This window comes from Ruegeria sp. AB9, assembly GCF_056542585.1.
Genome location: NZ_JBQGAA010000006.1, coordinates 1 through 57671 on the forward strand (window position 1 = coordinate 1; position 57671 = coordinate 57671).

42 protein-coding genes and 4 pseudogenes (1 of these 46 running past the window's edge) are annotated in these 57671 nt (G+C 56.6%); 18 read left to right on the forward strand and 28 right to left on the reverse strand.

All coding sequences use genetic code 11. The annotated features are described in order from the left end of the window. Positions 1–139, reverse strand: a 139-nt coding sequence (locus tag ACR0K5_RS13980; protein ID WP_480630442.1) for a transposase, incomplete at its 3' end; no start/stop codon positions are given. Positions 140–805: 666 nt separating this feature from the next. Next, positions 806–1129 carry a hypothetical protein gene (locus ACR0K5_RS13985; protein ID WP_480630267.1) on the reverse strand — a complete coding sequence of 108 codons (324 nt, stop codon included), beginning with the start codon at positions 1127–1129 and terminating at the stop codon, positions 806–808. Between the two features lie 151 nt (positions 1130–1280). On the opposite strand from ACR0K5_RS13985, the pseudogene ACR0K5_RS13990 reads away from it, so the two are divergent. Further along, positions 1281–2281, forward strand: a pseudogene (locus ACR0K5_RS13990) (IS110 family RNA-guided transposase). Between the two features lie 365 nt (positions 2282–2646). Here the strand turns inward: ACR0K5_RS13990 and ACR0K5_RS13995 are convergent. Together ACR0K5_RS13995 and ACR0K5_RS14000 are read right to left on the reverse strand one after the other, a co-directional pair. Continuing rightward, positions 2647–2865, reverse strand: coding sequence for a GDCCVxC domain-containing (seleno)protein (locus ACR0K5_RS13995; protein WP_480630268.1), 219 nt, complete (start codon positions 2863–2865; stop codon positions 2647–2649). Positions 2866–2869: 4 nt separating this feature from the next. Beyond that, positions 2870–3193 (reverse strand): hypothetical protein, encoded by a 324-nt coding sequence (locus tag ACR0K5_RS14000; protein ID WP_480630269.1) that lies wholly within the window; start codon positions 3191–3193, stop codon positions 2870–2872. 97 nt (positions 3194–3290) lie between these two features. On the opposite strand from ACR0K5_RS14000, the gene ACR0K5_RS14005 reads away from it, so the two are divergent. Beyond that, positions 3291–3692, forward strand: a complete 402-nt coding sequence (locus tag ACR0K5_RS14005; protein WP_480630270.1) for a MerR family transcriptional regulator — start codon at positions 3291–3293, stop codon at positions 3690–3692. A 151-nt stretch (positions 3693–3843) separates the two neighbouring features. Here the strand turns inward: ACR0K5_RS14005 and ACR0K5_RS14010 are convergent, their stop codons facing one another. The 4 genes from ACR0K5_RS14010 to ACR0K5_RS14025 are packed head-to-tail and all read right to left on the reverse strand — an operon-like array spanning position 3844 to position 6397. Then, positions 3844–4386: a DUF411 domain-containing protein gene (locus ACR0K5_RS14010; RefSeq protein WP_480630271.1), complete on the reverse strand. Its 543-nt coding sequence runs from the start codon at positions 4384–4386 to the stop codon at positions 3844–3846. Positions 4387–4413: 27 nt separating this feature from the next. Then, positions 4414–4905: a c-type cytochrome gene (locus tag ACR0K5_RS14015; protein WP_480630272.1), complete on the reverse strand. Its 492-nt coding sequence runs from the start codon at positions 4903–4905 to the stop codon at positions 4414–4416. Between the two features lie 4 nt (positions 4906–4909). Then, positions 4910–5809 (reverse strand): c-type cytochrome, encoded by a 900-nt coding sequence (locus ACR0K5_RS14020; RefSeq protein ID WP_480630273.1) that lies wholly within the window; start codon positions 5807–5809, stop codon positions 4910–4912. A 9-nt stretch (positions 5810–5818) separates the two neighbouring features. Further along, positions 5819–6397 (reverse strand): c-type cytochrome, encoded by a 579-nt coding sequence (locus tag ACR0K5_RS14025; protein WP_480630274.1) that lies wholly within the window; start codon positions 6395–6397, stop codon positions 5819–5821. 217 nt (positions 6398–6614) lie between these two features. On the opposite strand from ACR0K5_RS14025, the gene ACR0K5_RS14030 reads away from it, so the two are divergent. From ACR0K5_RS14030 to ACR0K5_RS14045, 4 genes are all read left to right on the forward strand, one after another. Then, the gene (locus tag ACR0K5_RS14030) at positions 6615–6914 is read left to right on the forward strand and encodes a hypothetical protein (RefSeq protein WP_480630275.1); all 300 of its coding nucleotides are present in this window, start codon (positions 6615–6617) and stop codon (positions 6912–6914) included. Positions 6915–7000: 86 nt separating this feature from the next. Further along, positions 7001–8731 (forward strand): tetratricopeptide repeat protein, encoded by a 1731-nt coding sequence (locus ACR0K5_RS14035; RefSeq protein WP_480630276.1) that lies wholly within the window; start codon positions 7001–7003, stop codon positions 8729–8731. Positions 8732–9017: 286 nt separating this feature from the next. Next, positions 9018–10550, forward strand: a complete 1533-nt coding sequence (locus ACR0K5_RS14040) for an arylsulfatase (protein WP_480630277.1) — start codon at positions 9018–9020, stop codon at positions 10548–10550. A gap of 697 nt (positions 10551–11247) precedes the next feature. Next, entirely contained in the window at positions 11248–11559 is a 312-nt protein-coding gene (locus ACR0K5_RS14045) for a hypothetical protein (protein ID WP_480630278.1), read from the forward strand. Positions 11560–11683: 124 nt separating this feature from the next. On the opposite strand, the gene ACR0K5_RS14050 is transcribed toward ACR0K5_RS14045, so the two are convergent. The 4 genes from ACR0K5_RS14050 to ACR0K5_RS14065 form a co-directional block, all read right to left on the reverse strand. After that, positions 11684–11950 carry a hypothetical protein gene (locus tag ACR0K5_RS14050; RefSeq protein WP_480630279.1) on the reverse strand — a complete coding sequence of 89 codons (267 nt, stop codon included), beginning with the start codon at positions 11948–11950 and terminating at the stop codon, positions 11684–11686. Positions 11951–12039: 89 nt separating this feature from the next. Next, on the reverse strand, positions 12040–12519 hold the full coding sequence (locus ACR0K5_RS14055) for an invasion associated locus B family protein (protein WP_480630280.1): 480 nt from the start codon (positions 12517–12519) through the stop codon (positions 12040–12042). Between the two features lie 18 nt (positions 12520–12537). After that, positions 12538–25749, reverse strand: coding sequence for a hypothetical protein (locus tag ACR0K5_RS14060; protein ID WP_480630281.1), 13212 nt, complete (start codon positions 25747–25749; stop codon positions 12538–12540). Positions 25750–26382: 633 nt separating this feature from the next. Next, positions 26383–26586 carry a hypothetical protein gene (locus ACR0K5_RS14065; protein ID WP_480630282.1) on the reverse strand — a complete coding sequence of 68 codons (204 nt, stop codon included), beginning with the start codon at positions 26584–26586 and terminating at the stop codon, positions 26383–26385. A gap of 208 nt (positions 26587–26794) precedes the next feature. On the opposite strand from ACR0K5_RS14065, the gene ACR0K5_RS14070 reads away from it, so the two are divergent. Together ACR0K5_RS14070 and ACR0K5_RS14075 are read left to right on the forward strand one after the other, a co-directional pair. After that, positions 26795–27016 carry a hypothetical protein gene (locus ACR0K5_RS14070; RefSeq protein WP_480630283.1) on the forward strand — a complete coding sequence of 74 codons (222 nt, stop codon included), beginning with the start codon at positions 26795–26797 and terminating at the stop codon, positions 27014–27016. Between the two features lie 67 nt (positions 27017–27083). After that, a pseudogene (locus tag ACR0K5_RS14075) lies at positions 27084–27335 on the forward strand (transposase); the annotation flags it as partial. Positions 27336–27345: 10 nt separating this feature from the next. On the opposite strand, the gene ACR0K5_RS14080 reads toward ACR0K5_RS14075, so the two are convergent. The 4 genes and pseudogenes from ACR0K5_RS14080 to ACR0K5_RS14095 all read right to left on the reverse strand — a co-directional run bounded on the left by ACR0K5_RS14080 (position 27346) and on the right by ACR0K5_RS14095 (position 34070). Next, positions 27346–29568 (reverse strand): tetratricopeptide repeat protein, encoded by a 2223-nt coding sequence (locus ACR0K5_RS14080; protein ID WP_480630284.1) that lies wholly within the window; start codon positions 29566–29568, stop codon positions 27346–27348. A gap of 339 nt (positions 29569–29907) precedes the next feature. Further along, complete coding sequence (locus ACR0K5_RS14085) at positions 29908–31782, reverse strand: adenylate/guanylate cyclase domain-containing protein (protein ID WP_480630285.1); 1875 nt, start codon at positions 31780–31782, stop codon at positions 29908–29910. Between the two features lie 335 nt (positions 31783–32117). Next, positions 32118–32375, reverse strand: coding sequence for a DUF6455 family protein (locus tag ACR0K5_RS14090; RefSeq protein WP_480630286.1), 258 nt, complete (start codon positions 32373–32375; stop codon positions 32118–32120). Between the two features lie 225 nt (positions 32376–32600). Then, positions 32601–34070: pseudogene (locus ACR0K5_RS14095) on the reverse strand (tyrosine phenol-lyase). Positions 34071–34250: 180 nt separating this feature from the next. Here ACR0K5_RS14095 and ACR0K5_RS14100 point away from each other — a divergent pair. After that, positions 34251–34737, forward strand: a pseudogene (locus tag ACR0K5_RS14100) (transposase); the annotation flags it as partial. Positions 34738–34875: 138 nt separating this feature from the next. On the opposite strand, the gene ACR0K5_RS14105 reads toward ACR0K5_RS14100, so the two are convergent. The 4 genes from ACR0K5_RS14105 to ACR0K5_RS14120 are packed head-to-tail and all read right to left on the reverse strand — an operon-like array spanning position 34876 to position 38327. Beyond that, entirely contained in the window at positions 34876–35133 is a 258-nt protein-coding gene (locus ACR0K5_RS14105; protein ID WP_480630443.1) for an SH3 domain-containing protein, read from the reverse strand. Positions 35134–35182: 49 nt separating this feature from the next. Beyond that, positions 35183–36250 carry a tricarballylate utilization 4Fe-4S protein TcuB gene (tcuB, locus tag ACR0K5_RS14110; protein ID WP_480630287.1) on the reverse strand — a complete coding sequence of 356 codons (1068 nt, stop codon included), beginning with the start codon at positions 36248–36250 and terminating at the stop codon, positions 35183–35185. After that, the gene (gene tcuA / locus ACR0K5_RS14115; RefSeq protein WP_480630444.1) at positions 36240–37634 is read right to left on the reverse strand and encodes an FAD-dependent tricarballylate dehydrogenase TcuA; all 1395 of its coding nucleotides are present in this window, start codon (positions 37632–37634) and stop codon (positions 36240–36242) included. The genes tcuB and tcuA overlap by 11 nt, the downstream gene beginning before the upstream one ends. A 12-nt stretch (positions 37635–37646) precedes the next feature. After that, positions 37647–38327 carry a GntR family transcriptional regulator gene (locus ACR0K5_RS14120; protein WP_480630288.1) on the reverse strand — a complete coding sequence of 227 codons (681 nt, stop codon included), beginning with the start codon at positions 38325–38327 and terminating at the stop codon, positions 37647–37649. A 110-nt stretch (positions 38328–38437) separates the two neighbouring features. Here ACR0K5_RS14120 and ACR0K5_RS14125 point away from each other — a divergent pair, with 110 nt between their 5' ends. From ACR0K5_RS14125 to ACR0K5_RS14135, 3 genes are all read left to right on the forward strand, one after another. Beyond that, positions 38438–39469: an AbrB family transcriptional regulator gene (locus ACR0K5_RS14125; RefSeq protein ID WP_480630289.1), complete on the forward strand. Its 1032-nt coding sequence runs from the start codon at positions 38438–38440 to the stop codon at positions 39467–39469. Positions 39470–39682: 213 nt separating this feature from the next. Next, the gene (locus tag ACR0K5_RS14130; RefSeq protein WP_480630290.1) at positions 39683–41422 is read left to right on the forward strand and encodes a type I secretion system permease/ATPase; all 1740 of its coding nucleotides are present in this window, start codon (positions 39683–39685) and stop codon (positions 41420–41422) included. Beyond that, positions 41422–42738 carry an HlyD family type I secretion periplasmic adaptor subunit gene (locus tag ACR0K5_RS14135; protein ID WP_480630291.1) on the forward strand — a complete coding sequence of 439 codons (1317 nt, stop codon included), beginning with the start codon at positions 41422–41424 and terminating at the stop codon, positions 42736–42738. The genes ACR0K5_RS14130 and ACR0K5_RS14135 overlap by 1 nt, the downstream gene beginning before the upstream one ends. An 11-nt stretch (positions 42739–42749) precedes the next feature. Here ACR0K5_RS14135 and ACR0K5_RS14140 read toward each other — a convergent pair whose 3' ends face one another. From ACR0K5_RS14140 to ACR0K5_RS14150, 3 genes are read right to left on the reverse strand one after another with little or no spacing between them, the layout of a single operon-like run. Beyond that, positions 42750–43757: an ABC transporter substrate-binding protein gene (locus ACR0K5_RS14140; RefSeq protein ID WP_480630292.1), complete on the reverse strand. Its 1008-nt coding sequence runs from the start codon at positions 43755–43757 to the stop codon at positions 42750–42752. Continuing rightward, the gene (locus ACR0K5_RS14145; protein ID WP_480630293.1) at positions 43736–45100 is read right to left on the reverse strand and encodes a sensor histidine kinase; all 1365 of its coding nucleotides are present in this window, start codon (positions 45098–45100) and stop codon (positions 43736–43738) included. Before ACR0K5_RS14145 ends, ACR0K5_RS14140 begins: the two co-directional genes overlap by 22 nt. Next, positions 45090–45758, reverse strand: a complete 669-nt coding sequence (locus ACR0K5_RS14150; protein ID WP_480630445.1) for a response regulator transcription factor — start codon at positions 45756–45758, stop codon at positions 45090–45092. Before ACR0K5_RS14150 ends, ACR0K5_RS14145 begins: the two co-directional genes overlap by 11 nt. 108 nt (positions 45759–45866) lie before the next feature. On the opposite strand from ACR0K5_RS14150, the gene ACR0K5_RS14155 reads away from it, so the two are divergent. The 5 genes from ACR0K5_RS14155 to ACR0K5_RS14175 all read left to right on the forward strand — a co-directional run bounded on the left by ACR0K5_RS14155 (position 45867) and on the right by ACR0K5_RS14175 (position 50851). Then, the gene (locus ACR0K5_RS14155; protein ID WP_480630294.1) at positions 45867–46847 is read left to right on the forward strand and encodes a Bug family tripartite tricarboxylate transporter substrate binding protein; all 981 of its coding nucleotides are present in this window, start codon (positions 45867–45869) and stop codon (positions 46845–46847) included. Positions 46848–46914: 67 nt separating this feature from the next. After that, positions 46915–47397: a tripartite tricarboxylate transporter TctB family protein gene (locus tag ACR0K5_RS14160; protein ID WP_480630295.1), complete on the forward strand. Its 483-nt coding sequence runs from the start codon at positions 46915–46917 to the stop codon at positions 47395–47397. Between the two features lies 1 nt (position 47398). Then, positions 47399–48910 (forward strand): tripartite tricarboxylate transporter permease, encoded by a 1512-nt coding sequence (locus tag ACR0K5_RS14165; protein WP_480630296.1) that lies wholly within the window; start codon positions 47399–47401, stop codon positions 48908–48910. After that, positions 48888–50087, forward strand: a complete 1200-nt coding sequence (locus ACR0K5_RS14170) for a CaiB/BaiF CoA transferase family protein (RefSeq protein WP_480630297.1) — start codon at positions 48888–48890, stop codon at positions 50085–50087. The genes ACR0K5_RS14165 and ACR0K5_RS14170 overlap by 23 nt, the downstream gene beginning before the upstream one ends. Beyond that, complete coding sequence (locus ACR0K5_RS14175; protein ID WP_480630298.1) at positions 50084–50851, forward strand: citryl-CoA lyase; 768 nt, start codon at positions 50084–50086, stop codon at positions 50849–50851. Before ACR0K5_RS14170 ends, ACR0K5_RS14175 begins: the two co-directional genes overlap by 4 nt. 6 nt (positions 50852–50857) lie before the next feature. On the opposite strand, the gene ACR0K5_RS14180 is transcribed toward ACR0K5_RS14175, so the two are convergent. The 5 genes from ACR0K5_RS14180 to ACR0K5_RS14200 form a co-directional block, all read right to left on the reverse strand. Beyond that, a complete protein-coding gene (locus tag ACR0K5_RS14180; protein ID WP_480630299.1) occupies positions 50858–52054 on the reverse strand; it encodes an acetate/propionate family kinase in 1197 nt (398 codons plus the stop codon). Further along, complete coding sequence (locus ACR0K5_RS14185) at positions 52051–53448, reverse strand: bifunctional enoyl-CoA hydratase/phosphate acetyltransferase (protein WP_480630300.1); 1398 nt, start codon at positions 53446–53448, stop codon at positions 52051–52053. Before ACR0K5_RS14185 ends, ACR0K5_RS14180 begins: the two co-directional genes overlap by 4 nt. Before the next feature lie 173 nt (positions 53449–53621). Further along, the gene (locus ACR0K5_RS14190; protein ID WP_480630301.1) at positions 53622–55799 is read right to left on the reverse strand and encodes a Tex family protein; all 2178 of its coding nucleotides are present in this window, start codon (positions 55797–55799) and stop codon (positions 53622–53624) included. 131 nt (positions 55800–55930) lie between these two features. Continuing rightward, positions 55931–56575 (reverse strand): glutathione binding-like protein, encoded by a 645-nt coding sequence (locus ACR0K5_RS14195; protein WP_480630302.1) that lies wholly within the window; start codon positions 56573–56575, stop codon positions 55931–55933. A 24-nt stretch (positions 56576–56599) separates the two neighbouring features. Continuing rightward, the gene (locus tag ACR0K5_RS14200) at positions 56600–57151 is read right to left on the reverse strand and encodes a cysteine hydrolase family protein (RefSeq protein WP_480630303.1); all 552 of its coding nucleotides are present in this window, start codon (positions 57149–57151) and stop codon (positions 56600–56602) included. A gap of 97 nt (positions 57152–57248) precedes the next feature. On the opposite strand from ACR0K5_RS14200, the gene ACR0K5_RS14205 reads away from it, so the two are divergent. Next, positions 57249–57671 carry the 5' portion of a GlxA family transcriptional regulator gene (locus ACR0K5_RS14205; protein ID WP_480630304.1) on the forward strand. Its footprint extends 567 nt past the window's final position, so only the first 423 of its 990 coding nucleotides appear in the window; it begins with the start codon at positions 57249–57251; the stop codon falls past the right edge of the window.

A 57671-nucleotide genomic window follows, 5' to 3' on the forward strand; every position in this document is an offset into this window, starting at 1 on the left:
AGCGCAAGCCATTGCGACTGATGAATATAATCCCACTCAATGCGCGTCGGTCATCGACCCGTGGTTTGCCGTGTGACTTGGGAAAGAAGGGATCAAATCGCGCCATCTGCGTCTCACTCAACCAGAAAAGGTCAGACATGTTCACCGCTCGTTTTGAGCTCCGTGAATCACGAGGTTAAGCGGAAATCAATGGGCCCTGAGCCTAGCAAGGCTGAATTACGGGCAGCGGTACATCTCTGCGTCTATTAGCATGTCACCTATGAGACTCGTCGCCCGTGTTTGAAGCAACACCAAGTTAGCGCCCCGTGATCCAGCTTGCCGTTTGATTTCGTTGATTGCCCTTGTCTGAGAATACTTGTTCGACCCAACCTGCGGGATAAGTCCGATTTCCTGCGCATTCTCACAGTTTGGCGTGTCGGCGAATGACACTTTGACCTGATCTGGTGCTACTGCCGGGTAGCTTGCACCAGTCTGAATTACTGGTTCAGTGCACGCTGTAACCGTCGAAATCAGCAAAATTGCTGCGATAGCTTTTCTCACTTAAGCCTCCAAAATACTTAGTAATTTTGGTGACTATGAGTGCTTTGCGGCTCAACTTTGGCGTGATCGTGTCGTTTACACGGAAAGCGCCTAGCGCTCAGAATCTTCTGTCTCTTCATCCGGTTCAGGTTCACGCTTTAACGGAAAGCCCTTTTCGTCCAAACCGCGTTGCCTACGGATTTCTGCGAACTTAGGGCGATGCATTCCGAGCGGATGCGGCAGTGCAGCCTTAGGGGCCGCGACCGTCATTTTATTTCCACTGTTCTCAGTACCCATTGAGGATTGACGGCTTCGTATAGAACAGCCATTGCTTTACTGGTGTCGCCGAGTAAGGAGCCATTGAAGGGTGCAGCGACTCGGCGTCCGCTATCGTAGTAGGTAAGCCCATCAGCAAACTGGCGTATGAGCGCAATTGGATTTTCACCGCGTCCTTCAACTGCCCATACAAACTGACAACCGATAGCTCTGATTTCATTTTCCGAAATTTGAAACAGACCCTCATTGGTATCTGCCAGAACCAGTGAACCAAATTCTCCATCTGCGATGCGCCCATGATGAAAAGCATGCGCGAAGCAGCCGCGACGGTCACACCGCTAAGCGGATGAGGTGGGTGGCTCCTGCTCCACCGGCATCGAATGTGCCAAAGTGCAGTTATCATCGACTGCTAGGAAAGGAGCCTCCCAAAGACAGTAAAGACAGTCGGCCTGGATTTGGCCAAGGATGTTTTATAAGTACACGGTATTTCTGAAAGCGGCCGCATCATCTTCAACAAGGCCATCAACCGCTTGAAATTGCTTAGCTGCTTTGAGACGCTTCCACCGCGCAGGGTTGGCATAGAAGCTTGCGGCTCGTCCCATCACTGGGGCCGTCAGTTGCGCAAATTGGGGCACGACGTGAAGCTCATGTCCGCCGGATACGTCAAACCCTACGTGAAACGCGGCAAGAGCGACGCTGTTGATGCTGAGGCAATCCGTGAAGCCGTCCGTCGACCAACTATGCGGTTCGTCGAGATCAAAACAGAAGAGCAGCAGGCCATCCTCTCAGTTCATCGGACACGAGATCTAGCCGTCCGGCAGCGCACCCAACTGGCCAACATGATCCACAGTCTTTTGCGCGAGTTTGGGCGCATCTTACCCATTGGGATCGAAGCAGTGACGGCTTTTGCCAAGCATCACCTTGATGGCGACCAACCAGAGTTGCCGGGGATCGCGAATGGCATGCTCGGCATATAGTGCTACCAGTTCATCGGCTTGAACGCTCGCATCGATGGCTATTCGAAGATGATCGAACAACATGTCTTTCTGAATGCAGACGCACGCCGGTTATCGCGCATGCATTCGCCAGTGTGCCTGAACCAACGGCGCACAAATGGCTCATCATCGGGCCGATCACGGCGTCAGCGATTGTCGCTACGATCGGCGATGCAAAACAATTCCAGACCGGACGCGATCTGGCGGCCTAGCTCGGACTAACCCCACTCAACAAGTCCAGCGGTGGCAAGGAACGTCTGGGCAAGTTCACAAAGCAGGGTGATCGCTACATTCGCAAACTGTTGGTCGTAGGCATGACATCGCGCGCAGTGATGGCGAAACGTTCGCCAGATAAGGTCGATCTGTGGACAAAGAGAATTATCGCAGAAAAACCATTCCGATTGGCAACAACCGCCATGGCCAACAAGGCCGCTCGGGCCATCTGGGTGATGCTCGCAAAGAAACAGGAATACCGGCAGCCCGAGTTCTAACCGCGCCGACTGCCCACGAGACGCAAGACGTTGAACTGATGATGCAGAATTAAGTCAAACAAGAGCAAGGACACTCCGGGAACGGCACCGACACTCAGCAGTCGATAAACCGATTGGAACCTCGCTCGCGGATTTCATCAAGGCCAGTGGCGACAATGCCGCCACGCAAACAGGCCGGACAGACGAAGGTACTGACAAAATACCCGCAAACATCACCAAAAGATCTTGCAATGCAGGAGCCACCCACAGATGCCGTTCGCTGCGCCTGCGAGGTATCCTGCAGAACATGCGTCGAACCGAGCTGCGGTGGACTTGGCAACATTTATTGATTTGAACGAAGGCAATGTAAGAAAACGTCTTTCAATCTATCCGCAACAGCTGTCGCCCATCTGAATGGGCGGGCACGATACGGTGGCGAAGGAGCAGTATACGCAGCAGTCACCTTCGAGTGGCTTCAACACTGCCTTGCACGACTTGCATTCGTAGAACCACTGACAAGCGTCAGTCGGCATTTTCTCAGTTTCTTTATGTCCGCATTGAGGACAGGTCAGTGTGCTTTCCCGTATAACGGTTTGTTCTGCCATAGTCTTACATCTGCATGATTAGGTAATCGTTGATCTGGGCCTCGTTGAGCACGATGACCCATGCCAAGCCCGTGATTGCTGTGCTTCCGACAAGCCACCATTTCAGTCGCGCCATCGACCCGCGTCGTTTAGATACCAGCCACGATACAACAACCAGCGCCGTTGAAATGGTCAGCACACAGAAACTCGCCGCGGCAATATTACCGAAAACGGCCAGCCAACTGCCGCCCAACCCCAGTAACATCATAACCATAGGTAAGACGCAGCAAGTCGCCACACCCAGGGCCGACAATGATCCAATGTAACTGAGGCCAAGATATTTATGCAATCCGTTCCTCCGGTGGTCACCGTGGTCTGCGTTGTAGTTATGACTCTTGTCAGTATAACTTCTGTAGTCGCTACAGGTTCAAGGAGGAAAGATTCACATGATTGCGATTGGAGAAGCCTCCCGGCAAAGCGGCGTCGGGATTGAAACGATCCGCTACTATGAACGTGAAGGAATTGTGCCAAAACCCGAGCGGGCTCCCAACAATCGGCGCCTCTACTCAACTCATGACGTTGGCAGACTTCGCTTTCTGAGGAAGTGCCGCGATTTGGGGTTTCCCCTCGCAGAAGCAAAGACACTCCTGGATTTGTCCGAGGGCGGTGGTGAAGACTGCCAAACTGTAAAAGGAATGGCGGAGCTCCATATTTTCAAAGTGCGCGACAAGATAAGCGAGCTTCGACGTTTGGAAGCCGCACTGAATGAACTCACAGCAAACTGTAACGGCGGAAATGTTTCCTGCCCTATGCTCTCTCAACTGCAAACTGCACAAGGCCACCGATAGTTCTTTGGGCGAAATCACCCCGGCGTTACTCATTGGTTTCGCCGAAGTTTCCAAAGCAAGAAAGTACTGAGAGCTAACAGGTTTAACTGCTGCCTCCCCGAAAAGGGGGCAAACGCCCCTGCTGTGATGTCTTTAGCTTGGAGGCGGCCGATCAGGCCGCCTCGTATTGGTTGAACACTTCGTGGGTGCCATCCTTGCGGATTAGGAAGACCGAATAGGCCTCCCGTTCGCTCTCCGGCCCCATGCCGGGTGAGCCGAAGGGCATATCGGGAACGGACAGACCAATCGCATCGGGGCGCTCGGCCAGAAGACGCCGGATATCGGTTGGTGGCACATGGCCTTCGATGACATAGCCCTCGACCAGACCGGTATGGCAGGACGCCATCTCCTCTGGGACACCCTTGGTGGCTTTATATTGAGACAAGGTCTCCCAGGAGGCGTTCTGCACCTCCATCTCGAACCCGTCGCGCTGCATGATGTCGATCCAAGCACCGCAACACCCGCAGTTCGGGTCCTTGAGGACCTCTACCCGCGGCTTTTCAGTTGCCAGAGCCGGCGAGGCCAGAGCGATGCCGGAGGCGCCGAGGCCAGCCAGGAAGAGGCGGCGGTCGAGTGTCGGGGTGGTCATGTCATTTCCTTTCCGTTTTCGGGCCTGCGGTGTGACGACGGTTCTTGTGACCGAAATCGCGGGCAAGTGTCATGATATGTGTCAAGCGAGCGATCACGAGCCGCTCTGCATCTGTTCGCTTTCGGTGCGCACCGCCTGCATGTCGCGGATGCGCTCGGGCCAGGTGGATTTGATATAGGCCAGGATGTCCCAGATCTGCGGGTCGCTCAGGCTGTCGCCGAACCCCGGCATACCGCTGGCGAAACCGGACACGCCGCGGGCTTGCAGCGCCGCTTCACCACCCTGTTTGGTGTAGTCAAACAGCAGCGCATCCCCGTGATGCCAGGTATGGCCGGTTTCGTCATGCGGCGGTGCAGGCATTGTGCCATCCTCATTTGGGTCACGCCAATTGGGCTGCCCTTCCAGTTCAGCGCCATGGCAGGAGGCGCAGAATTCGGCATAGAGCACCGCGCCCTCCTCAATATCGGACGCTTTCGGTTGCAGTGGCGGTCCCGCCTGCGTGCCTGATGGCGCGAGCCATACGACTACAGCACCGGTGACGACAATCCCGGCCAGGACAAATGCAAAGATTGTTCCGATTTTCATTGCCTCATCCCCCTTCATGTTCGTCCATCAGATAGGTCGCGATTGCTGTCCGGTCGGCCTCGGTCAGGAAACTTGTGCCGTAAAGCACGACCTCACCCATGGAACCACCAAAGACGTCCCCTTCGGGTGTGATGCCGGTGCGCAGAGCATAGGCCAGGTTGGCTGCATCCCATCCCTTTTCAGCCAAAGTCAGGTGATCGATGGCTGGTGCTTTCTCTCCGCCGGGCAGCGCATTATTGCCCCGCAAGTGTTCCGTGACGGACTTGCGCGCGCCAACGAGGTTGTGTCCCGTATGGCAGGCCGCGCAATGGCTGGCGCCTTCGACCAGTTCGCGACCGCGGTTCCAGACTTCGTCCTTACCGGCCATCGGCCTCGTTCTTGGAGGTTCCAGATAGGCAGCGCGCCAGAGTTTCAGCCCCCAGCGCTGGTTGAACGGAAAGACCATCTCGGGAGGGCGCGATGGCTTTGCGACCGGTGGCACGGTTTGGAAGGCGACCCAGAGATCGGCAATCTCCTGATCCGAGAAATTGGCATAGAAAGGATAAGGAAAGGCCGGGTAATAGGCGTGCCCTTCGGGCGAAACCCCCTCGCGGACGGCGCGGGCGAACTGTGCCTGGCTCCAGCCTCCGATCCCGTGGTCCGGGTCGGTGGTGAGGTTCGGCGAATACAGCGTGCCAAACGGGGTTTCCAATGCCACACCGCCCGCCAGTGGCGCTCCGCCTTTCGCGAAATCGGTATGACACGCGATGCAGCCGGAGGCGCGGGCCAGATAGGCACCGCGGTTCACATCCCCCTCCAGGGTGTTGGGCGCGAGAGGCCGGCCGATCGGCCAGGCCATCAGGCCGGCAACGCTAACTGCGGCGATAACAGCGCCGACCAGCCCAACGCGATAGAAATTGCGCATCGTCCTGTCTTATTTCTCGACCCGGAAACGTGTATGGCAGGCCGAACAGACCTGTCCCATCATGGCGAGAACCCCGTCGGCGGGCATCTGGGACAGGTCCATCGTGTCGGATCCTGCGGCGCCACCCATCATGGTGCCACCCGTCATCGTGCCGCCCTGACCGCCCATCATATCGCCGACTGCTGGTGCTTCGCCTGCCATCATCAACCCGTTTTCGGAAGCGCTCGCCAATCCGTCCGCCATCACACGCAGCTGATCGGCCAAGGCTGAAAACGCCTCCCAGTCCTGCCAGATCTCTGGCTTCGCCTCGGATGGTGCATCAAGGCTGTCTTCGGGGAACAATTTGGTCAGCGCCTCGCCCGCATGGCGACTGATATCCTCCGACCGTTCACGCACAACGGTTGCATCATAATCGACTTGCCCCCGCATCATCGGCGTCAGCACTTTCATCGCTTCTTTCATCAAGCCCATGCCATCCATGCGTTCTTTGACGACGCCGGTGGCACCGCCATGCGCAAACACCGATTGGCTTGCCACAACCAGAACGGACGCAACCACTGCGCCTAGCAACAGTTTTTCAGTTTTCATCGGATTTTCCTGTCTGAGTTATCTCTTCACGCCAAAGGGCGTGTGCGGATACGGATCAGATCAAGGATTTGGGTGGGGGCGGATCAAAATTCGAAACAACCGGGATACCCTCCGTCGCGCGCGGCAGTCCATACCGTTCACTGCATCCCAATAAATCCGCGTTCAGATTCGACAGTTGGGTGATCGCAGGACCGCTGCAGAACGCTCCACCGTGACAATGGCCCTGATGGTCCTTTGCGGAATGTTCAGCGTGCGTATGAACCTCGACGGAAACCACGGAGGGCTCATGTTTTCCATGGGCCTCAGCGACACCGCCGGACAGAAACAGAGCAGCGGCAAACACGCCGACCGCAACGAGCATCAGCCCGATCCATCTGCGACTGTCCAAAAGCACTGCTCAGCTCATCCCTTTGTCTTGTTTCGGCGCTCTTACCGAGGCGATGATGTTCTCAACCTCCACGCGGGTCAAGTCTTCGACCAGCGGCAACTCGCCGAACCGGCGCTGATGCGCGACTAAGTCTGAATTACGCTCATTTTATTTGGTGCTCGGCTGCCAATACCGCTGATGTTCCCCATTCGCAGGTCGTCGGCTATGCTTCATCCATGTCAAACGTCTCTGAACGAAGGCTGGCCGCTATTCTGGCTGCGGATGTGGCAAACTATTCCAAACTCATGGGAGAGGATGAAGCCGCCACATTGGCCGCGCTGCGTCGTTTTCGAAACGACATTCTTATACCAACAGTTGATGGGTATCACGGCACGGTGATAAAAAGCATGGGAGACGGTTGGTTGGTTGAATTTCCCAGCGTGATCAGTGGTATAGAATGTGCAATGGCTATCCAAAACGGTCTAACCGATAATCCTCAGCTTAAGTTGAGGATGGGATTGCACAGCGGCGATGTTAATTTTGCCGATGAAGACGTTTATGGCGACGGCGTCAACGTGGCCGCACGCCTTCAGAAGCTGGCTGAGCCTGGATCGCTCATGATTTCCGAAACAGCGCGGCGCAGTCTTGATGCCAAGCTTTCAGATCACTTTATCTGCCTTGGTTCTCAGAGACTCAAAAACATCGCAGAGCCTTTGGTCGCTTATGGTTGGGGACTGTCAGCATCGGCCATGCAGAAGTTCCTTTTTGAGGTGCCGGAACGACCTTCGATTGCGGTTTTGGCCTTCGACAATTTGTCCGATGATGAGGATCAGACCTTTTTTGCCGAAGGTATGGCCGAAGATGTCATTTCAGCGCTGTCCAAGTTTCATTGGTTTTTCGTGATTTCTCGAAACTCAAGTTTTCTCTACAAAGGCCGCGCGGTCGGGACGGAGCAAATCGCCCGGGATCTGGGAGTGCAATACGTTCTGGAGGGCAGCGTTCGAAGGGTCGGCAACAGGGTTCGTGTCTCGGCGCAACTGATTGACGCCCTTGCAAACCACTACGTCTGGACCGAGCGATTTGACGGCGTGATTGAAGACATCTTCGATCTGCAGGATGAGATCACGCAAAAAATTGTGGGCGCAGTCGCACCTGAATACCTGTCTGCAGAGATGCAACGCGCACGGCGCAAGGTGGTGCCGCGGATGGACGCCTGGGAACTGACCGCGCGCGCCCATTGGCATATCTCACAATTCACAAAAGCCGACATAGCCGAAGCCCAGAACCTATTGTTGAAAGCTGTCGAATTGGATCCTCAAAGTTCATTCGGGCTGGCAGACTTGTCATTCACTCATCTGATGCAGTGCGTGAACGGCTGGAGTGATGATCCAGACGCTTCGAACGACGAGGCGGTCAACCAGGCGCAACGTGCGGTTTCGATGAACGGTCGCGACGCGTATGCAATGGCCCTACTTGGTGCTGCGGACCTGTTTTCAGGTCATCGTCAGGACGCTGTGCGAAAATTTCAGGACGCCATAGCTCTCAACCCTAATGACCCCCACGCCTACGCTTTGCTTGCCAGATCCCAGATTTACCTGGGCGACAGCAATGAAGCCCTCACCAACATCAAGGCCGCGATCAGGCTCAGCCCGCACGATCCTATGACCGCTTTGTGGTACTCCATTCGCTCACTATGTGGTTTTGTAGCGGGCCGATACGAAGAAGCCATCGAGTGGGCGGAAGCGTCAATCCGCATCCAGCCAAACCGCAGCAGCTCTTATCTGGATCTTGCTGTGAACAATGCCATTTGCGGTAAGTTAGAAGAGGCGAGACAGGCAGTTCTCGACCTAAAGCGTCTTGACCCTGGTGCCTCTCTTCGGTTGGCAGAGCGCACACACCCATTCGCGCGATCGGAGGATCATAAGCGCTATCAACAGGGTTTGCGCGCAGCGGGCTTGAATAGGTGAACGCGGCCCATAGCGGTCACGCGACCTATGTCTCAGATGCTACGGTCGCGACACTCTCCGCTGACATTCGCTGCACCCGCGGGATCAAAGACCTGTCGAACTCATAGGTTGCGCAACAATCTCGACGTATTAGTGACGGCTGTATGAGATCAAGCCGCTTTGCTTACCTACCTTATTTCCCAGCGTTTCTCAGTGCGACCTTCAGACATTTCACTGAGTATTTCAAAAGAAGATTCCGCTCTATAGAGTAACGTGGAATCTTTGCACTTAAGGAGGTTTTTTCTTGATGAAACTTACAAATCTCTTGGCGGCAGCCGCCTTTATTTCATCGTCTGCAATGGCCTTTGCACAGAGCTCTGACCGCCCCAACATCCTCGTCATTTGGGGCGATGATGTCGGAATGTGGAACATCTCCGCTTATCACCGCGGAATGATGTGCTGTGACACGCCCAACATCGATCGCATCGCAGAAGATGGTCTTCTCTTTATGGATCACTATGCCCATGCCTCCTGTACGGCGGGACGCGCAGCGTTCCTTACTGGGCAGTATCCGATCCGAACGGGGTTATCGACCGTCGGCTTGCCGGGCGCGGAACAAGGTCTTCAGCCAGAAGACCCGACTCTGGCTAAAATGCTCAAGCCATTAGGATATCGGACTGGTCAGTTTGGCAAGAACCACCTTGGCGACCGGGACGAACACCTTCCGACAGCGCATGGCTTCGATGAGTTCTTCGGCATTCTGTATCACCTCAATGCCGGTGAATATGTAGAGCAGGCTGACTATCCTACGGAGTTTTTTGAAACGTCACCTTTCGCGCAACGGGGTGTGATCCATTCCTTCGCGGCCGAAGATGGAGGCGAACAGCAGATCGAGGACCTTGGCGACTTTGGAATAGAGCGCCAACGCGTTCTGGATCAGGAAGTGCTTGACGAAAGCACGCGTTTCATTCGCGATGCGGTAGCGGCAGGAGAGCCGTTTTTCGTTTGGCACAACACCACGCGAATGCACTATCGTACCAACCTGAGCGATGAATACGACGGCATTACGGGCACCGGCAACGTATATGCCGACGGTATGGTAGAACTTGACGATGATGTTGGCGCGCTTCTTGAACTTCTTGATGAGTTGGGCGTAGCGGACAATACAGTCGTGATGTTCTCAACTGACAATGGTGCCGCTTCGAACTCCTGGCCCGATGGTGGCAATCATCCGTTCAGAGCCGACAAGGGTGTCGGGGGCTATGAGGGCGGCTTCAAAGTTCCGGCGATGATCAAATGGCCCGGCGTCGTGGAACCTGGAACAACAACGGGCGAACTGGTCGCAATGGAGGATTGGGTTCCCACGATCATGTCGCTTCTCGGCCAACCGAGCCTTGCAGAGGATCTGCTGGACGGAGCTGAAATCAACGGTGTGGAATATCGCGTTCATATTGACGGAGTGGACCAGACGCCTGTGCTCACTGGTGAAGGGCCGTCCAACCGAATGTTCTTCCCGTTTTTCTCGGAGACAACTTTCCATGGCCTTCGATTTGGAGAGTGGAAGTTTCTCTTCACCGAACAGGACAAGTGGTTCAATGGAATCCAGAACCAGTTGGTGACGCCCCTGATCACCCGCCTCGATCTCGATCCCTTCGAGCGGTTCCACGAAACGCGTGGATTCGACGAGTGGCAGGAAAATCGCTCATGGGCGCTGGGTCCAGCTGCGGCAGTCGCTTTGGAGTTCTTTGCATCATTCAAGGAGTATCCACCTCGGCAGGAAAGCTTCGATCTGGACGTCCAAGGCATAATGGATGCCATGATGGATCCGAACGCGCGCTAGCAAGTCGAGAGTGCCGGCCGATTCCGTCCAGCAGGTTAAGCCAAGGTTGGATCGAACAGGGCTCTCTCTGCACTTGACATTTGATCACTCAAGTTCCTTATGAATTGCGAGGCGCAAGCTTGTATTGCCTTCTTTCCGAGACCCACGCGTAAGCGTGGGTTTTCGTGTTTTTGGAGATAAGTTCGACCTACGTAGTATATTTGGATGAGTTCGGGTACGTTGGCCCATACATCAGCCGAACAGATCCGCATCATAATGACAGCCCGGTATTTGGCTTGGCAGGGTTCGCCCTTCCGATAGACCAGGTTCGAGGATTTGGCACATGGTTTTTCCAACGCAAAAGGGAGCTACTTGCCTTCGAAATCGAACGGCAAGGTAGTCACCCAGCGATCTGGAAAAAAAGGGAGAGCCTCTACAGTGTCACCAATGTTACGAAATACCGTGAGCTGCGCCAAAACAAGGTTTTTGTTAGTGATGTTTGTTCTTAAGCTGCGGCGTTCAGCACGATACGCTCAACCTCAGAGACAGGAAACCCGACCAGCCAGTCGTGCCAAGCGCCCATTGTGAGGCCTGTGAATTTACGCAGAGACGCTCAGAGCGCCGAGCAATCTTTGATCTTCGTCTGGTTCAGGCACAGCTTCTGCAACCGTGCCTGCTGCAAGGGCTTAAGCTAAAGTAGGAAGCGTAGTCTTGATGAATGCGCGACGTTTCATGCTGCACCGCAATTCGCGAAGATTTGAGCCAATCGGGCCATTCCCTTCGGTGTAATCTTCATCTGAACCGTGGTGCGCTCCTCGCCGGTTTCCTGAAGCGCGAAGGTGCGAGTTTCGTGCTCGATTTAGCCATGCCTAATCTTCTCGGCGTACCCCTGCCAAATTTAACCCTGAGTGAACACCCATTTGTGGGCAAAAAGCTATTGAAAGAACTGTCTTCAGGTTGTTCGAGAGCTTTTGCAGTGACACACAAAATTTTTGATCCATCTGGCGCCGCATGCGGGCTGCACCCTTGACGGCGAAAGCGTTACTATTTCCCTTTGCGATTGCTGATTTCGGCGATGCGCTTAATCAGGGCAATCATCTCGCTTTCGTGCCGATCTAAACCTAGCGGCAATCATCCTAGTTACGTCCCAAACGTCAAGTCTGCCTCTGTGCCACCTGGCAGTCGGCATAGACTTCGATGCCGCGGCCTTCGGGGCCGTTCAAATAGATCGCTTCGCTGACATCATGATTGGCGGCGCCGATCAGTTCTACGCCCAACCCGGTGATATCTTCGAATACCGCCAGGAGGATGAGTCGTGAATCGGGGCCAAGGCCGCCCTCGCGGATTTCGAAGCCTTCCGAAAAAACCAATTCACGCACTGCAAGACCGGAGTTCTCAGCAAGATCACCTTCGTCATACATTGATCCAATAAGCCGCATGTCCCATTGTCTCTGCCGACCCGAGCTGCCAACTCCTGGCTTTTATTCGATGGCCCCCGATTGCACAGAACTCAAGGCAAGAGGTCCGAGACTTTGCTGAACCCGGTCAGGTCGAAGGAAAAGGATATCGGTTCACCAACCCTGTTTTTACCTTCAACCTTCAACTGGTTCCCGGCGCGCATTTCCGACATCCATTCTGATGACACGGGCGAACGGGCAAAGCAGCCCTGTGCCTCGCAGGTTAGAAACTCCAGCTTTGCGACCTCAGTGCCGTCGACCGTTGCCGTCAACCCTTCGGAAAACAACAGGCCAAAAGGCAGGGTCAGCACGGTCTCGGTTTCGTCCTTACCAGCGGATTTCACAAAGGATATCGCTGTGAGCCGCTGATTGCTCTCCGTTAGAACAATGCCTTGCGTCATTTCACAGATCAGTTCGGTTCCATTAACCTGATTGGTGCAATTGACCGACCACAGCGGCGCCGTGGTATCCTGAGCAGCCAAAGGCTGTACCATCCCCAAAGACACCCCAAAGGCGCATATCCAAGTTCTCATTCTGCTGTCCCTCATTGATTAGAATTGTACACCAAGGCTAAGACCTACCTGCAGGGCCTCGGTCGAGTCTCCGAACATATGGTCAACGCTCAGGTTGATAAAGCTGCTGTCATCCAGCGTAAACAACCCCAGTTGAGCGGAAATCAAACCATGCGCGTCGCCAATATAGCTGGTATTCGCAAACCCTCCGTCTGCGGCACTGGCATCCGCGAACCCGGCAGTCACCGATACGGTATCATCTGACGAGAGGATAGCACCGGCCCGCAGGCTTGCGCGCAGTTTCCGCGAGGCGTTAAAGGTCTGTTCTGTCCCGATCTCCAGTGACGGCACGAGCGAATAGATCATCTCGCTGTCGTCTTGAAGAACAATCCCGGACAGGGTGGCCTGACCATTGCTTTCGGTCGCCAGACGTGTTGCGTCTACGGCGATCTCAGGGCGCAGATAGGAATTGCCACTGGCAAACCTGTGGTCATAGGCAACGCTTAGACGCAGATTCTGGTGGTTCATCTTATGGGTGATCGAACTCACACCCACGGTATTCACAGGAGTGCCGTTGGGCAGCACGCCGCTGACCCCGCCCGAGCGGAGCGTATCATAATCCGACCACCCTGCGGACAGCATGCCCGCAAACTCCCACGGACCGACATACTTGGTCAGCGAGGCACCCAGATTAAACCGATCGCCGGTCGCATTATAGTTTGACCCATCCCGCAGGCTCATCCGGTCGTGACCCACAGCGAACCCGGCATACAGCTCGTCCCCGACCGGCAAACGGACACCGGCGGACAGGTTGGTGCTGTTGATGTCCAGCTCGTCGTAAATGCCGATCTGGTCACGGTCAAAGAAGGACCGACCACCGGTGAACCAAACGCAGTTACGTGGATCATCCCCCGCCCGGTAATCGGTGAAGCGTTCGCAATTGTGAAGCGTATCGGCAAAGACCCTGGTTCCGTGGTAGGCATCCACCGCATCGGCTGCATAATTCGACACCGACAGGCTGTCGATGGCAGCGATGACATCAGCCTCGGACTGCATGTTCCCGACCAGCGCAAGGAATTCGCCCTGCGCGACGGACCCTTGCCCGTTCAGAACCTGATTGATGTAGTCGCCGATGGCGGCCTGATTGGAGTTCATTCCTTGGGTCGAATAGTCCGGAGTGATCACCAGATCAATCGAACTGCCGTCAGATGTCGAGCCGTTCAGGCCGATGGAATAGTCCAGAACCACCGTGTCCTGAATGAACGTCCCTGCATCGAATGCCGTGCCATCAGGATTGATGATCACGAGCGGCAAGGCCCGTTCCAGCCTGTTCAGCATGGGGGTCAGTGTGCCGCCCATAGTGGCGTTGCCTGAGACGTTGACCAGGTCGCTGCGCCCGCCCGAAGCACCTGTAGTCAGGAAATACACGTCGAATGTAGACGCAGCCGTTGCCCCGAAAAACAGGCTTCCGGTCAGGTTGGTGGTCTGGCTGACATTGCCCGCAAATGTAAAGTCGCTGGCCTGCACTGCCGACGTCAGGGCCGTGTTGAGCCCCAGGGTGGCCCCCAGAACAAAATCGCCGTTCACCTGCATGTGCCCGGCAGCACCCAGATTGACCGTATCCAGCGCGTAGAAGGAAGCTCCGTCCTCAACCGTCAGGGCGTTTGTGCCCGCACCCAGGTTCAGGTTGCCCAATGCCGAACCCGCCAACGAGATCTGTTCGTTCCCGTCACCGCCATTCACCAGCTGGTTGTTTCCGGCAATCAGTAGGCTGTTGGCAGACAGGTTCAGCACGTTGTCGGTTCCACCTTCCATAACGATGGATGCGACCGAGTCCGTCTGACCAGTGCCACCCAGCACCACGCCATCCAGCCCAATCGACATCGCTCCGGCACCATCACGTCCTTCGGATTGCGCCAGAACGCCGATACCGCCGTTGCCGACCGACAGGACATTACCGGTCAAGGCCATGTCGATGGAACCACCGGACCCTGCACCGCCTGCAGCTCCGCGGAAGACCGAGTCTACCATGCCGCCACCGCCGCCCAGCGATTGCGCCACGACGCCAATCGCGTTTTCACCAGTCGTTACGATATGACCGGTTTGCGTGAAGTCGATGTCTCCGCCATCACCGCCATTGTTGGTCGACAAATCGACAGTAATCCTGCTTTCTGCCATATCTGTCGAAACCAGACCGCCACCGCCTCCGATACTTTGAAGAACGAAGCCGTGCGAACCTTTGCCGCTGGTGGTCATATCCCCGATATTCGTGAAGCTTACATCGCCACCATCGCCGGTCGATCCATCTTGCGCGCCCAGCGTTACATCCGCTTTGCCGAGACCCGCGATGACAACTTCACCACCACCCGCGCCGATGCTCTGAACACTCTGGCCATAAGACCGGTCGCCGCTGGTGAACACGTCACCATCCAGCGAAAGGGCGATGTTTCCACCATCGTTGTTGAAGCTCGGATCCGAGCCCAGGATCACCGAGGCAGCCTTTTCCGTACCAGCGACGCCCGTGCCGTTGCTGTTCAACACAAGCTTGCCGCCACCGCCGCCAATGGACTGAGTCGCACCAGCCGAGGAGAACGCACCATCCGTGCCGACATCCCCGTTTCGGCTTCCGTTCACATCACCACCACTTGCGTCATTGGTGTTGATCGCACCCAGACGGGCGGAGATGTCAATGCCGTCGCCATCTTCGACATCCACCGTGGTCGTCGAGGTGCCGCCGCCGCCGCCCACGCTCTGTACCATCATGGCCGTCGATCTGTCGTTGGTCGTGGCAATGTTGCCCGTATGCGATTGCGAAACCTGATTGCCAGCAGTGCCGGACACATCATCACCACCCAGCGCGATATCGCTGCTGACGACACTGCCCGTTGCGCCAGAGGTCGTTGCGGTGAAATCGACAGAGGTATCGACGTTGCCGCCGCCTCCATTCACCGATTGCGCGAACACCGCTTCGCTGCCAGCACCATTGACCAGAATGTCGCCGGTTGAATTGACGGTCACGGTACCGACCGACCCGGTCGCCCCTGTGCGGGCGCCCAGCACCTGCGAAATCGTGTAGTCCAGCGCCGAGATCAACGGTGACGAAACCGAATAGCCCGCGTTACCGCCGCCGCCGCCCACGGATTGCGCATAGATGCCATATCCGTTTTCGGCGTTCACGATAATCGTTCCAGTGTGGTTAACCGTTACGTCTCCGCCGTCAGCGCCTGATCCGCCTGATCCGCCAATGGCGATCTTGGAATAGGACTTGCCGGTCATGGTGTTCTTGATGTCATTCACATCCATGGCAACGGCCAAGCCACCATTGCCACCGCCGCCACCCACGGATTGCGCGAAGATACCATAGGCGCTTGCGCCATCTACCTGAATGTCTCCGCTGTTGGTGACGACCACGTTGCCTGCAACGTTACCGCTGCCGCCCGAGCCGCCGATGTTCAGCTGTGCGGTAGGAGAACTGCTGTCGCCGGTCTTCAGCCGCAGCGTTCCGGTGATCGAACTGCCGCCATTGCCGCCGCCGCCGCCGACAGATTGCGCAAAAATACCATGCGCAGCCTCGCCCGAGGTCATGATGGTCCCGGCGTTTGTGACCGATACGGTGCTGCCGATGCCGCCCGTGCCGCCCGATCCACCCAAGCCGAACTGCAATGCCCGCCGCGTGCTGGCCTCGGCGCCGCCATAGCGCCCGTCGACCGAGATGGTCGAGCCACCCGTGCCGCCGCCGCCGCCCACGGATTGCGCAAAGATGCCGTGGCTTTCCTTGCCCGAGGTCAGGATCGTACCATCAACCGTGTTCACAACGGTCACGGTGCTGCCCGCACCACCAGTGCCGCCAGCACCCCCGATCAGAATGGCGTTAGTCGTTGCACCGTCCGAAGACCGGCCCAGAATGATGTTGCGCACCTGCTGCGCGTCACCGCCGCCGCCGCCGATTGATTGTGCGTAGATGCCAGAGGATTTGTCACCCGTGGTCTGAATGAGATCACGGTTCGTAACCGAAACCGCGGCAGAGGTTGCGCCGGTGCCGCCATTACCACCGATGGACAGGGTTGCCGTGTTCCCGATGTCCTTGCGCAGGCTGATGATCCGGTTTTCAACCACACCACCCATGCCACCACCACCACCAACGGACTGCGCAAAGATGCCATGCGACATTGCCCCTTCGGTCGTGATGATCCCGTCACTATCCACGGTCACGGTATCCGAGGTCATGCCGTCTCCGCCCGTACCACCGATATTGATCGACGCAGTCGTACCCACTGTCGATGGGTTAACCACCGCTTTGATGGTGTCGAGGTTCGATTGACCCGCCTGCACCATACCGCCAGTGCCGCCTGCGCCTCCGATGGATTGCGCCAGCAGCCCGTTTGACCTGTCGCCAAAGGTTGCAACCCGCGCCGTGTTGGTGACATCAACCTTGCCGCCAAGGCCCCCGGAGCCGCCACTGCCCCCGATGGACAATGCTATCGACGTGCCCTTGCCAGCCGAGTTGCTGGCCTTGCCGCCGGTACCGCCGCCACCGCCAACGGCCTGAGCAAACACTCCGTGCGCATCTGTGCCCCGCGTGACCACGGTGCCCGTTACTACGGCTGTTACATCACCTGCTTCGCCTCCGGTGCCGCCCTCAAGTCCGACCGACAGGCTGGCTTTGTTGCCTTTGCTATCGCCGGTTTTTGGTGTCCCAATGCTAACCGACGTAGAGGTCGAGTTGCCGCCACCGTTTCCAATCGACTGCGCAAAGAAACCGTAAGAATTGTTGCCCGAGGTGCTGATGATCCCGTTCGAGCTGGCATAGACATCTCCACCGCGCCCTCCGGTGCCGCCGACCCGACCGATCTGAATGTTCACGTTGCCGCCATCCACCGAAGTCGAGGCCGAATTGTAACCGGCATTGCCACCGCCGCCGCCAACTGACTGCGCGAACAAGCCGTGCGAGTTTGCCCCTTGCGTGGTGATGTCGCCGGTGTGGCGCAGATCGACCGCGCCACCATTGCCACCGTTGCCGACACCGCCACCAATGGCCAGTCCAAAGCCTTTGTTGGTCGCGTCCGAGGCCAACTCGTAGGTCATACCGAGGTTCAGCGCAGCGTTACCGCCACCGCCGCCGATGGATTGACCGAAAATGCCATGGCTGCCGTCCTGCTTGGTCAGCACATTGCCAAAGTGGTCGATATCCACCGTACCGCCATCGCCCGCAGTTCCGGCAGAACCGCCAATGGCCACCACAGCCGATACACCAGTTTTATTGCCCGAGGAATCCGCCGGGTTCACCTTGCCTTCCAACTGGTCCAGCACAGCGTTGTAGTTGGCAATCACGGAGTCATCGACACCGGTGTTCGTGGGTGTTTTTCGACCACTGGAATCACCGGTGCCACCGTTGCTCTTGCTACCCGTGGTTTTACTTATGCCGACAACCGCGTTGATTCCGGCATCACCACCACCGCCACCGATGCTGGACGCCTCAATCCCATGCGAGCCGACACCATCCGTCGTGATGGTGCCCGCTGCCGCGACAGCTGTGCCGCGTACTACGGTGACATTGCCCGCGTCACCGCCACCGCCGCCAAAGCCACCGATGCCCATCGCGATGGGTGAGCTATCTTTGGTGCCGACAAAGGTCGCGTTGATCCCACCGGTGCCGCCGCCGCCGCCGATGCTCTGAGCAAAGAGTCCGCGGGCGTGATATCCGTTCGTCGAGATACTGCCAGATTGCGTAACCGAAACATCGCCCGCATCCGCACCGGTCCCGCCATGGCCGCCCAAGCCTCCAACAATGCTAAGGTCGGTTTTACCATCAGAATTGTTGGAATCCCCATAATTCAGTTGCCCGGTCACGTTCAGAGCCCCGTTGCCGCCTCCGCCAGCAATGGACTGGGCGAGAACACCGTGCTTCCAATTGCCTGCAACCAAAACCGAACCGGCATGATCCACGGTCACATTGCCCGAGACGTTGCCGTTACCGCCAAAGCCGCCGACGCCGAATGTCACGGACGGAATCTTTCCGTCCTTACTCAGCGCGATGCCACCCGACACGTTCAGGCCGCCATTACCGCCGCCGCCGCCGATGGATTGCGCCAGCAAACCTGCGGACCCATCCGTGTCCTGCTTGTCTTCATTGAAGACGCCCATATCGATGAAAAGACGTTCCAGCCCGAACTCTGATGTCAGTTCCTGAGTTTGGTCCACAATCGTGTTACCCAGAAAATCGCGCAGCTTGTCTTCGAAAGTCGTTGTATTGGGGATCGAGATATCGTCCGGGTTTGTCGTCACGGTAATATTGGCCTGTGACGTTACAGAAACGTCGCCTGCTTTGCCGCCGTTACCGGCGAACCCGCCAACGCCCACGATCAGAGAGCTGTCGGAAACGATCCCGCCGGATACGTTCATCCCGCCATTGCCGCCACCACCGCCAACGGACTGCGCCAGCAGACCGGATTGTCCGGTTCCATGCGCTCGGATCGAACTACCTGCGCCGATGTTCACATCAACGTTTCCCGCATCGCCGCCGCCGCCGCCAAAGCCACCAACGCCTACGACCACAGCATAGGACTTGCTTTGATCGGTCTGGCCCGCACCGGGTTTGCCGCTGATTGCAAGGCCGCCGGATACATTTGTGCCGCCATTGCCACCGCCGCCGCCCAGCGACTGCGCGATAATACCGCTGGCACCTTTGCTTTGGTCGACCACAAACGTACCGTTGGGTTGCCGCACCATCGGCACTGCTTGCAGGTTTCCGGTGTAGTCCAGATCAACCGCGCTGGCATTGCCGCCCGATCCGCCAAAACCGCCAACGCCTGCCGCGACTGAGAAAATCGTGTTCGACCCCGAGGGTTTGGTCAAAGACAACGCGCCCGAAATGTTTACGCCTCCGGTGCCGCCACCGCCACCAAGGCTTTGGGCGAACAGACCGTGTGACCCGTCACCTGCTGTTACAACGTCGCTTTGAACGTCCAATGTCACCGTTCCGGCATTTCCGCCGCCGCCGCCAAAGCCGCCGAGCCCAAGGCCTACGGCCGCGCCAGATTTGCCGGTCAAATTCACCGCACCCCCAACATTCAGGCCGCCATTACCACCGCCGCCACCAACGGACTGTGCCATGACACCGATACTGTCGACACCTGTCGTGACAATCGAGCTAGTTCCGCTGCTGCCGGTGCTGGATCTCAGCGTACTGATCACATTTCCCGCGTTTCCGGCGCCGCCGCCGAAACCACCAACGCCCAGGCTGATTGCGCCGCCGTTTTGCTGGCTGATGCCCAGAGAGGCCGAGATATTCGTTCCGCCATTGCCGCCGCCACCGCCAAGGTTCTGCGTCAGCACACCCGTGCTGCGGTTGCCGTCGGTCCGGACACCACCCGTGACGGTCGATTGAACCAGCGCACCGGCATCCGCGCCGCCACCGCCGAACCCTCCGACACCAATGCCAACCGCGGCGTTGGCCGAACGCGACAAGGACAGGGCTGCCGAGATGTTTGTGCCACCATTGCCACCGCCGCCGCCAAGGCTCTGCGTCAGAATCCCGACAGAATCGTCGCCTGTCGTGGTGACTGTGCCCGTGACCTGCTGAGTCACGCTCTCTGCCGCGCCGCCGCTGCCGCCAAAGCCACCTACGCCGATCCCAAGAGCGCCGGAATAGTTGCTGGCCACGGAAATTGCACCTGAGATATTGGTGGCACCGTTACCGCCACCGCCGCCAAGGCTTTGCGCTACGATGCCTGCCGAACGTGCGCCAGACGTGCTGATATTGCCTGCAAAAGTATTGCCGACCACGCCGCTGGTTCCGCCGCTGCCCCCGAAACCGCCAACGCCAATCCCCGCAGCACCCGAACCCGTACGCGCAATGCTAAGCGCGCCCGAGATGTTGACACTGCCGTTGCCACCGCCGCCGCCGACGGACTGTACCAGTACACCGGTCGAATTCTCACCGGTCGTGGTGACGTCGCCGTTGACCGAGCCCGTGGCTGCGCTTGCGTTGCCGCCGCTGCCCCCGGACCCGCCGATGCCGACACCGACCGCACCGCCGCCGGTGCCCGAGATGTTGACGGCCGCCGAGACATTCAGCCCTCCGTTACCGCCACCACCTGCAGCGGATTGAACCAGAACACCGCCCGAGTTGTCGCCTGCAGTCGTGACATTGCCGATAATCGTACCGGAGGCCGTGTTCGCGTCTCCACCACTTCCGCCGCTGCCGCCAAGCCCGACAGAAGCACCCCCGCTGCCTTTTCCGGCAACCGTGACCGTGGCCGAAACATTCATGCCACCATTGCCACCGCCCCCGCCAAGGCTCTGCACAATGACGCCGCCGGACTCGTCGCCTTGCGTCGAAACATTGCCGTTCAGAGTGGCCTCGGCCGTACCGCCGTTGCCGCCTGTACCGGACGCACCGCCGAGACCGACAGATGCTCCGCCCGATCCCGTACCTGCCGCAGCAACCGCGACCGAGATGTTCATGCCTCCATTGCCGCCACCGCCGCCAACGGACTGTGACAAAAGACCAGTTGAGGTGTCCCCAAGAGTTACAAGATTGCCGGTTACGTTTGCTGTCACTGCCGAGGCATCTCCGCCGCCGGTGCCGCGACCGCCCAGACCCACTGCAGCCGCACCGGACCCGGTGCCTGCACCGCCGACCGAGGCTGAGACGTTGAACCCACCATTGCCACCGCCGCCGCCAATGGATTGAGCGACAACCGCGTTGGATTGCGCGCCTTCGGTTCGAACGTTGTTCGCAACTGTCAGGCCGACGATTCCACCATTGCCGCCACTACCACCGGACCCGCCTAGGCCTACGCTGATCGCGCCAGACCCGGTACCTGCGCCCGCAAGCGCTGGAGATACGTTAAAGCCGCCATTGCCACCACCGCCACCGACGGATTGCGCCAGAATGCCGACTGAGGCATCGCCTTTGGTCACCACATCCGCCGTTGTGTCGGCCGTGACCCGGCTGCCATTCCCAGCTCCGGCACCCGAGCCACCAAGACCGACGGACACCGAACCGGCCCCCGTGCCTGCACCCGATACCGTGGGCGAGACGTTGAAGCCTCCGTTGCCGCCTCCGCCACCAAGCGACTGCGCTACAAATCCGCTTGATGCGAAGCCATCGGTCAGAATAGTCCCGTTCGACGTCAACGTGACATTCCCACCATTGCCACCTGTGTCGCCCTTGCCGCCAAGACCGACACTGACTGCACCGCTGGCCGTACCCGCCCCCGACAGAACCGGGGCCACGTTAAATCCACCATTGCCGCCGCCGCCGCCAATGGACTGAGCAACCACACCTGAGGAGCTGTCGCCACGGGTTTCAACGGCATTGTTGGATGTTGCGACAACAGTGTTGCCGTCTCCACCACCTGCGCCGTCTCCACCCAGACCGACGGATACGCCGCCACCGGCAACGCCAGAACCCTGGACCGCCGCGCTGACGTTGAACCCACCATTGCCGCCACCACCGCCGATGGATTGCGCCAGAAACGCCGTGGCCGAGTCACCCTGGGTCAGGATCGTCCCGTTCGAGGTCAGAGTAACAGCACCGCCGTTGCCGCCGCCCGCGCCGGTGCCGCCCAACCCGACGCTGACTGCACCGCTGGCCGTACCCGCCCCCGCTCCGGCACCGGAAATGTTAAAGCCTCCATTACCGCCGCCGCCTCCGATGGATTGCGCGACCACACCCGAGGACCGATCCCCAGCCGTTACAATGGAATTGGTTGTTGTCAAATTGACCGAACCGCCAGTAGCCCCGGTGCCACCGTCACCGCCCAGACCAACCGAGACCGCGCCGCTGGCAACGCCCGCACCCGCCACTGAGGCACTGACGTTGAAACCGCCGTTGCCACCGCCGCCGCCAACGGATTGCGCCAGAACCGCCGTAGAATCCGCTCCGCCTGTGCCGACAGTGCCGGTCACACGGCCAGTGACCGATTTCCCGATCCCGCCGCCATTGCCGCCGCCGCCAAGACCGACCATAACAGCTCCGCCACCGGCACCGGCACCGGCGATCCCGGCTGTGATGTTGAAACCACCATTCCCACCGCCGCCGCCGATGGATTGGAACACAATACCGCTTGAATTGTCGGACAGTGTCGTGACGTTGCCGGCTACCTGGCCATCTACAATGCCACCGTCACCTCCCGAGGCTCCGTCGCCCCCCAGACCGACTCCAATCGAACCGGCCCCGGCTCCGCCAGCCGCAACGCCTGCCGTTACGTTAAAGCCCCCGTTACCGCCGCCACCGCCGACAGATTGGATCACAACGCCAGTGGAGCGCAGCCCCTCGGTTCGGACATCGCCATTGACGCGGACGCCAGTGACAGTGCCACCTGCACCACCGCTGCCACCCTTACCGCCGAGGCCCACATCGACTGTTCCGGCGCCTGCACCGCCCGCAGCCAGCCCGGCCGCGACGCTGAAACCACCGTTGCCACCGCCGCCACCGATGGACTGCACGACAACAGCACCGGAATCGTCGCCTCGTGTCGTTACATTTGCGTCGACCCGTGCCGTAACAGTTCCACCTATTCCGCCGCCGCCAGCCTTACCGCCAAGACCGACGCTGACAGATCCGGCAGCTGCACCACCGATATCGGCGCTGGCACCGACCGCATAGCCGCCGTTGCCGCCACCGCCGCCAACAGATTGCGCAACCACACCACTGGAAAAGGCCCCGCTTGTGTCAATTGAAGTTCCACCCGCGACCAGAGTGACATTGCCTCCGGTTCCGGCTCCGCCGCCATCACCGCCAACGCTCACATTGATCCCAACCGCAGCCCCGCCGCTTGCGCTGATCCCGGCTGCGATGCTGCCGCCACCATTACCGCCGCCGCCACCAACGGATTGCGCGATGATAGCGCTTGAGTTCGTGCCCGTTGTCGTCACGTCCGCATTGGTGGAAACCCGCACGATCCCACCGTTTCCGGCGCTGCCCGCCTTCCCGCCGATTCCAACGGAAACATTACCGGAAAACAATGCCGAAGCGCCGCCCGTTGCAGCCACGGCCAGACCACCGTTGCCGCCGCCACCGCCCACGGACTGGAACAACATGCCCGTTGACCGGTTGCCGGTCGTGACGACCGTACCGTCAAACCCTGCAGCAGTGGCCACACCGCTGCTGTTGAACTGACCAACTGTGACGTTTCCGCCTTTGCCGCCGGTGCTGCCGTCGCCACCAACGCCCACGGCCAGAGAGCCGGAGACCGGGCCGCCCGATACCGCAACTGAGACGGCATATCCGCCATTGCCGCCGCCGCCGCCGACCGATTGCAGCAGGACACCGGTGGAGTCGTCCCCCCCGGTCTGCACCGAGGCTGAACCGCTGCCGCTGAGCGTTACGTTACCGCCGTCGCCACCACTGCCCGCCGATCCGCCGACTGAGACGGAAGCCGCGCCAAAGGCACCCACAGCGACCGAAACGGCCCCGCCGCCATTGCCGCCGCCGCCGCCAACGGATTGCGCGAACACGCCTGTAGATCGGTCGCCGGATGTCTGGATCGCAGATGGCTGGCTGCTATCTGTGTTCGAAAGCGTGACATTCACATCACCGCCTTTGCCGCCAGCGCCGCCATCCCCGCCGATGGCCACCCCTACAAAGGCTCCGACCGCTCCGGACGAGCCGCCATTGCCGCCGCCGCCACCGATGGACTGAGCCAGAATGCCCATCGCATCATCACCGCCGGTGGTGATGATGCCATCATTTACAATGGTAACCGTCGATCCGCTGCCGCCGCCGCTGCCGTTGCCTCCAACGGACACCATGCCACCAGACGAACCACCATCACCGCCACCGCCGCCAATGGACTGTGCAATGATACCACGGGCGCCGTCCCCTTGAGTCACGATGCGACCATAGTTGCTGACGCTGACTGCCGCACCTGTGCCGCCTCGGGACCCGGTGCCTCCGATTGCGACCAGACCGTAGGAATTCGCGCCGGTGCCTCCACTGCCACCAATGGATTGCGCCATCACCCCATCAGCCCCGGTCCCCAGGGTCAGAATGCTGCCCGAACCCTGCACGGCCACGTTGACCTCTCTGCCGCTGCCGCCGTTCGAACCGACCCCACCCAAAGACAGAGACACCAGTCCACCCGCAGTTCCGCCCGAACCGCCTCCACCACCGATCGACTGGGCGACAATCCCGCGGGCATAGGTCCCACGTGTTTCGATGGCCCCTCCATGCGAGACCGAGACCTGACCGCCATTACCGCCATTATCCGCGCCGCCGATAAGGGAAACCAGAAGGTTGCCACTTGTCCCGGCAGAACCGCCAGACCCACCTATGGACTGGGCATAAATCCCGTTTGCGTAATCACCCGTAGTCAGGATGCTGCCCGTTGATGTCGTGTTGACAACAACCGTTCCGCCACTTCCGCCATAGCCGCCGCTGCCAGAGGATCCGACCAATCCCCATTGCGAGCCGCCGTTGCCGCCATTGTTTGAAACGCTCAGCGCGTAGATTCCGTCTGCCGACGCCCCGCTGGTCGAAATCGACCCCCTCTGGGTGACAGTTACGTTGCCGCCATCGGCCGAATGCCCCCCGGTACCGCCGCCTGGAGCCGCAAAGCCACTGCCGCCGTTGCCGGCCTTTCCGCTGCGACTGAACGCAAAAATGCCGTCATTGCCGGTGCCCGAGGTCTGGATCGTACTGCTGGCGTTTTGCGTAGCATTGACCGTCCCACCTTTGCCGCCGTCACCGCCATCGCGCCCATCCCAGAAACTCAGATACGAGTCTCCGCCATTGCCACCGTCACCGCCAACGCTGCCTACCTCCCAACCGACATTGCTGGTGGCGTTGACATTGCTGCTAAGCGACTTTGTTTGCGTCGGCCCGGTCGCCCCATCGCCACCCGAACTTGGTGGAACGAACAGCGCGCCATCGCGTCCGTTGCCGCCGTCCTGACCGTAAACAACCTGGCTCACACCGTTGGGACCCGAGACATTCACAGGTGGCGTGACCGCGCCCGGAGTACCCGAACTGTTGAAGTTGCTGTTGTACTGAGAAAGCGTCAACTGTGTCGACAGACTGGACGTGCCAGTCGCCCCAGAGTTGCTGATTTGAGCCGTCGTTCCGCTTACCGAAACAATGCTAAAGGCAAGCGGCGGATTGTCTGAGTTGTAAATCGTGTCGCCCGCGCTTTTGACGAGGAACACATAACCATCGGCAGTTTCCACAAAGGCGGTTGTCCCGGCTGTCGGTGTCGAAGCCGGGTCGACAATCAGTGCACTGACGGTGGTATCCAAGCCTGTCACAGGGTTCGTCACTGTGTCGCCGACTTTGGATGCAGCTGTAGGAGCGGCGATCAAAGGTGTTGAAATCAAAATTAAAAATGAAACTGACAGCAACAGGTTTGATATAATTTTCACGCCCGAACCTCGCAACCGACTCTACAAAAAGGCATGGAAGAAGGGTGCAGTCCCGAAGCACTGCGGCCTGCAATTCGAGGCTTCCCCATCACCACTTCGGGCAGCATACGGGCAATTTGAGTAAGATTAATGTGACTTAGTTCACGCTATTGTGTGTTTGACGTCACCCATTGCCCAAATGCAACAATTAAGTGTCATCACGATACATGATGGCAAACTTGAATCGCAAAGCCTTCGAAAACAAAGCTGCCTTCAACCCTCACTTTCTACAAAAGGTTGTTCAAGAATCGAACAATCCTGTCCGAGTGTTTCATCAAGGATTAGTGGAAAGGCGACGATATAGACACTCAGGTCAAAGTCTCCGGATAACCTGATAGAGATCACTGCTTTATCAAACGGTGAGTTTGGCACATCTGCGGGTTTTATTGCCTCGATTCAAACCTACGGCCTGGGCAGGTCATGTTTACTCAATGCAATTGAAAGACAGTATCCGGAAGGGCTGCATATCAGCGCCACATGTCAGAAACCTGTAAATCCTTGGCCAGTATATCGCTTGGCTGTCTTGCGTTTCGTTCCTTCGGAAAACCACTGAACACTTGTTCGCTCAAAGCGAGCGCTGGAACGGCCCAGGCCGGCTGTCGGATCCAACGATTGCCCCAGTGCCAAACGTTCAGTTTTCCAGAAATTGACAATTTTGTTGCCGAAACCGGTTTCGGATTCCATAGCTGAACACCGTGGGGCCTTCCGCGAAAATCAAAAGTACCAATAGCGGGATATGTGCCTGAATCTGCATGTATTCGTGATAATTTACTGCATACCACTAGGTCAGCGGGGTGGCTATGACGGCAAGCTCGACATCATTTTCAGCTATTGCTTCCTTGATCTGGCCTAGGCGGTAAAAGTTCAACCTAGTCCAATCGATCTCGGCGGCATGAGCAAGGCTTTTGAAAACTCTGAGGAAGGCCCGGACAAATTTACCTCAGCGCTTCTTATTGGTTGCCGCAACAACGTGCACGCATCTATTCAGATGACACCACCGCGTCAGACATATCTGTTCATCAACAAGGGAACTGTAGATATACAGCATTTTGATTTCAGCAATGACCTCGTCTTGTCTGACGTCAGCGCCTGCCGGACAGCTTTAGGGGTTTGAACAACGGAGGATTTCTGATTCATCGAAGCTATGTGGAGCGAAGATGAACAAGAAATCCGGAACATCGATGGACGTGGCTGACAAGTTGGTCAGAGGCATCAAACGTAAAGCCCAAGAGCATTACTCTGCCGAAGAAAAGATCAGGATTGTTCTGGCGGGCCTACGTGGTGAGGATAACATTGCCGCGCTGTGCCGCCGCGAGGGTATAGCCGAGAGCTTGTATTATTCGTGATCGAAGGAGTTCCTAGAAGCTGGGAAGAACCGTCTGGCGGATGACACAGCCGGTCAGGCAACGGCACCCGAGGTCAGGGAATTGCGATACGCGACGTTCAATACTCTTCTATACGTTTGAATTCTGAATCGATCACACCGAAAGACAAGACTGCTGACACATGCTGATTGGTCTCGGTCGACTTGTCTGCGTCACGGTAAAGGAAATGGCATTGTTCCCTCCCCTGATGGACCGAAGGAAGCCTCTGACAAATGGAGTTGTCTTTGATTCTCCAGGTCCCGTTGAGGGGGATACCATTCATCCAGCCGAACTCCATCGCGACCGTTCCGTCAGCTCTTCGATCTTCTGAATAAGGCGCTCCAAATGGGCCTGTCGTAAACTGTTCTTCGAACTGGTCGGAGTACAACACCAGCAGATCATCATGCCCAATACGATCCCCTTCGCGCCCCTTGTCGAAGCTGTAAGGCCATTCGGGCAATCCGGACGCCAACATGGCTTCGGAAAAGATCCTGAAAACACTAGGATCATCATAAATTTCAAACCATGGCTTCATCCACATCAAGTTCAGCCATACGTTATTGGTCAGAAAGCGTTGGATATATTCACGCGCCTTTTCGCCATCGCCTTCCCGGTAATAGGCTTCCGCCAAAATTCGAAAATGTTGTTCACGCAGTTCGTTTTCCGGAATGCTAAGCAACAATGAAAGCGCCTTCTCGCTGTTACCCGCCCTGAGATAGTTCCAGGCCAAATCTCCTTTTTCACCCGAACTGAGCCGCGCGGACAGCGCTTCATATTGTTTGAACGCCTCGATGGCCTGTTGGTAATCGCCGACCGCATTCAAAGTGAGACCGTGCACAAACCTAAGGCCTGGTTCGCTTGGGTAGTTGAATACAGCCGCTCTCGCTGCGGACAGCGCGCGATCCCTCTGGAGTTGTTGCAACAGCAATCTTACCTGCAACCCAAGAGCTACTGAATTTGAAGGATCGGCGCTGAGCACATCTCGGACAATAGTTCTTGCATCATCCAGCGCGTCCAGCGTGAAGCGTATCGTGTTGAAGCTTCCTTGCCAGATTTGAAAGTTAGCTTCTGCAAATCCGAGTTTAGCTTCGGTAAAGCTGGGATCCAGCGCGATTGCCTTCTCGTATAGCGGCAGGGCCTTACCGATATCTGTGAAATCTTTGCTGTGAAGCAGTCTTTCGGCATTTGCAAAGGCAAGGAACGCGTTTGCGTCATTTGTGGGAGTTTCTTCAAAAATGCGTCGTTCAACCGGGTTTAGTTTGAGCTTCAATGCACCGGCTGCCTTGAGTTTCAGCTCGCCAACGAGATCGAACAGCTGAGCTTCTTCCCCTACGGCGGTCTGTTGCCAGATGACGCCGTCACCGCTCCTTGTTGCATCTCTGAGACGCGCACGGATTTCGATATCGCCTTCGTGTGTTCTGATTGACCCATCAAGAACATATCTGACATCAAGGTCACGTTTCAGGTCCAGTAACGTGACAGCGATACCTTTGTGCTCCATCGACGTACTGTGCGGCGCGGAAGGCAACTGTCTGAGCCTGCCGTAGGATCGAAGAAACAACTCTGTCACGACATCCGATGGGACCTTGTCAGAGCTAGTTTCGGCCGTAAACGGTACGATCAGAATTCCATCGTCCGGATCGCCGAAACTCGGAGTCCAAATTGAAAGGAAGAGGACACTCAAGCCCACAAAAAGAACAGTTGCTGCTGCAACCAGTGGATTTCTGACGCGGCTGGAGATCAGGCGGGCATCGGCAATAATTTTACCGGCGTCACCCGGATCAAGAAGCACTTTGAATGCTTGTATCGGCTCCGAAAGGTTCTTGACCTTGTTGGGCCCCACGTCGGCAAAGCCAAGATCCAACTTGCCTTTAACGCTTTTGAAGACTGTGTCCGAGATCATTATTCCATTGGGTTCAGCCAATCCTTCCAGGCGGGAAGCAATGTTCACGCCCTCGCCGAAAATGTCGTCTTCCTCGACGAGGACGTCGCCGAGATTGATCCCAATACGATAAGAAATTCGTTTGTCCGCATCCTGATCACGTTCGTGAATGATCACAGCGCGCTGCACAGACGCAGCCCACGAAACCGCGTTGACTGCACTGGCGAACTCAATCAGCGCGCCGTCTCCGGTGGTTTTTACGATCCGACCGTCAAATTCGATGACCTTGGGGTTAACTATCTGATCTTGGACCGTTCTTTGCCGAGCTAGGGTTCCGGTCTCGTCCAACTCCATAAGTCGGCTGTAGCCTACCATGTCGGAAGCCACTATTGCGGAAAGTCTTCTAACTTCATTTGACAAGGACACCTCCAGCCCATTGCAAACTTAGTGTAATGGCATTTTGGTCCGTTGTCCTATCCCGATAAGTTAGGATGAGAAGTCCGCAAAACACGAACAAACGCTGATGCAACTTTCGTGTGCGGCTGTGGTAAGTACATTGAACATCTCAGTTGAACTCTTTTTTTTCGGTCAACTGGTTCGCATTTCAGGGATCGAGAGCCTTCGTCGCCAATGTCCGGACTGGGCTGAAAAAGCTACTAGGCCACAGCTGTGAAATGCAGGATTGAAGTTTGTCGCGATTGTTGCCGGGGTCTGTGTCTTGTGGCGACACCTCCAAAGCGAAACTCGAAAAACCGTTCATTATTTAGTATCAGGCACACCCAATTTTCGCAGATCTTCTACCCACCGATTGAGATACGCGTCGCTCTCGAATGGTGCGTTCATTGCCTCTTGGATCGTGAATTCGGGATTGGCTCTTAAAAATTCATCGATAACGGCCTGCGCATCACTGGGAAGACCAAGGCGTAAAAGAATTGGCGCGTAGGTGCGCTTCAAGCCGTCGGGTATTTCGTTCATCTGTTCAATTGAAGCCTTTGCATCTTCATACTTCCCAGCGAAGTACTGAGCCCAACCCAAATTCCAAAGATACCAGTCTTGGTGATGTGGGTTCAGCCGGATCGCCAGTTTCATGCGCTCAACGGCCTCAGGTGCCTTGCCGCCATAGACGAGCGGGTCGATGGAATCTGCCAAAACGGATGCCGAATTTGGATTCAGAGAAATTGCTTTGTCGTAAAGCGAAGCAGCCCGCTCAAGGTTACCGCTCTGAGTAGTTGCATTGGCTAAGACCCAATGACCCTTGAAATTGAAGGGTTCCAATTCAATGGCTTTCCGCGCCATCTCAAATGCGCGCTCCAGTGATTCCTCGCGCGTTAAAGAGTTGGTCCATCCCCAACGATACCCGTTTATATGTGCCCAAGCGTTTTCGACATACGCCCCGGCATAGTTCGGATCGAGAGCAATTGCTTTTGCGCTTAGCTCTTCTGCCTTGATGTTTCCTTCTTTCGTGAAGGTAAACCATTCCTCCTGCGCGCGTTTACGCAATTCGTAGGCGCCAAGACTATCAGTAGGCTGATGCTTGAGACGGCTGTACTCCGCCAGATCGATATTCGTGGAGAGAAGCGAAGCTATGGTTCGCGTTATCTCATCCTGTACTGAAAATATGTCCTGTAGGTCTCGGTCATAGCTGTCTGCCCAGATGTTCTGGCCCGTCGTCGCATCAATGAGTTGGGACGTCACGCGCAAGCGCTCACCGGCAGTTTGAACGCTCCCCTCAACGATGTAGCGAACACCCAATTCCTCTGACACTTTTTGTATATCTGACGGAGTGTCCTTGTACGAAAACGTCGAGTTTCGGGCGACCACGAAAAAGTCTGCAAAACGGGACAAGGCGGTCAGGATGTTCTCACTCAGCCCGTCGCTGAGGTAATCTTGTCTCGGGTCGTTGTTGAGATTGTCGAACGCCATGACCGCGATGGAGGGTTTGCCAGACAGGGCCGCGGCTTGTTCATCCAAGTCCGGAGATATCACCACGGACCAAGGTTGCAGCCATGCGGCGGCAACTAACGCCAGGATAATTGCGATGCAACTTACCATGATCAGGCGAGTTTTCGTTGGTTTATTCGCAAGTGGCACGACAGGAGAAACGATAGCTTTTGCCTTGTCGTCCATTTTTAGGCTGTACACGTGAACGGGGTCGGAGATGTTCTTAACCTCTCGCATCCCCAAATCTTCGATGTTGAGATCGAGCTTGGTATGGATCTGTTCGAAAACACTAGCCGACATGTAAATGCCATCTGGGACGGCCAGGCTTTCAATGCGTGCAGCGACATTTACACCATCCCCGTAAATGTCATCCTGATCTACGACGATATCGCCAACATTGAGGCCGATCCGGTATCGCACCTGCGAATCTTGCGGCAGGTCCGCGTTAGCGACCACTATATTGTGCTGCATGTCCACCGCACATCGAACGGCCTCAACCGCGCTTGCAAACTCAAGGAGCAAACCGTCGCCCATCAACTTAACGATGCGCCCATGTCGTGAAGCGACAATTGGTTCAAAAAACTGCTCGCGATGGGCTTTGACCCTTGCAAGCGTGCCGGCCTCGTCATTTCGAATAAGACGGCTATAGCCAACCACATCGGCGGCAAGTATCGCTGCTAGACGTCTTTCCAAAGACTGAACTCCCACAGTGGGCATTACGCTAAACGCAAAATTGCATCTAGGCCAGACGCGCTGGCCGAAAACGCAATCTCAAAAAAGCGATTGTTCAGTCATTTTTTAGGCCGCCGGCAGCAAAGCCGTGCCTGACAACGAAGTGCAGTTGTTCATTGAATGTCCGCTAGGGGCTGTCTACGGATCAGTGCGAACGCCGCATCCCCCCGGTCATGACCGGTTTGGGCTCAAATGTACAACCCTGCTGGTCGTAATGAACACCTTGAGTGAGCACAAACGCCCGCAATGTAGAGTGTAGTCATCCTGTCCTTGGAGCATAGTTACGCCACAACAGTTTATCTAATCCGTAACTCTTCCAGCAATGTCTTGTTGCGGCAATAATTTGGGGTTTTTGTAGCTCCGGCACGATTGTTGGCCAACCAAGTTTCACACGCAGTTTTTTCTGGGCACTCGCAGCAACGGAATGCGGCATCGTGTCGTTGGAAGTTGTGAATTTTTTCTTCCTTCACAGCCTGCTCCAAGCATACATCAAGAGCTTTAGCCATTGCAGACAACTGATCTGGTTGACGCATGCTATTGGTTATGACGGGCATACTGGCCTCCTTAGAATGTGTGATGAGCTTTTCTGAATTGAATTGTTTTCAACGAGGCAGACACAAAATCTCTGGGCAGGCCATGATTCAGGTCAATCTGCACAATACGGACCTATGAGCCGTTTCAATGGTCCACTCGGCAGATCTCAGAGTGAATATTGGCGGCAGTCGCGATCTATGTATCTGGGAGCCGCAAAGCGGCCCCCAAACCGAAGCCTGTCCTGATCACCCTTCAACAGGTGCAAAATGGGCGCGGAAAAAGCGCAGATACTCCGGCTCATAGGTGAACTTGAGCCCGCGAATCTCGTCCGCCTTTTCCATGACCCGTTCAACGCTTTCCGCAACCACATCCATATGCGCCTGGGTGTAGACGCGACGCGGCAAAGTCAGACGTACCAGTTCAAGTTTCGGCATGAAGTTCTCGCCCGTGTCCTTGTTGCGCCCGGCCGAGACAACGCCCCGTTCCATGACCCGCACGCCTGCGTCAACATACAGGGCCGCAGCCAACGCCTGCGCAGGAAACTGATCTTGCGAGATATGGGGCAGGATTGCGCGCGCATCGAGGAAAATCGCGTGCCCGCCGATCGGGTTCACGATCGGCACTCCCATCGCCTTGAGCTTGTTGCCGAGATACTCAACTTGCCCAACCCGGGCGTTGATGTGATCGTCCTGCACGCTTTCCTCTATGCCGATTGCCAAAGCTTCCATGTCGCGCCCGGCCATGCCGCCATAAGTGTGGAGACCTTCGTAGACCACAACGAGATTGCACGCCTTCTCATAGAGTTCCGAATCGTTCATTGCCAGGAACCCGCCGATATTGACCAGCGCATCCTTTTTCGAGGACATCGTGGCCGCATCTGTCAACGCGCAGATCTCGAATATGATTTCCCGAATGGACTTTTCGCCGTACCCGTCTTCGCGACGCTTGATGAAATAGGCATTCTCGGCGACCCGGGTCATGTCATGGACCAACAGCACATCGTGTTTGTCGCACCATGTGCGCAGTTCACGCAGGTTGGCCATCGAGATTGGCTGACCGCCTGCCATGTTCACGCAGGTTGCGACACAGACATAAGGGATTTTGTTTGCGCCAACCTCGTCCACCAGGGCGTTAAGCTTGGCCAGGTCAATGTTGCCCTTGAATGGGTGGAGCTATGTGGGGTCGTGCGCTTCATCTATGATTACATCGACAAAAGTGGCCCCTGCCAGTTCCTGGTGCAGGCGCGTGGTCGTGAAATACATGTTTCCGGGCACGTAATCGCCGTCTGAAATCAGAATCTGCGACAGGATGTTTTCCGCACCACGCCCCTGATGAGTCGGGACGGTGTGCTTGTAGGAATAGTACGTCTCGACCGTGTCTCGCATCCGATAGAAATTAGCGCTGCCGGCGTAGGCTTCATCGCCCGCCATCATACCGGACCACTGCCGATCGGACATTGCGCCGCAGCCGGAATCAGTTAGCAGGTCAATGTACACATCCTCGGACTTCAGCAAAAAAGTGTTGTAGCCTGCCACAGCGATTGCGGCTTTCCGCTCAGCTTCAGTAGTCATCTTCAGCGGTTCGACCATCTTGATTTTGTATGGCTCGGCCCAGCTTCGGTTTTGCAAAGTCATTTTTTGGCTCCTTCGTTCAACGACACTAAAGTGGGTTTTCGCGTGGAGCGTTGAGGGTGCGCCACGGATTGCCCGTGGCATTTCATCCCTCCGTACCAGAACTCGCTGTCTGGTCTGAGTGGCCGAGTCGAACGCTATTTGCGGGTCATGAGATACTCAACCAAGAAATGAAGCTGATACGTTACGTCGCAGGAAGACGGCTTTGGGCAATCTGCGAATTAGCCGCGCCGTCACCTTGAGCTAGAAGAACGGTGGTTTTTTAAGGCGATCATAGTTGATGCAACCTACTTCAAGGCGCATCGTACAGCATCCAGCCTGGCGGTGAAAATGGGGTGTGGTCGTCTGATCGGGCGCACCAAGGGCGGTATGACGACAACGCGGGATGCGGTTTGTGACAGCTTGGGACGCCATTTGATCTTGTTCGTCACTGCCGGTCAGGTCAGCAACTACATTGATGCCAGAGCGTTGGGCAGCAGCCTGCCGAATGTCGAATGATTGCTCGGTGATCGCGGCTAAGACGCTGATTGGTTCAGAGAAGCGTTGCAAGACAAGGGGTAACCGCCAGCATCCCTAGTCGATACAGTGCAAGGCAACAGTCCGATACGGCAAGCGCCGCTACAACCGACGCATCAGAATTGAAATCATGTTCGGCAGGTTCTTTGACTGCAGACGTGTTGCCACCCGCTACGACAGGTATCCAAAGGTCTTGCTGTCAGCCATCGCTCTCGCAGAACTCGTCATCCAGTGGTCATGTGTCCCGAACCTGGTAACTGCGTTCTTCGCAGCGGCCGAGAAGTACAGATGCCAGGGAACCCAACGGCGCAGTTAGAAATTCGTACTGACCAATTGCCGCATTGTTCAAGCGGCGACGTCCAGAATTGTCGTATTATAGTTTTCGCAAATAGGCCCAAGAAACATATCCCTTGAGCTTGCGCGCTCGATCCAAAGAAACCAGGCACCAACGGGTGCCACCGGTTTGTTCGCAATTGTGAACCCGCAAGGAGGTTCCATTCGGAAGGCCAACGATCACAATAAAACCTGTTCCTGGCCCAGCACGCATTTTCAGCATGTCACCCTCTTCGACGCCAAAAACCTCGAATCGTCCAAGTGAGGCGGCTTTTGCTGGTTCAGCGTTCATAGACATCCCAAGAATAAATGCCGCTATTGCGATGAAGATTATGTTACGCATCGGGTTAATCACCTCTTTTCCTCTGTGCATCCCGGACCAGTGCGGCGAGGCGATAAAACCCATGCGCCATTTTGGTATAAGGAGTAAGTATAAAGAACGTCAGAACAGATCCCAAATGGATTGCCAAAAGTGCGGGCATCAATGAGGTGGAGCCGAGCGCATAGAGCATGAGGCCACTGAAGCCAACAAAACCCAGCAGCAGGATGAAGTTCATTTCACCTCCCCATGCAGAGTGGTCGCCGAGATCACGGTCTGACTTTTGCTTCAGCAGCGCCATCCATCCGCAACCCACAGTCAGCAGAATGCCTCCGGTCATCCCGAACAACTTTGGCGCAGACCAAAACCCATAAGGTGCGTGCAGCTTAAACCCGTAATGCATGACAGTTGCGATAGATGTAGAAGCAAAGCACAGCAGGAAACCGTACATGATGGCCTGATGAATGTGGCGGCGTGTCTGGCTGAACCGGTCTTCGTCCTCGAAATTGCATCCCTCGCCGTGCCCAGCTGCAAGATCCTGCATTTTGCCGACCCGCTTGAACGCCGTTGTCAGATCGGCCATTTGAATGGGGTGGCCCCCAACCGCGTTCCAATAGCGTCTCAAGCTTATGGCTATGCTGAAAAGCGGCAGCAAGAAAGCAGGCGTGAAGATTGCGACCATCGCATTATGGGACAGGACGGCATAAAACCCCTCCCCTCCGCTTGATCCAATGGCGCGAATGACCCAAAAAAACAGCGCGAATCCAATCGCAAGCGCCAAGGCAATGGCTCCGCCATGCGTGTGGAACCGACGCGCCAGTGGTTGCGGCCAGGCGAAGCTCTCCCAACTGTCCCTGCGCACTTCGGCCAACGCTTTCGGCAGGTTCAGGTCAAACTCATGCGGCGCGGTATACTGACAGGCATAATAACAGCCCCGGCAGTTGTGGCAGAGGTTGGCCAGGTGAGTAATGTCCCCATCCGAGAATGCGCGTTGGGCGTGCAACGATGGAAAGACCGAGCAATAGCCTTCACAATATCTGCAAGCGTTGCAAATTTCGGCTTGTCGGCGGGCTTCTTGAATCAATTCAGTTTGCATAAGCGGCGGCCTCATGACCTGCGATGCGTCCAAAGACGGTCCCTATGGTCATGCCAAACCCAGCCAGATAACCCTGCCCCAAGATCGACCCGGCCATGGTTTCCCCCGCAGCCCAAAGGTTCTGGATCTTGCCGTTTGGCGTCGAACACTGCGCAGTTTCGTCTACCTTCAGGCCCAGATAGGTGAAGGTCACACCGGTGCGCAGCGAGTAGCCGTAGAATGGCGGCTCACTGATCGGACGAGCCCAGTTCGTCTTGGGCGGGGTCAGACCCGAAGTTGAAACGCCGTCCAACTCGGTTGGATGAAAGCCACTTGTATTACCACAGGCGCCATTAAACTCCGCCACGGTCGTGGTCAGCTTGTCGGTGGGCAGGTCCATCATTTTGGCCAGTTCCTCCAACGTGTCAGCCTTCAGCGGTGGGAACACCGACGGCATAAACAGGTTCAGTGATGTGCTATCGATGATCACATAGCCCACCTGATCCGGTTGGGCTGCCACTAAACGCCCCCAGATCGCGTAACGCTTGGGCCAGACGTCCTCACCCTCGTCATAGAACCGCTCGGCGTTTTTGTTGACGACAATTGAGAATGGAACGCAGTCCAGACGGGTGACGATGCCGCCGTCGAACTTCGGCGCGCGCCCGTCGATGGCAACGGCGTGGCATTGTGTCGGATCGCCAACGCCCTCAACGCCTTGATCCAGAAGATCGGCCAGCACGACACCTCGGTTATAGGGTGTGCCACGGATCAAAAAGTTCTTTGCCGCTGGCCCCCAAGCATGGGTCAGCCAATCAGTGTCGGCCTGAAACCCGCCCGAGGCGACAATAACCGCTTTAGGCGTGACGCGATGGGACTGACCTTCGTACGTGTAATCTACCCATTCGATATGATCGCGGTTCAATTCCAGGTGCGTGACAGCGGCTTCGTACCGGACATCAACCCCTAACTTTGCAGCTGTCCGGTAATAGGCATTCACCAGCGACTTGCCGCCGCCCATAAAAAACGCATTGGTGCGGGCCAGAGACAGAGTGCCCGAAAGCGATGGCTGAAACCGAACTCCTCGCTCTTCCATCCATGGCAGGCATTCCTCGGAGGTACGGATTGCCAGCCCGGCCAGATGCTCGTCGGTTTTGCCGTCGGTAACCTTCAATAAATCGGACATGTATTCGTCTTCATTGTATGCGTCGACCAAAGGGCCCAAAGGACCGGAGTGCATGCAGCGAAAATTTCTGGTATGGCGCGAATTACCACCGCGATACGGTTTCGGAGCCGTTTCGAGGATCAAAACACGCGCGCCTGTTTCGGCGGCGGTCATCGCGGCACAGAGGGCGGCGTTTCCACCACCAATCACCGCGATATCATAAGTATCTGCGTGTGCAGGCATCATTCGCTCGTCCTATTGACCCAGATCGGCTGTGCGGTCGCGTTCCTGAAGTGCGCGAATCCGCATTCGCTGGGCTGCCTGAATATGTGCCCGCATTTCCATCTCGGCGGCTGCACTGTCACGTGACTTAAGGGCCGACATAATGCACCGATGCTCGGCGACTGCGGCATCCGCCCTTTCATTGTCTAACAGTTGTGACGGCCCCAGGATCAGCAGCGCCTTTTGCAAGGACAGCATGGATTTAGTCAGAAACCGATTTTTGGCCGCATCCAGCAACGTGGCGTGAAATACCCGGTTGATCCGGGCAGCTTCCGGCCCTGTGCCTGCCTCGGCCAGCCGGTCGTTCAGCACCTCCAATTCGTCTAATTCGATATCTGACGCAGCTCGAGCCGCCAGACGGGCTGCAGTACCTTCAAGCACGGCCCGCATCTCATAAAGCTCCATCACTTCGGTGTAGCTCAGGCTTCGAACTGTCGCGCCCAGCCTTGGAACATGTGTGACAAGCCCATCTGTCTCAAGTTGCCGGATCGCTTCACGAACGGGAGTTCGGCTGACCCCCAGCCGTTCGGACAGGTCTATCTCTCTCAAGCGGTCGCCGGGCAAAAGTGCGCCTTCGCGAATCTCATCCAGCAGCCGCTGATAAGCGGAATTACCTTGTGGGCCTGGTTGTATCGGGTCGTCCTGGATGCTCATCACGTTCATACTTGCAACTTGTATCCAAATGAATACAATTGAACACATCGTGCGTCAATGACGACGGATATCCAGTTTTGCTTATTTCAGACAACCAACCTTCCCTTCTTATGAAAAGGTCGATGGCCTTTGGTATCGCAGTGCTTGGCACAGGGGTCTTTTGGATATTGGACCTGCCTCTGCCGTTCCTATTCGGTCCCATGGCCACCTGCCTGATTGCCGCGCTGGCGCAAATGCCGATGGAAGGGTTTGGGCAGGTTTCCGTCGCCGCCAGAACGATTCTGGGCGTCGCAGTTGGCGCATCTATCACACCAGCACTGTTCGCCGAACTGCCCAAGATGGCCGCATCGATCATGCTGGTCCCCTTCTTCATTGTTCTGATCGCGCTTGTCGGTGTGCCGTTTTTCCGAAAGGTCTGGGGATTTGACGAAAAAACCGCTTTTTACGCGGCGATGCCAGGCGGGTTGCAGGATATGATCATCTTTGGCACCGAGGCTGGAGCCGACCCGAGAACTCTGTCTCTGATCCACGGAACGCGCGTGTTGATCATCGTCACTTTGGCGCCATTGTTCCTGACAGTTTTCTACGGTGCCGAACTCACTAACCCAATAGGGCAGCCAGCGAATGAGCTACCGGTTCATGAGCTGCTGCTGATGGTTCTGGCGGCACTCATTGGCTGGAAAGGCGGGGAAAGAATTGGGCTGTTCGGTGCATCCATCCTTGGACCGATGATTCTGACTGCAGCATTGTCACTGGGGGATTTCATCCATTCGCGCCCGCCGCGCGAATCCGTGTTGGTCGCGCAGTTTTTCATAGGGTGCACAATTGGAGTGAAATTTGTCGGCGTGACTTGGGGTGAATTGCGCCGGGTCGTTGCTGCGGGCGTCGCCTATGTAGTTGTACTGGCCGTTCTGGCCGCAGGTTTCACGGCCGTAGTTACGACGCTTGGGTTAGGACGGCCTGTCGAAGCCTTTCTCGCTTTCGCTCCGGGCGGACAGGCCGAGATGACGGTTCTGGCCATCGTCTCGGGTGCCGATCTTGGCTTTGTAATCACTCATCACCTCACGCGAATCGTGCTGGTGATCATCGGCGCGCCTGTCGCCGCCAACCTAATCGTGCGTTGGTCCAGTCGACGGGGTTAGTCAGGCATCTTCGGCCGCAGTCACCGCGTTTTTCTGTACGATAGGGTCGCCGAGTTGAAATGTTCTGTCATTCTTAATTGTGTGGGCTAAAAAGTGCCTTCTTCGGCCCGAGGTCTGCGGTTTCTTGCTCAAAAAAACATGTGCAAACTTGGCAACGCTGAACTAACTTTCTAAATGCGGCGCTGCCTCTTCGAATGATGTGGATTGAAAACTGTGAAACCTCAACACCGCGTATCAGCGGCCCCTCGCCATGAATTGCGCAATGTACGCAATCAGGGTGTCGCCTTTCTGGCCTTAGCGTTTTTGTTCAGCATCTTCGTTAACCTCCTCATGCTGACAGGTCCCCTGTTCATGCTGCAGGTATATGATCGGGTTCTTGGCTCGCGGGCAGTTGAAACTCTGACCGCTCTGTTTTTGCTCGTTGCGTTGCTTTATGCGCTGATGGCCATGCTTGACTATGCGCGCGGTCGCATCGTTGCTCGCTTTGGTGCCCGGTTCCAGTCGCAGCTGGATGAACGCGTTTTCGAAGCTACACTGCGCCGGTCCCTGGTGCCTCAGGTGCGATCAGCTCCTGCGACCGCACTGCGAGATCTGGAGTCTATTCGTACCCTGTGTTCATCGCCTGTTTTGCTTGCAGTGATGGATATTCCATGGACACCGGTCTTTCTGGGTGCGATTTTCCTGTTTCATCCACTGCTTGGCTGGTTGGCCGTTGCAAGTGGCGTATTGCTTGTGGTGATTGCGCTGCTGAACCAGGCTTTAACCAGCCGAAAGGTGGCCGAAGCGCAATCTGCAGCCGCACGAGCCAGCGCTTTTTCCGAACACGCGCGGCAAGCGGCCGAGGTTGTGCGTTCTCAGGGCATGCAGGCAGACGTAACCAAGCGGTGGTTGAACCAGCGCTCGGTTGCTTTGCGTCAAAGCATTTCCGCCAGTGACTGGACAGGCAGTTTCACGTCATTGACCAAGTCGCTGCGGCTGTTTCTCCAGTCGGCCATGCTGGCTCTGGGCGCGTGGTTGGTTCTGCAAAACGAAATGACGCCGGGTGCGATGATTGCAGGCTCGATCCTACTGGGACGGGCTTTGGCCCCGGTCGAGCAGGCGGTTGGTCAATGGGGTTTGATCGAACGGGCACGCACGGCCTGGGGTTCGCTAAACCGGTTTCTGGATCAGACACCGCCCGAAGAACAGCGGATTCGCCTTCCGATTCCGAAATCGCGGCTGGAAGCCAAATCCCTGACCGTTGTTCCTCCGGGTGCTTCGGCACCGACGCTGCGGAATGTAAACCTGCAATTGCAGCCGGGTAAGGCACTTGGTGTGATCGGAAAAAGCGGATCGGGCAAGACGACACTGGCCAAGGCACTGCTTGGGCTTTGGCAACCGTCGGCCGGGGAGATTCGATTGGGCGGTGCAACGCTGGACCAATATGACTCCAACGATCTGGGCAGCCATATCGGATACCTGCCGCAACAGGTAACTTTGTTTAATGGAACCGTTGCCGAGAACATCGCGCGGATGTCCGAAAATCCGGATTCAGAGGCAGTGGTTGCAGCGGCCAAAAAGGCCAACGCGCATGAGCTTATCCTGTCTTTGGAAAAAGGCTACAGCACCTTCCTCGAAGGCAATGACAGTCAGTTGTCTGGAGGCCAGAAACAGCGGATTGCATTGGCCCGGGCATTATATGGCGATCCAGTTTTGTTAATTCTGGATGAACCAAACTCAGCACTCGATGCGGATGGTACCGAAGCCTTGAATGCGGCCGTACGTGGCCTCAAGGCAGCGGGAAAGGCTGCCATCATCATGACACACCGCCCGCAGGCTATTTCGGAATGTGATGATCTGGCTGTTGTCGAAAAGGGCCAAGTGGTGAGGTTCGGCAGTCGCGATGAAGTACTGAACGCAATGGTGCAAAATGCGGGCGCCATTAAGCGCAAGCTTAGCCCCGTAGGTGAATAATGGCAAAAAAATCGACTAATAAACCCCTTCCAGCCTGGGGTATCAGGACTCCTGCGTTTGTCGGATTTCTTGCCCTCGGCATTCTCGTTGGCGGATTGGGGCTTTGGTCTGTGAAAACGCGGTTAGCCGGGGCCATCGTGTCTTCGGGCGTGATCGAAGTGCAGAGCAACCGTCAGGTCGTTGAGCATCCTGACGGTGGTGTGGTTGGCGAAATTTTCGTACGCGACGGAGATGTGGTTGCCTCGGGCGATTTGCTTTTGCGGTTGGATGACACGTTTCTGTCATCGGAACAGACCATTGTAGAGTCTCAACTCTTTGATCTGCTGGCCCGCCGTGCCCGGCTTGAGGCCGAGCGGGATGGACAAACATCCGAAGAATTGGCGGCGCGACTGACTGAGGTTCAAATAGAATACAACATAGATCCCGACCTGATTGCGGGGCAACAGAACCTGTTCGACGCCCGGCTGGATACGCTGTCCAAGCAGGATGAACAGCTGAGCAAACAACTGGTTCAGATCGAAAGCGAGATTGAAGGCACGCAGGCTCAGTTGGTTTCATTACGCCGCCAGACCGAGCTGATCGAGGCGGAATTGGAAGATCAGCAAAGCCTGTTAAGCCGGGGCCTGACTCAGACCAGTCGTGTTCTGGCGCTGCAGCGGGAAGAAGCCAGCCTGACAGGTGAAATTGGCAGATTGGAAGCTTCCGTCGCGCGGCTGAAGGGGCAGATTGCGTCGACCGAAATTCAGATTGTCGAACTGACTGCTACCCGGCGGGAAGAAGCGATCACCACTTTGCGAGACGTACAGGCACAAGTGGCGGAACTGTGGGAGCGCAGACTGTCCCTGTCAGAGCGTCTGACAAGGCTGGATATCCGAGCCCCGGTTAGTGGCACTGTATACGACAGTCAGGTTTTTGCCCTGCAATCGGTCATTCAGCCGGGTGAGCCGATGATGTATGTGGTTCCGCAGGATACACCTCTGCTGGTTGCCGCGCGTGTGGATGCGATCCATGTGGATCAGTTGCATGTCGGTCAACCCGTCGCTTTGCGCTTTCCTGCGTTCAATCAACGTGAGACGCCTGAGTTGGACGGGCAGGTCAACAACGTGTCAGCCGACACATTCACGGATGAGCAGTCCGGCTTCACCTTCTACCGCGCCGAAGTGGTGCTGAATGAAGGCGAAGTGGAACGCCTCAATGGTCAGGACCTTTTGCCGGGTATGCCGGTTGAAACCTTGATTAAGACCGACGAGCGAACTCCGTTGTCCTACCTTGTCAAACCGATGGCGGATTACTTCAATCGCGCGTTTCGTGAATGATACGGGCGCGGTTATCTCTGGATAACCGCGTTTTCCCATTCGGCCAGAAACCGGCGGCGCTTCAATCTGTCCAGAAACGTCATGAGAGCCGGGTCCAGCCCGATCGTTTCTCGTTCTGTGCCCGTGCCGTACGGCGCCAGTGGTGGCAACGTAAAGGGGTCGTCTACCCGCCCGGCCTGATTGGAAACCAAGTGCTTGAGAAATGAAGTGGCAGCATCCGGTTCAGGGGTGCCATCCAGTACCATCGCTGTGCGCATCATGGTTGTCTGGAAGTCCGACGGCAGAATGATCTCCAAGGTGTCTTTGCCCCCGGCACGGGCTTCGGCATAGCTGCCTAATACATTGTAAGCCACCGCAATCTCACCGTTGACGAGGTCATCGATCATGTCAGCTGAACAACAATAAAGGCGCACATCCAATCCGCCCAAAACCTCCATCAGTCGCCAATACGTTTCTGACGCGCGGGCGTCCTGCGTTGCGAACAGGTAGCCAAGGCCGGATTGGCGGATGTCATAAGTACCAACTCGCCCGCGAAAATCATCAGGGCGCATGCGGAGGATTTCGATCAGTTGTTGCCGGGTCTCCGGGACAAGGCCACCGGCAAAGGCGGCGCGATTTACCACGATTGTCGCTGGTTCTGATGTGAAAGCAAATAGACTTTGATGCCATTGGGCCCAGGTTGGCAATGAGATGTCGTCGATAATGTGACCGAACCCATCATTTGCCAGCTTCAGTTGCAGGTCCATCGCGCTGGATATGACGACATCAAAATCTTTGGGCGCGGCGCGGACTATTCGGTCAATATCCGCTGTACCCGTGACCATGTATTCGACAGCGATACCGGGGTTTTTTTCGATAAACTCGGTGATCAGTGGCTCAAACAGAAAGGTGTCCGTGCTCGAGATGACGCGAAGATGTGCTTCATCCGCCGAGGCGTTGAAAACCTGCCTATCCTCCCAGGTTTGAGCGGCAGCAATGACTGGAAGACTGAAGAAGATCAAAGCGATAAAGTTACGCACGCGCCGCCCCCTTGCCGATTGGCCAATTCCAATGCGCCGCCATGGGCCGTTGCAACGTCCTGAACGATCGTAAGGCCCAATCCGGATCCGATGGTACCGCTTGCGTTCTTCCCGCGTTCAAAACGGCGTGTCAGCGTATCGATTTCGTTTGGGGGAAACCCGGGTCCACGATCTTTGACGCGGATTTGAATGTGTGGTTTTGATATTACCTCGATGCGGACAAAACTATCCGCCGGTGCATATTTCAGAGCATTGTCGATCATGTTGCGCACGGCGTTTTGAATAAGAATGGGGTCACCTGAATAGGAAACCTCAGGATCGCCACTCAGGGAAAGCGACAAGTCCTTCATCTCGGCTATTGGCGTGAGACGCTGCACCAGATCACGGACCAAAGCGTTGAGATCAATGTCTTCCCGTTCCAGGTGATCGGCTCGGAATGTGATCATCGCATGATCCAGCAATTGCCCCGCTGCCCGAGAGCTTTCATCAATGGCACGCACCATGGAGCGCAAAGCTTCACGGTTTTCTTCCTTTTCAACCCTCTGCAGGGTGGCATCGGCATAAGATCTGACGGTTGCCAGCGGGGTGCGTACCCGATGGGCAGCCTCAGCGATGAAATCTTCCGATTGGCTCAGTGACTGGTCCAGTCGCCCCATCAATGAGTTCAACGAAGCCACCAAAGGGGCCATTTCGCGGGGTACGGGTTTTTTGAACGGGCTCAGGTCCTGCGGGCCGCGCCGGGTCACAGAGGTCGTAAGCCTGTTCAATTGGCCAATAGTAGACGAGGTAGCCCAGAACGACAGCGCAGCGGCAAGGGCAAAGAACCCGATGCCCAAAATCGCCGCGTTGCGTGAAATCTGATCGAGAGTTTCCGCAAGCGCATCCTGGGTTTGGCCCAGGGCGACCTGAATGACGGTTTGACTGTTCAGGCCCACAAGGGTCCGGCTTGCGCTGACCTGACGAATGGTCTCGCCGCGTATCTGACTGGATTGAAAGCTCCACCTACTGTCGAATTGCCCTGATATCGGCAGGTCTTCATATCCGGACAGAAACTCGCCATCCTGAAAAATCGCATAAAATACCCGGTCGTCGGATGGCGTGCTCAGCATTGCGAAGGCTGCATATGGAATATCAACTTCCAACTGACCGTCACGCAAGGCAGCCGCGTCAAGAATTGATGTCACCGACGCCCCAAGGATGTTGTCTTGTCCTTGTTGCGCGACCTGTGCGGCGTAGTTGCGGACCGCGATAAACAAAAGAAACGCCAATATCGCGGCACCGCCAATCAAAGTCAGGACCAACCTGTTCCGAAGCGATCCTGACACATAGGGATCAGGAGGCATGATCCAGCCTGTATCCAAGACCGCGAAGCGTGGTGATCTTCAGGTCCGAAGGTTCAAGATGTTTCCGAAGGCGGCCAACGTAAACCTCAATTGCATTGTCCGAGACATCGTCATCATAAGAAAAAAGCCGGTCCGTGAGCTTTTGTTTCGAAAACACCTGACCGGGCGCGCTGATGAATAATTCCAGAAGGCGCAGTTCGCGATTACGCAACGAAACAGTCTCATCCCCAACAGTCAGATGCCCTGCCAAAGGGTCAAAAACGATACCCCCCACTTCAATCGTTGTCTTGGCGTTCCCGGATTTGCGGCGCAGAACGGCCCGGCAGCGAGCCTCGAGCTCGGCGTGGTCGAAAGGCTTGGTGACGTAGTCGTCGGCCCCCAGATCCAGCGAACCGATTCGATCCGAGACCTGACTTCGGGCTGTCAAAACGATTACGGGGGTGTCCAAATGGCCGGCACGATGCCGTTTCAGAAAGTCGCGACCGTCCCCATCAGGTAGCATGATATCCAGTAGAATAAGATCGTATTCCTGTGTTTCGGTAAAGGCAGTCGCATCGTCCAATTTGCTTGCATGATCAACAACATGTCCGTCTAACCTCATGCGGGAACAGATGGCGTTTGCTAGATCAAGATTGTCTTCCACAAGCAAGAATTTCATGGGGTTTTCGCTGTATTTTTGCGCGTGACAGGTTGATGTCAGGTTGATGTGTTTTTGTTCCATCCAATCTGAGCCGCCATGCGGCCGGTTGTCAAATGGGAGGATATCATGACGACATTCACACTGGGCCGTCGCGCCCTGATCGCAGCTGTGGCTGCTTTTAGTCTGGCCGGGCCATCTCTGGCTGAAGATCAGGTTGTTGACAGCATCCACTTTCTGATCCCCGGCGGCGCCGGTGGTGGCTGGGACGGTACCGCGCGTGGCACCGGCGAAGCGCTGACCAACGCTGGTCTTGTGGGCACCGCATCTTACGAAAACATGTCAGGTGGCGGTGGCGGCAAGGCCATCGGCTTTTTGATTGAAAATGCCGACAGCAACCACGGCACGCTGATGGTGAACTCAACACCGATCGTGATCCGCTCGCTGACTGGCGTATTCCCTCACAACTTCCGCGACCTGACATTGGTGTCGGGCACCATCGGCGACTATGCCGCGATCGTAGTGGGCAAAGACAGCCCCATCAATTCGATGGAAGACCTTCTTGCTGCTTTTGACGCCGACCCGGGCAGCACAGCGATCGGGGGCGGCTCTGTTCCTGGTGGCATGGACCATCTGGTTGCGGCGATGGTGATGGAAGCGGCCGGCAAAGATGCGCTGAGTGTCAAGTACATCCCCTATGACGCAGGCGGTAAAGCCATGGCTGCTTTGCTGTCGGGTGAAATCGCTGCTCTGTCCACCGGTTTCTCGGAAGCTGTTGATCTGGCGAGCGCGGGCGAGGTCAAGATTATCGGCGTGACATCCGAGGATCGTGTTGACGCAGCTCCTGACGCGATGACCATGAAGGAACAGGGTATCGATACCACCTTCGTGAACTGGCGCGGCTTCTTCGCAGCTCCGGGCCTGCCAGAAGACAAGCTGGCCGCCTATCAAGCCGCAATTGCCAAAATGTACGACACTCCTGAGTGGGAAGAGGTTCGTGCACGCAACGGTTGGGTGAACATCCATAATTCGGGCGATGACTTCCAGTCATTCCTGGAACAGCAGGAACAGCAGATCGGTGATCTGATGAAAAAGCTGGGCTTCCTCTAAGTCCAATTCTGGCAGAGCGGGTAGCTGCTCTGCCATCCCCAACAGCAAGAAAAAAGGAGGGGGTCTCATGGCGCTGGATCGATGGATCGCGCTCATTCTTCTGGGTGTGTGTTTAACATATGGCTACGCCGCTTGGTTCACGATGGACGGCAGCTTGCCCCCTTTCATGCAGAGAAATCCAATTTGGCCCAGCACCTTCCCTAAAGTGCTGTCGGTGCTGGGGATCGTTACGACGACGATCATTCTGCTGGGTTTCGAAAAAGCTGAACCCAAAGAAGCCGATATCGATTACCGGCGTTTAGGCGAATATCATCTGGATCAGGCGCTTATGCTGCTGGCCCTCATGGTGATCTACGCACTTTGCCTGCGCCCTGTTGGGTTTCTGATCTCTACCTCGGCCTTTCTGATCCTCGGATCTTTTATTCTGGGCGAGCGCAAATGGCACATCATGCTGCCTGTCGCGCTGATTGCGACCGGTTCGGTCTGGTATCTGGTTCAGGAAGTTCTTGGCATCTACATGCGCCCCCTGCCGGGCATTTTTGGAGGCTGACATGCTTGAAGGACTTCTGATCGGCCTGCAAACGGCATTCTCACTCCAGAACCTGCTTATGGTCATCGCAGGGTGTCTGATCGGCACTTTCATCGGCATGCTTCCGGGTCTGGGGCCGATGTCGATCATCGCCATCATGATCCCGGTTGCAATTTCCATGGGCGACCCATCCGCGGCGCTTATCCTGCTGGCCGGTGTGTATTACGGCGCTATTTTTGGCGGTTCGACGTCTTCGATCCTGCTCAACGCGCCAGGGGTCGCGGGCACCGTTGCGTCCAGCTTCGACGGTTATCCAATGGCCCGTCAGGGCAAGGCAGGTAAAGCGCTTACTATTGCAGCCATCGCAAGTTTCGCAGGCGGCACATTAGGTGCGGTGCTCTTGATGGTCTTCGCCCCTGCCCTGTCCTCAGTGGCTTTGCTCTTCCATTCAGCTGAGTATTTCGCTCTGATGGTCGTTGGCCTATCCGCCATTGCCGCCTTTGCCGGCACGGGTCAGGTCGCCAAGGCAGTTATCATGACATTGCTTGGCTTGATCATGGCAACCGTAGGTGAAGGTGCGTTGTTCAACCTTCCGCGCTTCACCATGGGCATCATGGACTTGCAATCGGGTTTTGGCTTCATCACGCTCGCAATGGCCATGTTCGCTTTGCCCGAAGCGCTGTTCCTGGTCCTTAAGCCAAAGGACCTGAAAGGCGATGATGGCGAGATCAAGGACCTTAGGATTACCAAGGCCGAAGCCAAGGCCATCGCACCCGTTATCGGCCGTCAATCGATACAAGGGTTCTTCATCGGTGTTCTGCCCGGAGCAGGCGCAACCATTGCCAGCTTCCTTGGCTACGCGGTCGAACGCAATATCGCCCCGAAAGAAGAACAGGAAGAGTTCGGCAAAGGGGCAATCAAAGGTCTGGCCGCGCCCGAAACGGCAAACAACGCCGCCTGTACCGGTTCTTTCGTGCCGCTTCTGACGCTTGGTATTCCGGGGTCAGGAACGACAGCTATCCTGTTAGGCGCTTTGATCGCGCTGAACGTGACACCTGGTCCGCGTCTGATGCTGGACGAGCCGCAGATTTTCTGGGCCGTGATCATGTCAATGTTCATTGGCAATCTTGTCCTGCTGGTCCTGAACCTGCCGTTGATCCCATATATCGCCAAGGTTTTGTCGGTTCCGCGCAATTACCTGATCCCCTTCATTTTGTTCTTCACCCTGATGGGAGCCTATATCGGCCAGAACAATGCAACTGAGCTGTTGATACTTGTTGGCTTCGGCATCTGTGCGACCGCATTGAAGTTTGCCGACTACCCGCTGGCGCCGTTGCTGATCGGCTTCATCCTCGGTGGCATGATGGAGGACAACTTTGCCCGCTCGATGCAGCTCTATGACGGCATCGCCTTCATCTGGGAGCGCCCAATGACGTTGGGTTTGCTGGTCATCGCAGCTTTGCTGGTGCTATTGCCCAGCTACCGTGCACGCCGCGCGCGAGCCCGAGCTGATGGGGTTGCAGAAGGTGACTGAGCCACTGGCAGGGATACGGGTTCTCGATCTGACAAATGTGCTCGCTGGTCCGTATTGCTGCTATCAACTGGCATTGATGGGTGCCGAAGTGATCAAGGTCGAGCGCCCTGGTGGCGGCGACCTTGCCCGCGTTCTCGGGGCTGACCCCAATAGAAATAAAGCGGGTATGGGCATCAGTTTTCTGGCGCAAAATGCCGAAAAGAAATCCGTCACGCTGGATATGAAGTCGGTAAAGGGCAAGGCAATGCTGAAACGCCTTGTTGAGTCAGCTGATGTTTTGGTCGAGAACTTTCGACCTGGTGTTATGGATCGTCTTGGTCTTGGCTATGACGTATTGCGCAAGGTCAATCCCAATCTGATCTACTGTGCCATCAGCGGGTTCGGTCAGGATGGTCCCAGGCGAGACGATCCGGCCTATGACCAGATCGTGCAGGGTATCAGTGGCGTGATGTCTATCACCGGGGCGCCGGACACAGCGCCCTATCGCGTCGGCTATCCTTTGGCGGACACGGTTGGAGGCATGACGGCCGCTTTTGCAGTTGCTGCCGCATTGAACGCAAACCCGCGTGGATCCTATCTGGATATTGCTATGACCGAGGCGGTGATTTCGACAATGGGTTGGGTCGTCTCAAACTATTTGGTCGGCGGCGTGACGCCAGAAGCTCATGGTAATGAAAACACGACTTCAGCGCCGTCAGGAACATTTGCCACCTCCGACGGCGTCATCAACATTGCCGCGAACCGTGACGAGCAATGGCAGGCTCTAGCCCGGTATTTGGGCCGAAAAGACCTGCTGGAACACCCGAACTACATGACGCGCGAGGACCGGAAGAAAAACCGCCATACCTTGCGCGACGAGCTCGAGAAAACACTGCGAACCAAATCGGCGGGAGACTGGGTGCGGGAACTCAATGCTATTGGCGTACCTACCGGGCAGGTGTTGACCGTGGCCGAGGCGCTTGATGACGAACAGCTTTCCGGTCGGGGCCTGATCGGGTCTGTGCGGGTTCAGGGCGAAGACATGAAGCTTGCGGGCAGTCCCGTTGTCATGGACGGCGCGCGGCGAATGCCGCAGACCGCACCGCCAGAGCTTGGGGCCGACAACAAAATGATCTGGCCCGAAATGGGACTGTCCGACGCGGAAATTGACGCTTTGAGTAAGGAAGGCATCATATGAGCGATGTGTCCGATTGGTGGATGACATCCATCATCGATATGGAACCCGGCCGGATCGATCTGCGTGGAGAACCGATCCAGAATCTGATTGGGCATCTCAGCTTTGCCGAAATGATCTGGTTCATGGTTCGCGGTGATCGCCCATCTGAGGCGCAGGCTCGAGTATTCGAGGCTGCATTGGTCGCCGCTGTGGACCATGGACCTCAGGCGCCTTCAATCGCAACCGCGCGTATGGCCGTGACTTGCGGCCTGCCCCTCAACAACGCAATTGCAAGTGCTGTGAACATGTTGGGAGACATTCACGGCGGGGCCGGAGAGCAGGCTGTAACTCTTTATCACTTTGTCATCGAGCACCCCGGAGCTTTGGCGCAGGCGCTGGACGACTGGATTGAGCGCGAAGGAAAGATATTGCCGGGTTTTGGCCACCGGTTTCACACCCCAACAGATCCTCGTGCGCCGCGTCTGATGGCATTGGTTTCTGAAGCCGTGAAAAACGGGGCTTGCAATGGTCGGTTCATGCAGACCGGGCAAGCTATCGAGGCAGAGTTGGCACGGCGCAAGGGGAAGCCGGTTCCAATGAACATAGATGGTGCCACCGCGGTTATCTACGCCGAGCTTGGCTTTGCGCCCCCTTTGGCGCGCGGTCTCTTCTGCCTGTCCAGATCTGTTGGCATTCTGGCCCATGCGTGGGAACAGATGCAGCAAGGAGGCCGGAACAAGGGACCGACCCCGCCTGCCTATCGCTGGACGTTTACAGAGACGTGAGCGTCTTCAGGCGGTTCTGAGGCGTGGGCGTTTGGCCAACAGATCAGCTGCTGCCCGGGCAATCATCAGTTCTTCATTGGTCGGGATCGCCATGACCACCACGCGGGACAGATCGGTTGAAATGACCTGATCGTTATCTGCATTTGCGTCAGGATTCAGCTCGATGCCCAGCCATCCCATCCCGGAACACACCCGGTCACGCACCAGACGCGAGTTTTCTCCAATCCCGCCGGTGAACACCAAAGCATCGATTCCACCGAGAATGGCCGCCATCGCGCCAAGTTCCCGCCGAATACGGAAGGTGAAATAGCTGATAGCCTGACGGCTCTCGCGTGTGTCCGCCTTTTCAAGGGTGCGCATATCGTTGGACAGCCCGGAAAGGCCCAACAAACCCGATTTGCGGAACAAGAGGTCCGAGATTTCGTCCGCGCTCATCCCTTCCTGATCCATCAGGTACAGCACGACACCGGGATCCAGCTGACCGCAGCGCGACCCCATCGGCAACCCATCCAGGGCCGAAAACCCCATGGTCGAACCCACAGATCGCCCCCCGATCATTGCACACATCGACGCGCCATTGCCCAGATGGGCCACGACCACTCGCCCTTCGTGCAGAAGCGGCGCTGTTTTCGCCATATGATCCGAGATGTATTCGTAGCTGAGCCCGTGAAAGCCATAGCGCCGAACGCCTTTGTCGTAATACTCGCGCGGCAAGGCGAAAACGTCATTCTCCCATGGATGATTGCGATGGAAGGCTGTGTCGAAACAGGCGATCTGAACAGCGTTTGGAAAACGCTCCATAGCGGCCTTGGCCCCGGCCAGATTGTGCGGCTGATGCAAAGGTGCGAACGGAGACAGCTTGTCCAGCGCTTCAATCGAAGCCTTGGTCAGTGGCAGAGGCGCATCGATATCAGGCCCACCGTGGACAACACGGTGCCCGACCGCAGTCACATCGCTGTTTGGGAAAGAACGAGCTAGCAGGTTCAAAACCCAATCCAGGGCTGCAGCGTGATCATGTATTTCTCCGGCAGTGCCGCTGGCGAGGACGCTTCCGTCGGAAGACTTCGCTTTAACAAGCGGTTCCTGTTCTCCAATCTGTTCGACCGCTCCGGTGCAAACCATGATCGGATCATCTTCGGTCAGTTCAAACAGACCAAATTTCATAGAAGACGATCCGGCGTTCAGTGTCACGACATGTGTCATGTGGGTGCTCCGGCGTGCGGAAGAATAAAGGCATCGTGTAGTGCTGCCACAGCGCACGACGCCAGCCGTGCTTTATCGTCATCGGCCCGGCTGGTCAAAATGATCGGTGCTTTGGCACCCATAACCAGACCGGCCCCTTCTGCATTGGCGATATAGGTTAGCTGCTTGGCCATCATGTTTCCGGCATCCAGATTGGGCATCACCAAAATATCCGTTTTGCCCGCGACATCCGACACAATTCCCTTGGACCGGGCGGCAGCAAGGCTGACCGCATTGTCCATGGCAAGAGGGCCGTCAACCAACCCACCCGTAATCTGTCCGCGTTCCGCCATTTTCGATAACAAGGCCGCGTCAACAGATGATCGGATGGCCGGATTGACGGTTTCGATGGCAGAAAGGATGCCTGCCCTGGGGTTTTCGATCCCCAGCGACAGGGCCAGATCAATCGCATTCTGGACAATGTCAATCTTGGTTTCCAGATCCGGTTCGATATTAATCGCCGCGTCTGTCACCAAGAGCGGTCTGGGTTGCCCGGGCACGTCCATGACAAAGACATGAGTAAAGCGGCGGCCAGTACGCAGACCATTCTCGCGCCTGAGCGCAGCCTTCAGCAATTCATCCGTATGCAGATGCCCTTTCATGAGCGCTTTCGCTCGACCTTCCACAACAAGGTCGACCGCAGTGTTGGCCGCACTCAAATGATCGTTCTGTGGTATGATTTCAAACGTGTCCAACGACGCTCCGATTTCGGCGGCTGCGGTTGCGATTTTGTCCGGGTCACCGATCAGAATGGGGGTGATGATGGTTTCATGCGCGGCCAGCAAAGCTCCACCCAAGGAATTTGGTTCTTCCGGGGCCACAACGGCTGCGGGCATGGGCGGCAGTGGGCGCACTTTTTCCAGCATGGCATCAAAGTGCCGATGACGTTTCACCACCAGGCCAGGTAAATCCAACTCAGCAAACACCAACTCCTTATCCGGCGCGACCACAACGGCCTGCCCGCTAACGATCACAGCACCATCCGATAGACGCGTGACGATCGTATCGAAGACGACCTCGCGGTTCGGTCGCTTTTCCGAAACGGTGACTTTGGACACCAGCTCATCACCGGCATGCGCCCGCTCAACAAAATCGAAACTCTGCGATTTATAGAGCGTCCCCGCCCCCGGCAGAACGTTCCCCAACACGGCAGAGATCAATGCCCCCACGAACATTGCAGGTGCAACAGCTTCGTTGGCGTGATCGCCGTCGCCGTCCTCGCTGGCCAAATGGAGCGGATTGTGGTTGCCGGAATTGTTGGCGAACACATAGAAATCGTCGACTGAGCAGGTGCGAACCAACTCGGCTGTATCGCCGACCTGAAGCTTGTCATAAGGCTTGTTGTGATAGTGCATTGGGTTTCGTTTCCGCTTCGGTCTGCGTGACGGGTTTTGCGTACTCTCTTGCTGATACCCAGTTCAGGGCTCAATGAAAACAACGCACAAAGACCGCCCGTAATGGCCAACACGCTAATTCCGATATGCAACGTCTTCATGTCGTCGCGCCCGGAAAGTGTGCATATTGCAGATCAGGTGCGCCGCTTCCCGCCGCCACCCTGTTTGCGCATCGAAAGACCTATCCGTTTTCTCGGCACATCCACCTCGACGACACGGACTTTCACAACTTGCCCGGCTTTAACGACCTCATGCGGGTCTTTAACAAAGCGGTCGGCCAGTTGGCTGACATGAACCAGACCGTCCTGATGAACGCCCACATCCACAAATGCCCCAAAGGCGGCCACGTTTGTCACAGTGCCCTCAAGAACCATTCCGGATTTCAGGTCGGTAATCTCTTCAATTCCATCCGCAAAAGAAGCCGTGACAAAGCTGGGCCGGGGGTCCCGTCCGGGTTTCTCAAGCTCGGCAAAGATATCCTGAACAGTGGGAAGACCAAAATCTTCGGTCACGAATTGCTGTGCCCGCAGCCCTTTCAAGGCCCCTTCATGGCCCATGATGTGCCTGATGTCGCGCCCGCAGGCAGAAACGACACGTCGGGCGACATCATAGGCTTCCGGGTGAACCGACGACGCATCAAGCGGTTCCGCACCGTCCCGGATGCGTAGGAAACCGGCACATTGTTCAAACGCCCGTGGGCCCAGCCGGGCGACGGATAACAGATCTTTGCGCGATTGAAACGGCCCGTTCAGATCGCGGTGCGTGACTATCGCTTCGGCCTGGGCCGGACCCAAACCGGAAACGCGCGACAACAACGGCGCGGAGGCTGTGTTCAGGTCGACACCAACGGCGTTCACCACATCTTCGATTGCCGAATCAAGGGATTGCGACAGGCGGTGTTGGTCAACGTCGTGTTGGTATTGCCCTACGCCGATTGATCTCGGTTCGATTTTGACCAGTTCCGCCAACGGATCCTGCAACCGCCTTGCGATGGACACCGCGCCGCGCAGCGAAACATCCAGGTCCGGAAACTCGCGCGCAGCCAGTTCGGATGCGGAATAGACCGAGGCGCCGGCCTCGGACACCACCACCTTTGTCGGCGCTTTTACGGTTTTCGGAAGCAGGGCCAGCGTGTCTGTGACCAACCGTTCCGTTTCTCGGCTTGCGGTTCCGTTCCCGACGGCGATCAATTCGATCTGGTGGGCCGAGATCAGATTGAGGATGGTTGCTTGCGCGCCGCGTAAATCGTTCTTCGGTTGGAATGGATAGAGCGTGTCGGTGGCCACGACCTTACCGGTTGCATCAACCACGGCCGCCTTAACGCCGGTGCGGATGCCCGGGTCGAGACCCAAAGTGGCCTTGGCACCTGCAGGAGCGGCAAAAAGCAAGTCCTTGAGGTTGCGCGAAAAAACCTGAATGGCCTCGTCCTGTGCCCGGCTGCGCAGATCGGCCATCAGTTCGACCATCATGGACAGTGAAAGCTTAACCCGCCATGTCCAGCCGGCGACTTTGCGCAGCCAAGCATCGCCCGGCCCTTTGCCACGTGTCTGCAAATGTGCAGCGACAATGGTCTCGGCCCGCGCTGCCCCAAATTCCGCTTCCGGCGCGATATCAAGCGTAACAATGCCCTCTTTTGAGGCGCGCAGCATTGCTAGCGCCCGATGCGATGGGACATCCGCCCAAAGCTCGGAATGATCAAAGTAATCGCTGAACTTCGCGCCTTCTTTTTCCTTCCCTTCAATGACCTTGGCGCTCAGCAGAGCCTCGCGCTGCATGAATGCGCGCAACTCACCTAGCAATGTCGCGTTTTCCGTCAATCGTTCAGTCAGAATGTCCCGCGCACCATTCAACGCGTCCCGACACGTGGGAACAGCGTCAGTCAGATAGGCTTCGGCCAGTGTTTCCGGTTCCGCGTTACGGTCGGTCAGAATGGCATCCACCAAGGGCTCCAGACCGTTTTCGCGCGCAATCATTGCCTTGGTGCGCCGCTTGGGCTTGTAAGGCAGATAGATGTCTTCCAGCTGTGCCTTGGTTTCGGCCCGATCTATCGATTTGCTCAAGTCCTCGGTCAATTTCCCCTGATCTCTTATCGAGTTCAGAATGGTTTCGCGTCGTGCCTCAAGTTCACGCAGATAGGTCAGACGCTCGGACAATACGCGCAATTGGGTATCGTCCAAACCGCCGGTCGCTTCTTTCCGATAGCGCGCGACAAAGGGCACTGTCGCGCCGTCGTCCAGCAGTTTGATCGCTGCACCAACCTGATCGGAACGGGCATTAATCTCGGTGGCGATGTTGCGGGCGATACGGTCCAAGTGGGCCTCCTGAAGCGACGGTGGAAGGGCTTCATAACCAGCCGTTTCAGCAAGGGAAAGACCCTTGTTCCGATCTGTCGTCGAGCATCAGCAGATAGCCGCTATTTCATGCGGCTATCCGGCTGTTTGGGTTAGGCGGCAAACAGATTCTGCTGCAGATCCCGGTCCAGTTGCCTGTCGCTCTCGATCAGGGCCTGAACTGCCGGGCGCGTCAGAACGCGTTGGCGATAGGCCTCGATATTCGGATAAGCTGTGTGATCTACCTGCGCATACCCGGACAGCACAAAAAACCATGTCAAATAAGCGTCTGCTGCGGAAAACCTGTCGCCCAGCAAAAATTCACGCCCGTTCAGTTGGTTTTCAAGAACCTCGAACCGCAGTGGTGCCAAGGCCCGGACACGATCTTTCACCTCATATGTGGCTTCCTGATAGAACACGACGCGGAACAATCCCTTGTGCAATTCGGTCGCGCAAAAGGCCAACCAGCGAAGCATCTGATAGTATTCGGGGCTGGGGGGATCGACTCGGAAATCCGCATTCGTGGACTGCGATTGAATCCAGGCGATCACGGTCGAGGTTTCGGTCAGCAGGGTGCCGTCCTCCAGCTTTAGAACCGAAACCTGACCCAGCGGGTTAACGTCGTAGAGCGACCCGCCTGCAACCAGCTCCTTGGTGGCCAGATTGAGAGGCGCAATATCCAGATCAACCCCACCCTCGGCCGCTGCAAAACGCGCTGCCAGTGAGCATGTGAGAGGGGCGTGGTAAAGTGTCGTCATCTGTTTCTTTGTCCTTTCAGGTTCTTATGCCGTTGCCAGATAGTCAGAAGTGGTCACAACTTTGGCATAAGCAAAACCAAGCGCGGACATATAGGCTTTGTGCACCTGCTCCGCGGGGATCACCTCGCCGTTGAATTCCAGATCGCGAGAAGAACAAGCGTCTTCGACCACGGTGACGTTCAAACCGATATCCGCGGCGTTACGGGTGGCGGCATCGATGCACATATGGCTCATGTCGCCCGCAATTGTCACGTCAGTGACGCTGTTCTCTTCTAAGAGCGTCTGCAAATTGGTGTCACGGAACGCATTAACATAGTGTTTGAGAACCTTGTATTCGCCCGCTTTCGGCGTCACCGAACTGTGAATCTCGGCCCCTGTTGTGTTTGGCTCAAAGAAAGGAGGGTTCTCGATCTGAAATTCGTGATGCACGTGCACGATCATCTGACCAGCTGTGCGGGCCTGTTCCAACAAACGAGCAGCGTTTGCGGCACTCTCTTTGATCTTGTGCAGCTCCCATTTGCCACCGGGGAAATAGTCGTTCTGAATGTCGATCAGGATCAAGGCGGATTTTGTCATCTTTGTTTCCGTTTCTGGTGAATGAAGTTGGGATATAGGCCGGGGTTCTCCAAAGTTTGATTGGCGTATCGGACATAAACGATGTTAAATCGGACAAATGACCCAAGTACCTGATGTCATCACGATCGGTTTGGCTGGCTATCCCGAAGCTCAAAACTCCGCGATCCATGGATTGCAGGATTTGTTTACTGTTGCGAACCGACTTCAGCAGAAGTATTCCGACCATCTGCGCCCGATTGACACACGGGTCGTACGGAATTTTACCAATACCGAAAGCCGTTTGGATGCACTGGTTTTGCCCCCTTCAATAGGACCACGGATCACTGGCGCAAATGAGCAAGGCGTAATCAACTGGTTCCGGCAGCACCACCAGCAGGGCGCACTGGTTTGTTCAGTATGCGCAGGCGCATTCCCGCTGGCAGCATCCGGCCTGTTGGATGGTCGAAAAGCCACAACCCATTGGGCACTGGCGTCGGAGTTCACGGCCAATTTCCCCAAAGTTCACCTGCGTGCCGAACGA

Bases quoted from the DNA above. Each gene is read 5' to 3' on its own strand.
- ACR0K5_RS13995 (WP_480630268.1), bottom strand. From the start codon at position 2,865: ATGGCAGAACAAACCGTTATACGGGAAAGCACACTGACCTGTCCTCAA.
- ACR0K5_RS14005 (WP_480630270.1), top strand. From the start codon at position 3,291: ATGATTGCGATTGGAGAAGCCTCCCGGCAAAGCGGCGTCGGGATTGAA.
- ACR0K5_RS14015 (WP_480630272.1), bottom strand. From the start codon at position 4,905: ATGAAAATCGGAACAATCTTTGCATTTGTCCTGGCCGGGATTGTCGTC.
- ACR0K5_RS14020 (WP_480630273.1), bottom strand. From the start codon at position 5,809: ATGCGCAATTTCTATCGCGTTGGGCTGGTCGGCGCTGTTATCGCCGCA.
- ACR0K5_RS14025 (WP_480630274.1), bottom strand. From the start codon at position 6,397: ATGAAAACTGAAAAACTGTTGCTAGGCGCAGTGGTTGCGTCCGTTCTG.
- ACR0K5_RS14030 (WP_480630275.1), top strand. From the start codon at position 6,615: ATGGCCCTGATGGTCCTTTGCGGAATGTTCAGCGTGCGTATGAACCTC.
- ACR0K5_RS14035 (WP_480630276.1), top strand. From the start codon at position 7,001: ATGTCAAACGTCTCTGAACGAAGGCTGGCCGCTATTCTGGCTGCGGAT.
- ACR0K5_RS14040 (WP_480630277.1), top strand. From the start codon at position 9,018: ATGAAACTTACAAATCTCTTGGCGGCAGCCGCCTTTATTTCATCGTCT.
- ACR0K5_RS14045 (WP_480630278.1), top strand. From the start codon at position 11,248: ATGCGCGACGTTTCATGCTGCACCGCAATTCGCGAAGATTTGAGCCAA.
- ACR0K5_RS14050 (WP_480630279.1), bottom strand. From the start codon at position 11,950: ATGTATGACGAAGGTGATCTTGCTGAGAACTCCGGTCTTGCAGTGCGT.
- ACR0K5_RS14055 (WP_480630280.1), bottom strand. From the start codon at position 12,519: ATGAGAACTTGGATATGCGCCTTTGGGGTGTCTTTGGGGATGGTACAG.
- ACR0K5_RS14065 (WP_480630282.1), bottom strand. From the start codon at position 26,586: ATGGAATCCGAAACCGGTTTCGGCAACAAAATTGTCAATTTCTGGAAA.
- ACR0K5_RS14070 (WP_480630283.1), top strand. From the start codon at position 26,795: ATGAGCAAGGCTTTTGAAAACTCTGAGGAAGGCCCGGACAAATTTACC.
- ACR0K5_RS14090 (WP_480630286.1), bottom strand. From the start codon at position 32,375: ATGCCCGTCATAACCAATAGCATGCGTCAACCAGATCAGTTGTCTGCA.
- ACR0K5_RS14105 (WP_480630443.1), bottom strand. From the start codon at position 35,133: ATGTCTATGAACGCTGAACCAGCAAAAGCCGCCTCACTTGGACGATTC.
- tcuB (WP_480630287.1), bottom strand. From the start codon at position 36,250: ATGCAAACTGAATTGATTCAAGAAGCCCGCCGACAAGCCGAAATTTGC.
- tcuA (WP_480630444.1), bottom strand. From the start codon at position 37,634: ATGCCTGCACACGCAGATACTTATGATATCGCGGTGATTGGTGGTGGA.
- ACR0K5_RS14120 (WP_480630288.1), bottom strand. From the start codon at position 38,327: ATGAGCATCCAGGACGACCCGATACAACCAGGCCCACAAGGTAATTCC.
- ACR0K5_RS14125 (WP_480630289.1), top strand. From the start codon at position 38,438: ATGAAAAGGTCGATGGCCTTTGGTATCGCAGTGCTTGGCACAGGGGTC.
- ACR0K5_RS14135 (WP_480630291.1), top strand. From the start codon at position 41,422: ATGGCAAAAAAATCGACTAATAAACCCCTTCCAGCCTGGGGTATCAGG.
- ACR0K5_RS14145 (WP_480630293.1), bottom strand. From the start codon at position 45,100: ATGCCTCCTGATCCCTATGTGTCAGGATCGCTTCGGAACAGGTTGGTC.
- ACR0K5_RS14150 (WP_480630445.1), bottom strand. From the start codon at position 45,758: ATGAAATTCTTGCTTGTGGAAGACAATCTTGATCTAGCAAACGCCATC.
- ACR0K5_RS14155 (WP_480630294.1), top strand. From the start codon at position 45,867: ATGACGACATTCACACTGGGCCGTCGCGCCCTGATCGCAGCTGTGGCT.
- ACR0K5_RS14160 (WP_480630295.1), top strand. From the start codon at position 46,915: ATGGCGCTGGATCGATGGATCGCGCTCATTCTTCTGGGTGTGTGTTTA.
- ACR0K5_RS14165 (WP_480630296.1), top strand. From the start codon at position 47,399: ATGCTTGAAGGACTTCTGATCGGCCTGCAAACGGCATTCTCACTCCAG.
- ACR0K5_RS14170 (WP_480630297.1), top strand. From the start codon at position 48,888: ATGGGGTTGCAGAAGGTGACTGAGCCACTGGCAGGGATACGGGTTCTC.
- ACR0K5_RS14175 (WP_480630298.1), top strand. From the start codon at position 50,084: ATGAGCGATGTGTCCGATTGGTGGATGACATCCATCATCGATATGGAA.
- ACR0K5_RS14180 (WP_480630299.1), bottom strand. From the start codon at position 52,054: ATGACACATGTCGTGACACTGAACGCCGGATCGTCTTCTATGAAATTT.
- ACR0K5_RS14185 (WP_480630300.1), bottom strand. From the start codon at position 53,448: ATGCACTATCACAACAAGCCTTATGACAAGCTTCAGGTCGGCGATACA.
- ACR0K5_RS14195 (WP_480630302.1), bottom strand. From the start codon at position 56,575: ATGACGACACTTTACCACGCCCCTCTCACATGCTCACTGGCAGCGCGT.
- ACR0K5_RS14200 (WP_480630303.1), bottom strand. From the start codon at position 57,151: ATGACAAAATCCGCCTTGATCCTGATCGACATTCAGAACGACTATTTC.